Below are 50438 nucleotides of genomic sequence, written 5' to 3'. Positions count from 1 at the left end.
CCCTCGTACTGGACGTACTTGGGCGATTCCGACAACGCAGCGAGTGTGCGTGCTGGGCGTCGCAGGCCAGGCGGGACTTTCGATACACGCCCTAGATCCAGCTCGCGTGCAGCGGCTTGCCCTCCGCGTACCCCGCCGCGCTCTGGACGCCGACGATCGCCCGCTCGGCGAACTCCTCCAGGGAGCCCGCGCCCGCGTAGGTGCAGGAGGAGCGGACGCCCGCGATGATCGAGTCGACCAGGTCCTCGACGCCCGGGCGGGACGGGTCGAGGAACATCCGCGAGGTGGAGATCCCCTCCTCGAACAGCGCCTTGCGGGCCCGGTCGTACGCCGACTCCTCGCTGGTGCGGTTGCGGACGGCCCGCGCGGACGCCATGCCGAAGGACTCCTTGTAGAGGCGTCCGTCGGCGGTCTGCTGAAGGTCGCCCGGCGACTCGTACGTACCGGCGAACCAGGAGCCGATCATGACGTTCGACGCGCCCGCGGCGAGCGCCATGGCGACATCGCGCGGATGGCGGACGCCTCCGTCGGCCCAGACGTGCTTGCCGTATTTCTTCGCCTCGGCGGCGCACTCCAGCACGGCGGAGAACTGCGGCCGGCCGACCCCGGTCATCATCCGGGTCGTGCACATCGCGCCGGGGCCCACGCCGACCTTGATGATGTCGGCGCCCGCCTCGACCAGATCCCGTACGCCCTCGGCGGCGACGATGTTGCCCGCGACGATCGGAACCTCCGGGTCGAGCCCCCGGACCGCCTTGATCGCGGAGATCATCGACTCCTGGTGACCGTGCGCGGTGTCCACGACGAGGATGTCGACGCCCGCGTCCAGGAGCTGCTTGGCCTTGCCCGCCACATTGCCGTTGATGCCGACGGCTGCGCCGATCCGCAGTCGGCCCCGGGCGTCCACGGCGGGGGTGTAGAGGGTCGCGCGCAGGGCGCCCTTGCGGGTGAGGATGCCGACGAGCCGGCCCTCCTCGTCGACGGCCGGGCTGTAGCGCCGGTTGGCGTTGTCGAGCCGGTTGAACGCCTCGCGCGGGTCGGTGTCCGCGGGCAGCAGCACCAGGTCCCGCGACATGACCTCGGAGAGCTGGGTGAAGCGGTCGACCCCCGTGAGGTCGGCGTCGGTCACGACACCGACCGGCCGGTGGTCGGCGTCGACGACCACGCCCGCGTCATGGGCCCGCTTGGGCAGCAGGGCCAGCGCGTCGGCGACGGTCTGGGTCGGCGAGAGCACGATCGGGGTGTCGAAGACGAGGTGCCGGGTCTTGACCCAGGCGACGACATCGGTGACGACCTCGATCGGGATGTCCTGGGGGATGACGACCAGCCCGCCGCGACGGGCGAGGGTCTCCGCCATCCGCCTGCCCGCGATCGCGGTCATGTTCGCGGCGACCAGCGGGATGGTGGTACCGCTGCCGTCGCGCGAGGACAGGTCCACGCCCTGCCGGGAACCCACCGCGGAGCGGCTCGGCACCATGAAAACGTCGTCGTAGGTCAGGTCGTACGACGGCTTCAGATCATTGAGGAAACGCACGTGCTGAACATCCCAGTCGATCGGAGGTGACCCCCGGTCGTGTCAGCCGGGGAAAGCGCACGTACTTCATTGTCCCATGCGGGGCCCGACTCGTACCCGAACGATTCCTCCAGGTCATGAGCAGTGCCCTGGTGTGATCGTCCAAGGGGACGGGCTCGCCCGGGGGCGGACCCGTCCCGCCTGCCCGGCGGGCGTGCTCAGGCGTCGGGGTCGGCACGCTCCAGCGCGGGACGCGAGCCCGCGGGCACCGACAGCAGATGGTCGGCCGCCGCCGTGTCCGTCACCAGGCTGGTGACCAGCCCGGACCGCAGTACGGCCCCGATCGCCTCCGCCTTGCGCTGGCCGCCCGCGATCGCCACGACCTCGGGGATACGGCGCAGCCGGTCGGCCTCGACCGTGATGCACCGCTCGCCCAGGTCACGGCCGACCCGGCGGCCGTCGCGGTCGAAGAGGTGCGCGGACATCTCGGCGGCGACGCCGTACGAGGCGTACCTGGCCCGCTCCTCGTCGGAGAGCATGTCGTGCACGGTGGAGATGCCCGGCTCCCAGGAGCCGATGGAGACGGCCGCGACGGTGACCTTGTCGAAGTACTCGAAGGCGCGGGCGATACCGGTCTGGTTGCGCAGCGCGGCGGCGGTCGCCGCGTCGGGCAGCAGCATGGGCGCGTAGATGGGGTGGGCGTCCCCGCCGGAGACCTGGGCGGCGCGCCGGACGGCCTCCACCGAACCGCGCTCGGCGGTCCCGGCGTCGTACACACCGGTGAGCTGGACGACGGTGCACGGCGGCAGCCGGTCGAGCGCGGCGGCCATGTGGATGGTGGACCGCCCCCAGGCCAGGCCCAGCACATCGCCCTCGTTCACCAGCTCGCCGAGCAGATCGGCGGCGACCTCGCCCAGGTTCTCCGGGTCGGGCGACTCGTCGGCGTCCGCGGGGGACTCGACCACCACCGCGTGCCTCAGCCCGAAACGGGCGCGGAGCGCGTCCGAGCGCTCCGCGTCCAGCTCGGCGGGAACGCGGATCTCGATGCGTACGAGATCCCGCTCCAGCGCCGTCTCCAGGACCCGCGCCACCTTGAAGCGGCTGACGCCGAACTCCTCGGCGATCTGGATCTTGGACTTGCCCTCCAGGTAGAAGCGGCGTGCCATGGCAGCCGCCTGCACCAGCTCCGCGGGTCCCATCCGCAGGGCAGACCGTCCCGCCGACCTAGCAGACACCGCGATCTCCTCACTGCTGTTTCACACTCCGGATCCGCAATCCTGTCAGATCCGACGGATGTTGATCAGCCCTGATGGGCCTCGTTCACTTGCTGGTGGCCCGGTGGTCGCACGGGGTGATCACACGGGCCGTTTCCGGTGGGCCGGGAGGTGCTCCGGGTCAGTGGGCGCACGCCCAGCCCGCCGTGGCGACGGTCTGCTGCGCCTTCGCGCGCAGCGCGCGGACCGCCTCGGCCGGGTCGCTCGCGCCGTAGACCGCCGAGCCCGCGACGAACACGTCCGCGCCCGCCTCGGCGCACCGCTCGATCGTCGAGTCGGCGACTCCGCCGTCGACCTGGAGCCATAGTTCGAGGCCGTGCTTGGAGATCAGCTCCCGGGTACGGCGGATCTTCGGCAGCATGATGTCCAGGAACGCCTGCCCGCCGAAGCCGGGCTCCACGGTCATGATCAGCAACATGTCCAGCTCGGGCAGCAGATCCTCGTACGGCTCGATCGGCGTGGCCGGCTTGAGCGCCATGGAGGCGCGGGCGCCCTTGGCCCGGATCTCCCGCGCGAGCCGTACGGGGGCGGCGGCGGCCTCCACGTGGAAGGTGACGGATCCTGCTCCCGCCTCGACGTACCGCGGTGCCCAGCGATCGGGGTCGTCGATCATCAGATGACAGTCCAGCGGCGTGTCCGTCGCCCGGGCGAGGGACTCCACGACCGGGACGCCCAGCGTCAGATTGGGCACGAAGTGATTGTCCATCACATCGACGTGGAGCCAGTCGGCGCCCTCGACGGCCTTGGCCTCTTCCGCCAGGCGGGAGAAGTCGGCGGAGAGAATACTCGGGTTGATCTGTACGGCCATGGCCCAAGCCTGCCATGTTCCGGGGCACTTCCCCGCCCCGGTTCGGTTTCCGGCCGGGACCGGGCTACAGCCAGAGCTGTCACAGTCCGCGCAATCCCGGCTTTTCCGACAGGTGGTGTGTACATCCGGAACACGGGTCCGGGGTGCGGGCCCTCCTGAGCGCGGCCGTCCGGCACCGCGGGGCTTCCGGGACCCCACGGCATCCGGGACGGCACGGCATCCGGCACCGCGCCGAGGGGGTGCGGGCGGACGGGGTCCTCGCGGACCGGGCGACGGACGGCGCGGGCGCGCCCCCGGGCCGCGCGCCGAAGGGCCGCGCGCCGAAGGGCCGCGCGCCGAAGGGCCGCGCGCCGAAGGGCCGCGCGCCGGCCGCGCCCCCGTCTCCGGCGGGGGCGCGGCCGGCCCCGGCCCTCAGGCCGTACGCCTCAGGAGCGCCAGATACATCGCGTCCGTGCCGTGCAGATGCGGCCACAGCTGGACGTCCGGCCCGTCCCCCAGCGCGGGTACGCCCGGCATCAGCGGCCTGGCGTCCACCCACTCCGCAGAGGCCGCCGGGCCGCCGCGCCCGCGCAGGACGTCGTCCACGACCACCCGGGTCTCGGCGAGATGCGGCGAACAGGTCGCGTATCCCACGACTCCCCCGACGCGTACGGCCCTGAGCGCCTCCCGCAGCAGGGAACGCTGGAGCGGCGCGAAGCCCTCCAGGTCCTCGGGCCGGCGGCGCCAGCGGGCCTCGGGTCGGCGGCGCAGGGCGCCGAGACCCGAGCAGGGCACATCGACGAGCACCCGGTCGAAGGTTCCCGGCAGCCACGGCGGACGGGTGCCGTCCGCGGCGATGACCTGGTACGGCCCCGGATTCCCCGCCAGCGCCCGCGCCACCAGATTCGCGCGGTGGGGCTGCTTCTCGGCCGCCAGCAGCGAGGCACCGCGCTCCGCCGCGAGCGCCCCCAGCAGGGCCGCCTTGCCGCCGGGGCCCGCGCAGGCGTCGAGCCAGCGGGCGTCCGGGCCCTCCAGCGGGGCACCTGCCAGGGCGATCGCGACGAGCTGGCTGCCCTCGTCCTGGACTCCGGCGCGACCCTCCCGTACGGCGTCCACGGCTCCCGGTTCGCCGCCCTCCGCCAGCCGTACGGCATACGGCGACCAGCGCCCGGGCAGCGCCGACTCCTCGCGGAGCAGCTCGTCGGCGGTGGACCGGCCGGGCCTGGCGACCAGGGTCACCTCGGGGCGCTCGTTGTCGGCCTCCAGAAGGTCCTCGATCCCGGCCCGGCCGCCGCCCAGCGCGTCCCAGAGCGCGGACACGACCCACCGCGGATGCGAGTGGACCACGGCGAGATGGTCCTCGGCGTCCTCGGCGTACGCGGGCGCGACCCGCTCCAGCCAGGTGTCGAGGTCGTCCCGCGAGATCTTGCGCAGAACGGCGTTGACGAACTTCGCCCGTCCGTCGCCGAGGACGACGCGCGCCAGCTCCACGCTCGCCGAGACGGCCGCGTGGGTCGGGATCCGGGTCCCCAGCAGCTGGTGGGCGCCCAGCGTCAGCACATCGAGAACCGGGGGGTCGACCTCACGCAGCGGCCGGTCCACACAGGCCGCGACGATCGCGTCGTACGTGCCCTGGCGGCGCAGTGTGCCGTACACCAGCTCGGTGGCGAGCGCGGCGTCCCGGGCGTCGAAGTCGCCCTTCTCCCTGGCCTTCCTCAGCAGGGGCGGCAGGACGAGATTCGCGTACGCGTCCCGCTCGTCCACGGCCCTCAGCGCCTCGAAGGCGAGGATCCTCACGGGGTCCTTCAGGGGCCGGCGGTAGGGCTTGTGGGGACGGCGAGCCCCTGTGGGGCGTGCCTGGTCGTTCAAAGGTGCTCCGCTGTTCTATCGGTCTCGGATCCTCTCAGCGTACGTCCGCGTCGCCGACCCGCTCGCCCGGGGCGATCCGCACCCCGCGCGCCCAGTCGGCGGCGCGCATCGGCTTCTTGCCCTGCGGCTGCACCCAGAGCAGCTCGACGGCGTGGGATCCGGTGCCCGCGTGGACGCTGTTCTTGCCGACGGCCAGTTCCCCGGGGGCGAGTTCCGTACGGTCCGGGACCGGCTGTACGGAGACCAGTTTCAGCCGCTCTCCCCGGAACACCGTCCAGGCGCCGGGGGCGGGGGTGCAGCCGCGTACCAGCCGGTCGACGCGCAGGGCGGGCGCCTTCCAGTCGACCCGGGCGTCCTCGACCGTTATCTTCGGCGCGAGCGACACCCCGTCGGCGGGCTGCGGCACCGCCTCCAGGGTGCCGTCCTCGATGCCGTCCATGGTCGCGGAGAGCAGTCCCGCACCCGCGAAGGCGAGCCGGGTGAGCAGATCACCGCTGGTGTCGGTGGGCCTGACGCGCTCGGTGATCACCCCGTAGACCGGGCCGGAGTCGAGCCCCTCCTCGATCAGGAACGTCGCCGCGCCGGTCATCTCGTCCCCGGCGATGAGGGCGTGCTGGACGGGGGCGGCGCCGCGCCAGGCGGGCAGCAGGGAGAAGTGCAGATTGACCCAGCCCCGGGCGGGGATGTCGAGGGCGGCCCGGGGCAGCAGCGCGCCGTACGCGACGACCGGGCAGCAGTCCGGCCCGATCGCGCGCAGCCGCTCCAGGAAGTCCCCGTCCCGCGGCTTCACCGGCTTGAGCACCTCGATCCCGGCCTCCTCGGCACGCTGGGCGACCGGGCTGGCCACCAGTCGCCGTCCGCGTCCGGCGGGCGCGTCGGGACGGGTGACGACCGCGGCCACCTCGTGCCGGTCCGAGGCGATCAGGGCGTCCAGGGCGGGTACGGCGACCTCGGGGGTGCCTGCGAAGACGAGCTTCATGGGTGGCTGACTGCCTCTCACGGCTGGCGTGCTGGTGCGGTGTGACGGGGAGCGCACCAGTGTATGGCGGATGGGCGCGGGGGGCGTACGGATGCCCGTGCGCCCTGCGTCTATGCGCTTACGCCCCCGCAGCGTGACCACATCGGCGGGTGGAGCGTTGGTCAAGAGAGATTGACCGATCTCCAGAGAGAACGATCTCCACAGAGATCGACCGAGCGGGCCGCGCCGACGCGGCCCGGCCCCCTTTCAACGCCGGTTCGAGAGGCTTCCCGATGGCCGACCACGCAACCCACGACGCCCAAGCTCGGGCAAGCCTGCACCTGCTGGTGCGGGACATCGAGCGGGTCCGCCGGCAGGTGGACGCGTTGCGCACGCTCACCGCTCAGCTGGGCAATGTCTACCGCCCGCGCCGCTCCGGTCCCTCCACGGGCTTCGTCGTCTACGGCAGAGCTCCTGCTCCGACGGTCCGGCTGGCCCAGGAACTGCGGGACAGCGTCGAGACACTCGTGACGGCGGCGGTGGACTTCGATCGCTCACTGGGCTTCTCGTGGGACGCGGTCGGTTCGGCGCTCGGGGTCACCAAGCAGGCCGTCCACCGGCGTTACGGCGCCCGGCGGGCCGCGCAGCAGACGGTGTCCGCGGACGTGGACCACGCCCCCGAGCCGTCGGCGACCCGCACGCTGGCGCCCCCCGTCCTGCCCGCGTCGGTCCCCGCGGCCCGCTCGATGCCCCCGCAGCCGACCGCCGCCACCGCCTCCCTGCGCGAGGACGCCCGCCCGCCCGCGTTCCCCACCCCCCGCAACGGCTGACCCACCCGGCTGCCCCCGCCCCCGCGGGGGGGCAGCCCCCCGCGCCCACCGCCCCAACCCCGACGGTCAGGTCCAGGGCACGGACAACCGAAACCCAGCCCGCCGACGGTCAAGGCACGAGCACCCACATCCAGCCCGACCGACGATCCAGGCCACGGACACCCACATACAGCCCCGCCGGCGTTTGAGGCGCGGGGGTCCGGGGGCAGCGCCCCCGGCAGGAACCCGCGCTCGCAAGGGCGGCCACACCAGGCATCAGGAACCGCGCCACCGCGCAACCGCGCAACCCTCAGCCGATGTCCGGCGGATCCACCCTGATCCGCACCTGAACCGCCCCGCCCCGCGCCGTCCTCGTCGCCTGCGCCGCCTTCAGCGCCGCCGCCAGTGCCGCGCCCCTCCCCGGCGGCACCCGCAGCAGGGTCCGCGCCCAGGACTCCCCGAGCGGGGGGTCACCCGGCCTGCGGGGACTCCCGGGCGCGGCCACGGGGAGCGGGACCGGGCCGAGGACCTCCACATCGCCCGGCAGCTCCGCCGTCGCCACGAACGAGCCCACCGCGTCCGCCGGCCCCGTCACCGCCGCCATCCGCGACACCGGCGGGAAGCCCAGCTCGGCCCGCTCCGCCAGCTCCCGCTGCGCATGGCCGACCGGGTCCCAGCGGACAAGGGCCTGGACGGGCCGCAGCGTCGGCTCGGCGACGACGACCACCGTGCCGCCGTCGGCCTGGCCCCGGACCAGGGACGCCGCGTCGATCCAGCGCCGCAGCGCGTCCTCGCCCGCGCGCAGATCGGGCCGACCGAGCATCGCCCAGCCGTCCAGGAGCAGCGCCGCCGCATAACCGCCGTCGGCCACGGGCTCCGCCCCCGGAGTGCTCACGACGAGCGCGGGCCGCCCGGGGACGGTGTCCAGCACATGGTCCCGGCCGGAGGTGCGCACCGGGACCGCGGGGAACGCGCGGCCCAGTTCCTCGGCCGTGCGCCGCGCGCCGACGACGCTGGCCCTCAGCCGCGTACCGCCGCAGGCGACGCAGGACCAGTCGGGCGCGCCGCGACCGCACCAGCGGCAGTTCAGCTCGCGCTCGTCGGGCGCCTCCAGCGGTCCCGAGCAGTGGCGGCACCGCGCGGGCGTACGGCAGCGCCCGCAGGCGAGTCTGGGCGCGTAGCCCCGCCGGGGGACCTGCACCAGTACCGGGCCGGACTTCAGCCCCTCCCGGACGGTCGCCCAGGCGAGGCTGGGCAGCCGGGCGGCGCGCGCGGCCTCGTCCCGGGCCAGTTCCTCGTCGCCGACGGTACGGATCAGGGGTGCCGCCGCGCGTACCTGCTCGCGGGCCGCCCCGAGAGGCAGTGCCCAGCCGCTCGCGACGAGCTGGGCCGCCTCCACCGTGCAGCCGAGGCCGCCGAGGAGGAAGGCGCACCGGTCGTGGGCGGCGCGGAGTTCGAGGACCTCGCGGACATGGGGGAACGGCGCGTTCTCGTCACTGTGGCTGGAGTCGCCGTCGTCCCAGACGGCGACCAGTCCGAGATCCCGCACGGGCGCGAACATGGCGGCCCGTGTCCCCACGACGGCCCGCACGGACCCCCGTCGCACGGCGAGCCACTGCCGGTACCGCTTCTCGGGACCGGACTCGGCGGTCAGCACGGCGTGCCGTCCCTCCCCGAGCAGCGCGGTCAGGGCGGCGTCGACGCGCGCGGCCCGCCGCCCGTCGGGGACGACCACCAGAGCGCCCCGCCCGGACGCGAGCGCGGCGGCGACGGCCCGGGCCAGCTCGTCGGGCCAGTGGGGTCCGGGCAGCGCGGTCCACACGGCCCTCGGGTTCCCCCCGCCGGCGAGCGCTTCCAGAAACGCCGGCCCCCTGCCGTACCGCTCCCAGGTCCCCGCCGCGGGCGCGGCCGGCGGCGGCAGCGGCTCCGGCGACGGCTTCGACTCGGCGCGGCCGTTCCTCGGGGGGACGGCGAGCTGGAGCACATCGGCCAGGGACCCCGCGTAACGGTCGGCGACCGCCCGCGCCAGGCCCAGCATCCCGGGGCTGAGGACCGGCTCGGGCGAGACGACATAGGCGAGCGCGGCCAGCGCTCCCCCGTAGTCCGTGTCGGCGCGGCGCTCGACGATGAAGCCGTCGATCAGTCCGCCGCCCTCGCGCCGGCCCTCGCGGACCCGGTGTCCGCCGGCCCCGAACCGCACCCGGACCCGCACGCCCGGCTGTGCGTCGGCGTCCAGTTCCTCGGGCACGGCGTAGTCGAAGTACTGGTCGAGATGGAGCACGCCCTTGTTGACCAGCACCCGCGCGACGGGCAGCTCCCGGGCCAGCGCGGCCCCCCGCCATGTGCGCGGCTTGGCCTTGGGCACCTTGGCCTTCCGCACGGTCTCCCGGATGAGCGCAAGCTGCTCGGGCCCGCCGTCGGCGGGTTCCCCGGGCCGCTCGTTGTCGCTGCTCACAGCCACATTCCTACCAGAGACCACTGACAGTCCAACCGGCCGAGACAGCGCCGTACGCGCCCGGGCGAGCGGGCCCGGCACCGGGCGGGACGCACCGGCCGTACCGGCCCGGGACGAGGGGCCGCCGCGACACGCGCGTTCCCGGGCGTACGGCGAAGCCCCGGCGTCCCTGCTGAGGGGTGCCGGGGCCTCGGTCGTACGTCCTACAGACCCGTGGCGGCGCGCAGGGCGTCCACGCGGTCCGTGCGCTCCCAGGTGAAGTCGGGCAGCTCCCGGCCGAAGTGGCCGTACGCCGCGGTCTGGGCGTAGATCGGGCGGAGCAGCCGCAGGTCGCGGATGATCGCCGCGGGGCGGAGGTCGAAGACCTCACCGATGGCCTGCTCGATCTTCTCGGTGTCGACCGTGGCCGTGCCGAAGGTCTCGACGAAGAGGCCGACGGGCTCGGCCTTGCCGATGGCGTAGGCGACCTGGACCTCGCAGCGCGCGGCGAGGCCGGCGGCCACGACGTTCTTGGCGACCCAGCGCATGGCGTAGGCGGCGCTGCGGTCGACCTTGGACGGGTCCTTGCCGGAGAACGCGCCGCCGCCGTGGCGGGCCATGCCGCCGTAGGTGTCGATGATGATCTTGCGTCCGGTGAGCCCGGCGTCGCCCATGGGGCCGCCGATCTCGAAGCGGCCGGTCGGGTTCACCAGGAGGCGGTAGCCGTCGGTGTCGAGCTTGATGCCGTCCTCGATGAGCTGCTTGAGGACGTGCTCGACGACGAACTCGCGGATGTCGGGCGCGAGCAGCGAGTCCAGGTCGATGTCCGAGGCGTGCTGCGAGGAGACGACGACGGTGTCGAGGCGGATCGCCTTGTCGCCGTCGTACTCGATGGTGACCTGGGTCTTGCCGTCGGGCCGGAGGTAGGGGATGGTCCCGTTCTTGCGGACCTCGGACAGCCGCCGGGAGAGCCGGTGCGCGAGGTGGATCGGCAGCGGCATCAGCTCGGGGGTCTCGTCGCAGGCGTACCCGAACATCAGGCCCTGGTCGCCGGCGCCCTGCCGGTCCAGCTCGTCGTCGTCGCCCTCGACACGGTTCTCGTACGCCGTGTCCACGCCCTGCGCGATGTCCGGGGACTGTGCGCCGATCGAGACCGAGACCCCGCAGGAGGCGCCGTCGAAACCCTTCTTCGACGAGTCGTAGCCGATCTCAAGGATCTTGTTGCGCACGAGCGTGGGGATGTCGGCGTACGCCTGGGTGGTGACCTCACCGGCGACATGCACCAGGCCGGTGGTGATCAGGGTCTCGACGGCCACCCGGGAGGCCGGGTCCTCCTGGAGGAGCGCGTCGAGAATGGTGTCACTGATCTGGTCAGCGATTTTGTCGGGGTGACCTTCGGTCACGGACTCCGAGGTGAAGAGACGGCGGGACACATCGCTCCCTGGGGTTGCAGCGGCTGCTGGCTGATCATTGGCGGACCGGCAGGGGGCTGCGCCCCGCGACGTTCCATGACCAGTTTATCCGTCGCCCTGTGTGAACGGACCACCCGTCTCGACCCGTGGAGCCGAGCGGCGGCGCCGCCAGCTGCGACGGAACGTCTACGGGCAGGACGATAGACCGAAACCGGCGGACGGAACGCCGCCTTTCGGGCGGATTGTCCGACCACTCCGGAAAGCGGTGGAAACCTCAGAGATCCTCACCGCAGGCGCGGGACCACCAGGTCCCAGACGGTGTCCGCCAGCACCTCCTTGGGCCCGAACGGCACGGGGGTCTCACCACCGTCGGCGGCCAGGACCACCGCCTCGCTCTCCTCCGCGCCGAAGGTCTTGCGCTCCCCCACCTCGTTGACCACCAGCAGATCGCAGCCCTTGCGGCGCAGCTTGTCGCGCCCGTTGGCGAGGACGTCGTCGGTCTCCGCGGCGAAGCCCACGATCACCTGGTCGGTCCGGGGCCGATCGGCCGAGATCTCGGCGAGGATGTCGGGGTTGCGGACCAGGGCGACGGGCGCGGGGTCCTCCCCGTCCTTCTTCTTGATCTTGCCGTCGGCGTACACGGCGGGCCGGAAGTCGGCGACGGCCGCCGCCATCACCACCGCGTCGGCGTCCGCGGCCGCCTTCAGCACGGCCTCGCGCAGCTGCACCGCCGTACCGACCCGGACGACGTCGACGCCCGCCGGATCGGCCAGGGAGGTGTTGGCCTCGATCAGCGTCACCCGCGCGCCGCGGGCGGCGGCCGTACGGGCGAGGGCGTACCCCTGCTTGCCGGAGGAGCGGTTGCCGAGATAGCGCACCGGGTCGAGCGGCTCGCGGGTGCCGCCCGCACTGATGACGACATGGCGGCCCACCAGGTCGGGAGCGGCGGCGCCCCGGGCCAGGACCCTGCGGCACACCTCGAAGATCTCCCCCGGCTCGGGCAGCCGGCCCTTGCCGGTGTCGACTCCGGTGAGCCTGCCGACCGCGGGTTCGACCACCACCGCGCCACGGCGGCGCAGGGTGGCCACGTTCTCCCGGGTCGCGGGGTGCTCCCACATCTCCGTGTGCATCGCGGGGGCGAAGACGACGGGGCAGCGGGCCGTGAGCAGGGTGTTGGTCAGCAGGTCGTCCGCGAGGCCGTGGGCCGCCCTGGCGAGCAGATCGGCCGTGGCGGGGGCGACCACGACCAGATCCGCGTGCTGTCCGATCCGCACATGCGGAACCTCGTGGACGTCGGACCAGACCTCGGTCGAGACCGGGTTCCCGGAGAGGGCGGACCAGGTCGCGGCACCGACGAAGTGGAGCGCCGAGGCGGTCGGCACGACCCGTACGTCATGGCCGGACTCCGTGAGTCTGCGCAGCAGCTCGCACGCCTTGTACGCGGCGATGCCCCCGCTGACCCCCAGCACGACCCTCGGCTTGACCGGCTTGTCCACTGTGTCTCCCCACACTCGGCGTCTGCCCCTATGACACACCACAGGCCCGGCGGACGGGCCGCCGGGCCTGTGGACAACACGCGATACGTACGACTACTGGGCCGGGCCCTCGATGGCCTCGGAGGTCAGCAGGCCCGCGTTGATCTCGCGCAGGGCGATCGAGAGCGGCTTCTCGTGGACGTGGGTGTCCACGAGCGGACCGACGTACTCAAGCAGGCCCTCGCCGAGCTGGGAGTAGTACGCGTTGATCTGACGCGCGCGCTTCGCCGCGTAGATCACGAGGCTGTACTTCGAGTCCGTGGCCTCAAGCAGCTCGTCGATCGGCGGGTTGATGATGCCCTCGGGCGCGGTGATGGAAGAGGACACGCTCTACCTTCCGAAGATGGGAAAAGATCGAACGGTGTGAGGATCCGGGGATCGCTCTCCGGAGAACCGGCGAGTCAGTCGTCGGCAGACACCGTCATCAAGGCTAGCAGCTCACGGGCCACGTCCTCGACGGAGGTGTTGACCAGGGTGGTGTCGAACTCCGACTCGGCGGCCAGCTCCACCTTGGCGACCGCCAGCCGCTCCTCGATGACCTCGGCCGACTCGGTGCCCCGGCCCGTGAGCCGGCGGACCAGCTCGTCCCAGCCGGGCGGAGCGAGGAAGACCAGCAGGGAGTCCGGCAGGGACTCCTTGACCTGCCGGGCGCCCTGGAGGTCGATCTCCAGCAGCACGGGCTCGCCCGACTCCAGACGCTCCAGGACGGCGCGCCGCGGCGTGCCGTACCGGTGGCCCGCGAACTCCGCCCACTCCAGCAGTTCACCGTTGGCGATCAGCTTGTCGAATTCGTCGTCGGTGACGAAAAAGTACTGAACGCCGTGGCGCTCACCGGGGCGCGGTTTTCTGGTGGTGGCCGACACCGAGAGCCAGACCTCGGGGTGGACCTTGCGCATATGCGCGACGACCGTGCTCTTACCCACCCCGGAGGGGCCGGAGAGCACGGTCAGCCGCGGACGTACCTCTGCTGCCATGCAGCGATTATCCAGCTTCCCGGGGGTGCCCGGGACCGTCAGGCGGGGCCGCCGCCGAACTCGCGCTCCAGGGACGCGATCTGGTTCGAGCCGAGACCGCGCACACGGCGGCTCTCGGAGATCCCGAGCCGTTCCATGATCTGCTTGGCGCGGACCTTGCCCACGCCCGGCAGGGACTCCAGAAGAGCGGAGACCTTCATCTTGCCGATGACGTCGTTCTCCTGACCCTGCTTGATGACCTCGTGGAGCGAGGCGCCGGAGTGCTTGAGTCGATTCTTGACCTCGGCCCGCTCCCGGCGAGCCGCGGCGGCCTTTTCGAGCGCGGCTGCGCGCTGTTCAGGGGTAAGGGGCGGAAGAGCCACGCCTACGTCACCTCGGATGTCGATCTGTCGGATACGGACCGGTGAGGAACCTAGTCGCCCCACACCAGGCGAGCAACGAGCAACGCAGTGCTCGTGCGCTCTTCGACGGAGACTAGCGGGCCGCACCGCTCCAGTCAGCGAGAACAGACGAAAAGTCCTGGTCAGCATCGACCGACCAGGACTTTTCCGACATAACGACCGGGATTTGCGTCAAGATTTGGCAACAGCGCGCATGAAGAGGTTTCTCATGAGAGCACGCACGACTCCGCTGGTCAGTACATCTAGGGAACCTCCGCCGGCCGCCCGCCGGCCCTCCGCGGGTCCGCTCAGCCGCCCGAGACCACTGCCGCCGTTTCGTCGGCGAGACGCGCCGCCGCGTCGCGCAGCGCCGCCGCGCCCGGACCGTGGCTCAGGACCCCGCGGCTGACGCTCGGCAGGACGTTGCCGACCGAGGAGCCGAAGATCCGGGGCAGATCGGCGGGGGTCGCGCCCTGGGCGCCGATGCCGGGAGCGAGCAGCGGGCCGTTGATCGCCAGATTCACCCCCGCGTCGGCGAGCGTCGCGCCGACGACCGCGCCGACCGAGCCGAGCGGCCACGCGTCCACGTTCTCCGCCGCCATGTGGTCGAGCATCAGCTGAGCCAGCGAGCGGCCGTCGACGGCGGTGGCGCGCTGGACCTCCGCGCCCTCCGGGTTGGAGGTCAGCGCGAGGACGAAGACACCCGAGCCGGAGGCGGCGGCCGCGCTCAGCGCCGGGCGCAGCGAGCCGAAGCCGAGATACGGGGAGAGCGTGAGCGCGTCCGAGAACAGCGGGGACGAGGGGTCCAGGAAGGCCGCGGCGTACGCGGCCATCGTGGAGCCGATGTCCCCGCGCTTGGCGTCCATGAGCACCAGCGCGCCCGCGTCCCGGGCCTCGGCGACGGACTTCTCCAGCACCGCGACGCCGCGCGAGCCGAAGCGCTCGAAGAACGCCGACTGGGGCTTGAGGACGGCGACCCGGTCGGCCAGGGCCTCGACGGTCGTACGGGTGAAGCGTTCGAGCCCGGCGACGTCGTCGTCGAGGCCCCAGTCCTTGAGCAGCGAGGCATGGGGGTCGATGCCGACGCAGAGCGGGCCGCGGGCGCGCACCGCCTCGTGGAGGCGGGCGCCGAAGGGGGTCGGGGTACTCATGCGGCGGCTTCCTTCCGCGATCGGGTGGCGGCGCCGACGGCCTCGGCGAGGGTGGCGTACTCACTGGCCGCGAGGCGGGCCGCGAGGCCCCGGTGGACCGCCCGGCTCCAGAACGGGCCCTCGTAGACGAAGGCGCTGTAGCCCTGGACGAGGGTGGCTCCGGCGAGGATGCGCTGCCAGGCGTCCTCGGCGTTCTCGATACCGCCGACGCCGACCAGTGTGATGCGGTCGCCGACCCGGGCGTACAGCCGGCGCAGCACCTCCAGCGAGCGCTCCTTCAGGGGGGCGCCGGACAGGCCGCCCGTCTCCTTCGTCAGGGCGGGCGGGGAGAGCAGGCCCTCGCGGGAGACGGTCGTGTTGGTGGCGATGATGCCGTCCAGCCCCAGCTCGACGGCGAGATCGGCGACCGCGTCGACGTCCTCGTCGGCGAGATCGGGGGCGATCTTGACGAGGAGGGGGACGCGGCGGCGGGTCTCGGTGCGGTCGGCCGCCTCGCGCACGGCGGTGAGCAGGGGGCGCAGCGACTCGGTGGCCTGGAGGTTGCGCAGCCCCGGGGTGTTCGGCGAGGAGACGTTCACCACGAGATAGTCGGCGTGGCGGGCGAGCCGTTCGGTGGAGGTGACGTAGTCGGCGGCGGCCTCGGCCTCCGGCACCACCTTGGTCTTGCCGATGTTGACGCCGACGACGGTACGGAAGACGGCCCGCCGCTCCCCCAGGCGCCGGGCGACCGCGGCCGAGCCCTCGTTGTTGAAGCCCATGCGGTTGATCAGCGCCCGGTCGGGCAGCAGCCGGAAGAGGCGCTTCTTCGGGTTGCCGGGCTGGGCGAGTCCGGTGACCGTACCGATCTCCACGTGATCGAAGCCGAGCATCGCCATGCCGTCGATCGCCACGGCGTTCTTGTCGAAGCCCGCCGCGAGCCCGAAGGGGCCGTGCATCCGCAGCCCGAGCGCCTCGGTGCGCAGTTCCTTGTGGCGCGGCGCGAGCACGGCGGCGGCGAAGGTCCGCAGCACGGGAGTCCGCGCGGCCAGCCTGATCCAGCGGACGGCCAGGTGGTGGGCCCGCTCGGGGTCCATCCGCCGGAAGACGAGGTGGAAGAACAGCTTGTACATGGTGGGGTCCTCATACGGAGGGGGACACCGTTTCCGGTGTCCCCCCTCGTGTGGCTAGTCGCGGCCGGCGGTCAGGTGCCGGGCGTGTTCCTGGAGGGAGCGGACGCCGATGTCTCCGCGGGTGAGGGCTTCGATGCCCTGGACCGCGGCGGCGAGGGCCTGGACGGTGGTCAGGCAGGGGACGGAGCGCGCGACGGCGGCCGTGCGGATGTCGTAGCCGTCGAGGCGGCCGCCGGTGCCGTAGGGGGTGTTGACGATGAGGTCGACCTGTCCGTCGTGGATGAGCTGGACGATGGTCTTCTCACCGCCGGGGCCCTCGCCCTCGCTGTGCTTGCGTACGACGGTGGCGTTGATGCCGTTGCGCTTGAGGACCTCGGCGGTGCCGGAGGTGGCGAGCAGTTCGAAGCCGTGGGCGACCAGCTCCCGCGCCGGGAAGATCATCGAGCGCTTGTCGCGGTTGGCGACGGAGATGAAGGCGCGGCCCTTGGTGGGCAGCGGGCCGTACGCGCCCGCCTGCGACTTCGCGTACGCGGTGCCGAAGACGGAGTCGATGCCCATGACCTCGCCGGTGGAGCGCATCTCCGGGCCGAGGACGGTGTCGACACCGCGGCCGTGGATGTCGCGGAAGCGGGACCACGGCATCACGGCCTCCTTGACGGAGATCGGCGCGTCCATGGGCAGCGTGCCGCCGTCGCCGTTCGCCGGGAGGAGGCCCTCGGCGCGCAGCTGTGCGACGGTCGCGCCCAGCGAGATCCTGGCTGCGGCCTTCGCCAGCGGTACGGCGGTGGCCTTGGAGGTGAAGGGGACGGTCCGGGAGGCGCGCGGGTTGGCCTCCAGGACGTACAGGATGTCCCCGGCCAGCGCGAACTGGATGTTGATCAGTCCGCGCACGCCCACTCCGCGCGCGATCGCCTCGGTGGAGGCGCGCAGCCGCTTGATGTCGAAGCCGCCGAGGGTGATCGGGGGCAGGGCGCACGCCGAGTCGCCGGAGTGGATCCCGGCCTCCTCGATGTGCTCCATGACACCGCCGAGGTACAGCTCCTCACCGTCGTACAGCGCGTCGACGTCGATCTCGATGGCGTCGTCGAGGAACCGGTCGACGAGGACCGGCCGGGTGGGGCTGATCTCGGTGGACTCGGCGATGTACGACTGGAGCCGGGTCTCGTCGTACACGATCTCCATGCCGCGCCCGCCGAGCACGTACGAGGGGCGTACGAGGACGGGGTAGCCGATCTCGTCGGCGATGGCCCTGGCCTCGGCGAAGGTGGTGGCGGTGCCGTGCTTGGGCGCGGGGAGTCCGGCCTCCTTGAGGACGCGGCCGAAGGCTCCGCGGTCCTCGGCGGCGTGGATGGCCTCCGGCGGGGTGCCGACGACGGGGACGCCGTTGTCCTTGAGGGCCTGGGCGAGGCCGAGCGGGGTCTGGCCGCCGAGCTGGACGATCACACCCGCGACCGGTCCGGCCTGCGCCTCCGCGTGCACGATCTCCAGGACGTCCTCCAGGGTGAGCGGCTCGAAGTAGAGCCGGTCGGAGGTGTCGTAGTCGGTGGACACGGTCTCGGGGTTGCAGTTGACCATCACGGTCTCGTAGCCCGCGTCGCTGAGCGCGAAGGAGGCGTGGACGCAGGAGTAGTCGAACTCGATGCCCTGGCCGATGCGGTTGGGGCCCGAGCCCAGGATGATCACGGCGGGCTTCTCGCGCGGGGCGACCTCGGTCTCCTCGTCGTACGAGGAGTAGAAGTACGGCGTCCTGGCGGCGAACTCGGCGGCGCAGGTGTCGACCGTCTTGTAGACCGGGCGGATGCCGAGCGCGTGCCGCACCTCGCGGACGACGTCCTCGCGCAGCCCCCTGACGGCGGCGATCTGCGCGTCGGAGAAGCCGTGGCGTTTGGCCGCTGCCAGCAGTTCGGGGTGGAGCTTGGCGGCGGCGGCCAGTTCGTCCGCGTGCTCCTTGATCAGGAACAGCTGGTCGGTGAACCACGGGTCGATCTTCGTCGCCTCGAAGACCTCCTCGGGGGTGGCTCCGGCGCGGATGGCCTGCATGACGGCGTTGATCCGGCCGTCGGTGGGGCGTACGGCCTCGCGCAGCAGTTCGTCCTTGTCGCCGACCGGGCCGGTGAAGTCGAACTGGCTGCCCTTCTTCTCCAGGGAGCGCAGGGCCTTCTGGAGGGCTTCGGTGAAGTTGCGGCCGATCGCCATGGCCTCGCCGACCGACTTCATGGTGGTGGTGAGGGTGGCGTCGGCGGAGGGGAACTTCTCGAAGGCGAAGCGGGGTGCCTTGACGACGACGTAGTCGAGCGTGGGCTCGAACGAGGCCGGCGTCTTCTCGGTGATGTCGTTCGGGATCTCGTCCAGGGTGTACCCGACGGCGAGCTTCGCGGCGATCTTGGCGATGGGGAAGCCGGTGGCCTTGGAAGCGAGCGCGGAGGAGCGGGAGACCCGGGGGTTCATCTCGATGACGATGATCCGGCCGTCGTCGGGGTTGACGGCGAACTGGATGTTGCAGCCGCCGGTGTCGACGCCGACCTCGCGGATGATCGCGATGCCGATGTCCCGCAGCCGCTGGTACTCGCGGTCGGTGAGCGTCATCGCCGGGGCGACGGTGATGGAGTCGCCGGTGTGGACGCCCATGGGGTCGAAGTTCTCGATGGAGCAGACCACGACGACGTTGTCGTGCTTGTCGCGCATCAGCTCCAGCTCGTACTCCTTCCAGCCGAGGATGGACTCCTCCAGGAGGACCTCGGTGGTCGGGGAGAGCGTGAGGCCCTGTCCGGCGATCCGGCGCAGCTCGCCCTCGTCGTGGGCGAAGCCGGAGCCGGCGCCGCCCATGGTGAAGGAGGGCCGGACGACGACGGGGTAGCCGCCGAGGGTGTCGACGCCGCGGATGACGTCGTCCATGGTGTGGCAGATGACCGAGCGGGCGGACTCGCCGTGGCCGATCTTGGCGCGTACGGCCTCGACGACCTCCTTGAACAGGTCGCGGTCCTCGCCCTTGTTGATGGCCTCGACGTTGGCGCCGATCAGCTCGACGCCGTACTTGTCCAGCACCCCCTGATCGTGCATGGCGATGGCGGTGTTCAGCGCGGTCTGGCCGCCGAGGGTGGGCAGCAGCGCGTCGGGGCGCTCCTTGGCGATGATCTTCTCGACGAATTCCGGTGTGATCGGCTCGACGTAGGTGGCGTCGGCGATCTCCGGGTCGGTCATGATCGTCGCGGGGTTGGAGTTCACCAGGACGACGCGCAGGCCCTCGGCCTTGAGGACGCGGCACGCCTGGGTGCCGGAGTAGTCGAACTCGGCGGCCTGACCGATGACGATCGGGCCGGATCCGATGACCAGAACGGACTGGATGTCGGTGCGCTTAGGCACGCTGGCCCTCCATCAGGGATACGAAGCGGTCGAACAGGTACGCGGCGTCGTGCGGGCCCGCGGCCGCCTCGGGGTGGTACTGGACGCTGAAGGCCGGCCGGTCGAGGAGCCTGAGGCCCTCGACGACGTTGTCGTTGAGGCAGACGTGGGAGACCTCGGCGCGGCCGTAGGGGGTGTCGGAGACCCGGTCGAGCGGTGCGTCGACGGCGAATCCGTGGTTGTGGGCGGTGACCTCGACCTTGCCCGTGGCGCGGTCCTGCACGGGCTGGTTGATGCCCCGGTGGCCGTACTTCAGCTTGTAGGTGCCGAAGCCGAGGGCGCGGCCGAGGAGCTGGTTGCCGAAGCAGATGCCGAAGAGCGGGGTGCCGCGCTCCAGGACCTCCTTGATCACGGTGAGGTCGGCGGTGGCGGGGTCGCCGGGACCGTTGGAGAGGAAGACCCCGTCGGGCCGGACCGCGTACACCTCGTCGGCGGTGGCGCCGGCGGGCAGGACGTGGACCTCGATGCCGCGCTCGGCCATCCGGTGCGGGGTCATGCCCTTGATGCCCAGGTCGATGGCGGCGACGGTGAAGCGCCTGGTCCCGATGGCCGGGACGACGTACGACTCCTCGGTGGCGACCTCGGCGGAGAGGTCCGCGCCCGTCATCTGGGGGGACTCCTGGACGCGGGCGAGCAGCGACTCCTCGTCGGGGAGCGTGTCGCCGGAGAAGATGCCGACGCGCATCGCGCCGCGCTCGCGCAGATGGCGGGTCAGGGCGCGGGTGTCGATCCCGCTGATGCCGACGACGCCCTGGGCGGTCAGCTCGTCGTCGAGGGAGCGCCGCGAGCGCCAGTTCGACGGGACCCGGGCGGGGTCGCGCACGACGTAGCCGGCGACCCAGATGCGCCTCGACTCGTCGTCCTCGTCGTTGACCCCGGTGTTGCCGATGTGCGGGGCGGTCATCACGACGACCTGGCGGTGGTACGAGGGGTCGGTCAGCGTCTCCTGGTATCCGGTCATGCCGGTGTTGAACACGGCCTCGCCGAAGGTCTCCCCCACGGCCCCGTAGGCGCGGCCGCGGAAGGTGCGGCCGTCCTCCAGGACGAGTACGGCGGGAACTCTGGACGTTCCCCGGGTGGAGGTGGTCATCGTGCGCCTTCCGTCGTGTTGATCAGGTGGTTCAGTGTGGTGACCCAGTCGTTGTGCTCGGCCGCGCGGTCGGAGCGGAAGCCGGAGTCGACGAGTGTGCCGCCGTGCTCCCAGGTGACGACCAGGAGGCCGCCCTCGGCGAGGACCTTGCCCGCGATGCCCTTGTCGAGCCGGGCCTCGCGCAGGGCGTCCCGGGGGACGAAGAAGTCGGCCGCCCCCGGCCGTACGACGTCCAGTCCCGCGTCGGTGAGGGTCAGCTCGGTGCGCGAGCGGACGCCGAGGCCGTGGGCCACGATCCGGTCGAGCCACTGACCGGCCGTGGTGGAGCCGTGGTAGCGGCCGGTCATCGTCAGCCGCGGCTCACCGGGGTCCCGGGGCGCCGTCGGCAGCTCCGGCAGGCCCGACTGGAGGCTGCCGCGCCACTTCCAGCCCTGGCGCATCAGCCAGTAGACGAAGGCGATGAGGATCAGCAGCCCGACGACCCAGCCGATACGTGCGGCCCAGTCGGTCACCTCCGCGGACTTCTGCTCCGCGGTGTACTGGGCTGCGATGGTGGTGAGAGATGTCACGCGAGGTTCCCGTCGACGACCGTTGCCCGGCCCCGCAGGAAGGTGTGGGTGACGCGTCCCGGCAGCTCACGGCCCTCGTAGGGGGTGTTGCGGCTGCGGGATGCGAAGCCCGCGGGGTCCACCGTTCCACGGTATGCCGGATCGACGAGCGTGAGGTTCGCGGGCTCACCTGCCGAGACGGGACGGCCGTGGCCGTCGAGCCGGCCGATGCGCGCCGGGCGGAACGACATCCGGTCGGCGACGCCCGCCCAGTCGAGCAGCCCGGTCTCGATCATCGTCTCCTGGACGACGGAGAGCGCGGTCTCCAGGCCCACCATGCCCATGGCGGCCGCGCCCCACTCGCAGTCCTTGTCCTCGTGCGGGTGCGGGGCGTGGTCGGTGGCGACGCAGTCGATGGTGCCGTCGGCGAGCGCCTCGCGCAGGGCCATCACATCGGTCTCGGTGCGCAGCGGCGGGTTCACCTTGTAGACGGGGTTGTAGCTGCGTACGAGCTCGTCGGTGAGGAGGAGGTGGTGCGGGGTGACCTCGGCGGTGACGTCCCAGCCCTTGGACTTGGCCCAGCGGACGATCTCGACGGATCCGGCGGTGGACAGATGGCAGATGTGGACGCGGGAGCCGACATGGGCGGCGAGGAGGACATCGCGGGCGATGATCGACTCCTCGGCGACGGCGGGCCAGCCCCCGAGGCCCAGCTCGGCGGAGACGACGCCCTCGTTCATCTGGGCGCCCTCGGTCAGCCGGGGCTCCTGCGCGTGCTGGGCGACGACCCCGTCGAACGCCTTCACGTACTCCAGCGCCCGGCGCATGATCACGGCGTCGTCGACGCACTTGCCGTCGTCGGAGAAGACCCTCACCCCGGCGGCGGACTCGTGCATGGCGCCCAGCTCGGCGAGCTGCTTGCCCTCCAGTCCGACGGTGACGGCGCCGACGGGCTGGACGTCGCAGTAGCCGGACTCCCTGCCGAGCCGCCAGACCTGCTCGACCACGCCCGCGGTGTCGGCGACGGGGAAGGTGTTGGCCATGGCGTGCACGGCGGTGAAGCCGCCGACGGCGGCGGCCCTGGTGCCGGTGAGGACGGTCTCGGAGTCCTCGCGGCCGGGCTCGCGCAGATGGGTGTGGAGGTCGACGAGCCCGGGCAGCAGGATCTTCCCGGCGGCCTCGACGACGGTGGCGTCGCCGGGCTCGACGGAGGGGGCGACCGCGGCGACGGTCCCGCCGTCGATCAGCACGTCCTGCGGCTCGCCGCCCAGCACCTTGGCACCGCGGATCAGGATCTTGTTCGGGGTCACTTGTTCTCCTCGGGACGCGAGTGGGCGACGGCGGGCTCGTTGCCGCCGAGCAGCAGATACAGGACGGCCATCCGGATCGAGACGCCGTTGGCGACCTGTTCGACGGCCGTGCAGCGGCTGGAGTCGGCGACCTCGGCGGTGATCTCCATACCGCGGTTCATCGGCCCGGGGTGCATGACCACGGCGTGTTCCGGCATCCGTGCCATCCGGTCGCCGTCCAGGCCGTAGCGGCGGGAGTACTCGCGCTCGGTGGGGAAGAAGGCGGCGTTCATCCGCTCGCGCTGCACCCGCAGCATCATCACGGCGTCCGACTTGGGCAGGACGTCGTCCAGGCTGTACGAGACCTCGCAGGGCCAGCTCTCGGCTCCGATGGGCACCAGGGTCGGCGGGGCGACGAGGGTGACCTCGGCGCCGAGGGTGGTGAGCAGCAGCACGTTGGAGCGGGCGACCCGGCTGTGCAGGATGTCGCCGACGATGGTGATCCGGCGGCCCGCGAGGTCGCGGCCGATGCCGGCGTCCCGGCCGACGAGCCGGCGGCGCACGGTGAAGGCGTCGAGCAGGGCCTGGGTGGGGTGCTCGTGGGTGCCGTCGCCGGCGTTGACGACCGAGCCGTCGATCCAGCCGGAGTTCGCGAGCCGGTAGGGGGCGCCGGAGGCGTGGTGGCGGATGACGACGGCGTCGGCGCCCATCGCCTCCAGGGTGAGCGCGGTGTCCTTGAGGGATTCGCCCTTGGAGACGGACGATCCCTTGGCGGAGAAGTTGATGACGTCGGCGGAGAGGCGCTTGGCGGCGGCCTCGAAGGAGATCCGGGTCCGGGTCGAGTCCTCGAAGAAGAGGTTGACGACGGTACGGCCGCGGAGGGTGGGCAGCTTCTTGATCGGCCGGTCGGCGACGCGGGCCATCTCCTCGGCGGTGTCGAGGATGAGGACGGCGTCGTCACGCGTGAGATCGGCGGCCGAGATGAGGTGATGCTTCATCTGGGTTGGCTCCGGTTGTCTGCTCTGGCTGCTCTGTCGGTGGGCTGCGGTCGGGACGCGGCGGGCCCCCGGGGGTCCGGTGCCGTCGCGCGCCCGAAGGCGCTGGGACATGGGGGCGTGCGGTACCCGCCGGGCGGCGGGGCCGTCGGGGGCGCTACTGCCGGGCGGTCTCGCGCACCCCGAGCAGCACGGTGTCGCGGCCGTCCTCCTCCAGGAGCAGGACCTTGACCGTCTCCCGCAGCGATGTGGGGAGGTTCTTGCCGACGTAGTCGGCGCGGATGGGCAGTTCGCGGTGGCCGCGGTCGACGAGGACCGCGAGCTGTACGGCCCGGGGGCGGCCGATGTCGCCGAGCGCGTCGAGCGCGGCGCGGATGGTGCGGCCGGAGAAGAGCACGTCGTCGACGAGCACGACCAGTCTGCCGTCGACGCCGTCACCGGGGATGTCGGTGCGGGCCAGCGCCCGCGCGGGACGCAGTCGCAGGTCGTCGCGGTACATCGTGATGTCGAGGGAGCCGACCGGGATGGTGCGTCCGGTGATCTCTGCGAGCTTGTCGGCGAGCCTGCGGGCGAGGAACACACCGCGGGTGGGAATGCCGAGGAGCACCACGTCGTCGGCGCCCTTCGCGCGTTCGACGATCTCATGGGCGATACGGGTCAGCACCCGCGCGATATCGGGTGCCTCAAGAACGGGGCGCGCCGCATCGGAGTTGTTCGTGTCCATACGAAACGGACCTCCTTCTCCGCCTCACGGGACGGACCTTAAAGGACGTCGGATTTACGCTCGTAACGGTACCAGGGGGCTTTGCCGGGCTTGTCGGCGCCCTGGTCCGGACCTGGCCGTAAACCGGTTCCGATCATGACAACAGACCGGTCTGGACCCATTCGGCTTGACGAGTCCAAGTAACGCTGCGTAACCTCACAGTGAGTTACCAGCCGCGCGGCGGAGCCGCACGTTGTCACAGCGTCCGGGGAGCTATATGTCCAGCGAATACGCAAAGCAGCTCGGGGCCAAGCTCCGCGCCATCCGCACACAGCAGGGGCTGTCCCTCCACGGCGTGGAAGAGAAGTCACAGGGCCGCTGGAAGGCCGTCGTCGTCGGGTCGTACGAGCGCGGGGACCGCGCCGTGACCGTGCAGCGGCTGGCCGAGCTGGCGGACTTCTACGGCGTTCCGGTGCAGGAGCTGCTGCCCGGCACGACGCCGGGCGGGGCCGCCGAGCCGCCGCCGAAGCTCGTGCTGGATCTGGAGCGGCTGGCCCATGTGCCGGCCGAGAAGGCGGGGCCGCTCCAGCGGTACGCCGCGACGATCCAGTCCCAGCGCGGCGACTACAACGGCAAGGTGCTGTCGATCCGCCAGGACGACCTGCGCACCCTCGCCGTCATCTATGACCAGTCGCCGTCCGTCCTCACCGAGCAGCTGATCAGCTGGGGCGTGCTGGACGCGGACGCGCGGCGCGCGGTCACCCACGAGGACGGCTGACTCCGCCCCTTCCAGGAGAAACGTCACATCCCAGGGGCGGCGCGGTCCGGCGCCGCCCCTGAGTGCGTACGGACGGGTGTGGCCGCGCTCTTGTCCGCGCCGCCGCCCCAGGTGTCCGTTGCCGCTGCTCCGGGTGCCCGTGCCGCCGCCTCGGCGCGCCCTCGGTCCTTCCGGTGCCGTACGGGCCGCTCTGCCCGGATCCCGGGCCACGACGGGCGGAGAGCGCCGCCTCGCCCGCGCCGGCCCGGGATGTGCGCCTCGGGCCGCTCCGGTCGGCTCCGGGCCCGCGGCGGGCGCCTCCCGGCCTCTGCCGCGATCGACGACACAGGCGCGGCTCGGGCCATCCGCGGCCGGGCGCCGAACTTCAGTACGTCCGGCGTCCGAGGACCGGGAGGGGGCCGACGAGACCCAGCGCGCGGGCAGGGACGCGCCGACGTTCCACGACGCGGACGAGCCGGGCACACCCTCGGATCCCCCGTGCGGAGAGATCGAATTCGGACAACTCCCGCCCCGTCCGTCTCAGAGGCCTCAGGTATCAGCCACCGATACGGGTGTCCCTATGGCGGAGCGCCCCACGCCCACCCGTCTGCGCCGCGTCGGAGCGCCACCGGAATCGATCACACCGTGTGCGTACGAGGGCGCCGGGACGGCCACGAGCACGGTGCCGTCGGTGTTCGCCGCGGTGATGTCCCGGGCCCGCGCGCCGCGGTCACAGGATCCCGTCGGCACGACCACGGGCCTCAGCCCGGCGTGCCCGGACGGCGTTGTGGAGGGCGGCGTGCGTGGTGCCCGGCAGCACGGGGCGAGCGCGGGGCGTGCTTGTGCGGTCGGCTCGCGAGCGGACAGCCTCTGTACCGCCGCCGGTGAAGATCCCCCACGGCGTACGGGCAGCAGCCGCGCACCGGCCACCTGATCGTTCCCCGGGACGGCCTCCCCGGCGAAGACCATCGTGCCCAGGCCGTCGCCCCCGGCGGGCCGGGCGGCGGCCGAATCGTCCACTCCGGCAGGCCCGGAGTCGTACGCATATGCCATCGTGCGGCCCCGCGAACAGGTGGATCAGACGCCCGTAGCACGTCGAAACGGGCGAGGAGCCGTAGTGCACGGTGACTCCGCGTGGTCGCCCGGTCCGGCAGCGCCGTGCAGGCGTTCGAGCTGCTCCTCGGTGAGCCGTCAGCCGCTACCGGCCGGGAATGCCGCTCCTGCTTGCGTCGGCCCCCGCCGTCAGGGGCGCCACGGCCCCGAGAGCAGGATGACCGCGCCCAGGACGACGGCCGCTCGGACACCACCCCGGCGCGTTCGCCGGAGTCGGCCGCGAATGCGGTGAGGAGCGCCGCAGACGGCTTCCGGAAGGGCACACCGACGGCGGACGGCAGGAGGGCACGGCGGCATCGGGGGCGGACCCGCCGGTCGGGTCCGGTCGGGGCGGCGAACACCGTGGCGAAGTGGAACGGCACGGCGACCGCGCCCGCCCAGGGTGGCACGGGCCCCAACGGTGGCCGGTCCGGTCCGAGGGGCCGTTGGTCCACAGGTTGAGCGGAACGTCCCGCACCTTGGACAGCATGACGAGCAGCTCGCCGGGCCCGGCAGCGGCGCCGAGCCTCCCGGTCCAGGACCGGGAACAGGAACAGGAACAGAGCGGCAGCACTCCGGACACGGCGCCGCAGGTGCCGGTGGCGGAGGAGCCGGTGGCGGAGGAGCCCGGTCGTGGCCGATGCGGGCCCCCGGCCGACGGGGGTCGGGTTCCGGACAGACGCGGAAACGCAGGCCCCGGACAGGCACCGGGCCCGGGGCGGAGGACTGTCCGTCTTCCACCCCGGGCCCGGTCACACCGGTGGAGGTCCGTCCGCCGTCAGGCGCTTTCGCGGCGCAGCGACGGCTTCAGCTCCTTGAAGCGGCCCAGCAGACCGTTCACGAACGACGGCGACTCGTCGGTGGAGAACTCCTTGGCGAGCTGCACCGCTTCGTCGATCGCGACCGCGTCCGGGGTCTCGTCCACCCACACCAGTTCGTACGCACCGAGGCGGACGATGTTCCGGTCGACGACCGGCATCCGGTCCAGGTCCCAGTCGACCGCGTAGGTGACGATCAGGTCGTCGATGCGCTCCGCGAAGTCGGCGTACCCCTCGACCAGCGTCATCGTGTACTCGTTGACCGGGGGCTGCCGGTCGTCGGTCCGTGCATGCCGGATCCAGTCGGCGAGGACGTGTCGCACGGACGTGCCGCGCTGGTCGGCCTCGAAGAGGATCTGGAAGGCACGCTTACGGGCCTTGCTGCGAGCGGCCACGGTTAGCTGTTCACCCGGCTGAGGTAGTCGCCGGAGCGGGTGTCGACCTTGATCTTCTCACCCGTGGTGATGAAGAGCGGGACCTGGACCTCGTAGCCGGTCTCCAGCTTGGCGGGCTTGGTGCCACCGGTGGAGCGGTCGCCCTGGACTCCGGGCTCGGTCTCCGCGATGACCAGCTCCACGGCGGCGGGCAGCTCGACGTAGAGCACGCTGCCCTCGTGGGTGGCGACGGTGGCCTCGAAGCCCTCGATGAGGAAGTTCGCGGCGTCACCGACGGCCTTGCGGTCGACGTGCAGCTGGTCGTAGGTCTGCATGTCCATGAAGACGAAGTAGTCGCCGTCCATGTACGAGAACTGCATGTCGCGCCGGTCGACGGTGGCCGTCTCGACCTTCACGCCGGCGTTGAACGTCTTGTCGACGATCTTTCCGGAGAGCACGTTCTTGAGCTTGGTGCGCACAAAGGCCGGGCCCTTGCCGGGCTTGACGTGCTGGAACTCGACGACGGACCAGAGCTGGTCGTTGTCGAGCTTGAGCACCATGCCGTTCTTGAGGTCGTTCGTGGAAGCCACGGTTGCGGAATCTCCTGGACTGACGTGGACGACCGGGGGCTACGGCGGTGCGCGCTCAGAGCGCGAGCAGCTCCTTGGTCGTGATGGTGAGTAGCTCGGGTCCGCCGTCCGCCTCCTGGCGGACGACGAGCGTGTCATCGATCCGGACCCCGCCCCGGCCCGGAAGGTGGACCCCCGGTTCGACGGTGACCGGCACGCAGGCGTCCAGTTTACCCATGGCGGCGGGCGCCAACTGCGGGTCCTCGTCGATTTCGAGGCCCACACCGTGCCCGGTGAGCGGTGCGAGGCCCTCTCCGTGGCCCGCGCCGTCCAGGATCTGGCGGGCCGCCCGGTCCACGTCACGGTACGCCACACCCGGCACAAGGGCCTCCCGCGCGGCCCGCTGAGCGGCGAAGACCAGGTCGTACAGCTCGATCTGCCAGTCCGCCGGGGTCGTGCCGATGACAAAGGTACGGCCGATCTCGCAGCGGTAGCCGCGGTAGTCCGCGCCGACGCAGACGGTCAGGAAGTCGCCCTCCTCGACCCGGCGGTCGGTGGGGCGGTGACCCCGGCGGCCGGAGTTCGCCCCGGTGGCCACGGAGGTGGCGAAGGCGGGCCCGTCGGCTCCGTGGTCGACCAGCCGCCGCTCCAGCTCCAGCGCGAGATGGCGCTCGGTGCGGCCCACCAGGATCGACTCCAGCAGCTCCCCGAGGGCCTGGTCCGTGATCTCCGCCGCGATCCGCAGCGAGGCGATCTCCTCCTCGTCCTTGACGATCCGCTGCTGTTCGACGGCGAGCCCGAGGTCGGCCAGGCGCAGCCCGGGCGCGACGGAACGCATCGCCCGGTGGCGTGCGACGGTCAGGTGGTGCTCCTCGACGGCGAGCGCCTCGATTCCCGCGCGCCGCGCCGCTTCGGCGGCTGCGACCGCGGGGTCCCCCGCCGGGGCCGTCAGGCTGCTGAGCCGCACCAGCGCGTCGGGGCGTCCTCCGGCGAAGTCGCCGCCGGGATTGCCGGGGCAGAGCAGTACGTCCTCGTCCGGACCGAGCAGCAGTACGGCCTGCGGGGGCGCGCCGCCCGCGAGATAGCGCACATTCGCGGGCCGCGAGACGAGGGCCCCTCCGCTTCCGGCGCTCGCGCACCGCTCCCGCAGCCGGTCACGGCGGAGTCCAAACACCTCTGACATGCCCCGAGCGTACGAGTGAATCCGCAATCCGGCCCGGTCAGCGCGTCCGACCGGGGGCGGCGGCCACCGGCGGCCGGTCGGGAGGCGGGCGACCGGTGGCGGGGTCCGGGCCGGGGTCGGGGTCCATGCGGAGGCCCGGCCGGGGGACGCTACCAGGACGGCGGGCTCGCGATGGACCGGGCGAGGACGTCGTCGAGAACGCGGGCGGTCGTCTCCACGTCGTACTTCGAGTTGTCGATGATCGGCAGCCCCGAGCCGTACCAGCCCGCCATCCGGCCGTGGATGGCGGCCACCTCCTCGTCGGACAGCCGGCGGTTGCCGCTGCGCTCGGCGTTGCGCTCCAGGACGGCCTCCAGGCCGGGCAGCAGGACCACGGGGAGCAGCCCGGGTCCCACATGGCGCTTCCAGCCGCCGAGGCCGACGACGGGGCGGTCGGGGAAGACCGCGTCGTCGAGGATGCACGAGATGCCGTTGGCCAGGAAGTTGCGCGCGGCGAAGCCGCAGGTGCGGCGGGCCAGCCGGTACTGGGCCTCGGAGTGCTCGTTCCACCCGGCCTGGGGGTCGGCGAAACCGGAGCAGACCCATTCGCGGACGTCGTCCAGGCTGATGTGCGCGGTGGGCACCCGGCGCCGGGTGGCCCAGTGCCGGGCGACGGTCGTCTTGCCCGCGCCCGCCGGGCCGATCAGCAGGACGGCGAGGGTGGCCGCGCCGGTACCGCTGTCGGCGGGCGGCGGGGCGGGGAGCGCCACCGGGCCGCCGGGCGGCAGCTGCACATGGCCCGTGGTGTCCCGGGGCGGCGCCGCCGAGGGGTGCCGGGGCCCGGCCGGGGTCCAGCCGGGTGCGGGGTGGTGGCCGTTGCCGGGGTGACCTCCGCCGGGGGCCGGGCCGACGCCCGGGGGGCCGGCGGGGGCGGGAGGCACGGGCGGTGGTACGGACGGCGGACCGGCCGGTCCACCGGACCCCTGCGACGGACCCGGGCGCCCCGGTACGGGGGGCGGCCCGGAGGCGGCGGGGCGCTGCCCGGCGCCCGGGTGCCCCGGTGCGGACGGACCGCCGGACCCGGCGGGGAACCACCCCGGCGGTGCGGGCGCGTGCCCCGGCATGCGCGGGTGCACTGGTGGCGGTCCTCCGGGCCGCACGGGCTCGGAGCCCGCTGCCCGGCCGCGCACCTGCTCCGGGACCGCCTGATCCGTCGCCGGGGTCCGGCCGGGGTGCAGGGGCGCGCCGGAGGACGCGGCGGCCGATCGCGGTGGACCCGCGGAGGAGGGACCCGCGGGCGACGGACCGGACGGCGGGAGGGCCGGAGCGGGACCGGCGGCGGACGACCGCCCCGGAGGGAAGGGCTCCGGGGGCGGACCGGCGGAGGGCGGGCCGTCCGGCGAGTGGCCGGACCCGGACGGGCCGGGCACCTGGCCCGGATGTACGGGCCCACCGGGTCCACCAGGGTGACCGGGCGGTGGCCCGGAGGAGGCCGCGCGGGGCATCCCGGAGGACATCGGCGGTCGCCGCGTACCAAACGACCGGTCGCCCGGGGCCCCGGCGGAACCCGCGGCGGACGGCCCCGGGCGCGCCAGGGTGCCGTCCGGGGACCCCGGCGCTACGGACCCCGGGGAGCCGGAGTCCGGCAGCGGCCCCGGCCCGCCGCCGGGCCGCGAAGGCGCGCCGGAGCGCGGGTCGTTCGGTATCCACGTGGTGGTCGGGGGCCGGCCCGGCCCATGGGGAGGCGGCAGCGGAGCCCCCACTGCGTGCTGCATCCGGTGCCACTCCGTCTCGTACGACTGACGCTGGTCGGGCGGCAGGTCATCTGCCATTGCCACGGAACGGTACCCCCAGGGTTCGCCGCCAAGCTCTCCTCCCGCCGGCCGGCAACCGGACAACGACCGGGGGTCGCCCCAAGTGCCCTGCTCAGCCGGTCGGTTCGGCCGGCAGTGCGAGACAGCCCACAACGCGGTCAGGCGGCCAGTTCCTCCGCCAGCGCGCGCAGCGCGAGCCGGTAGGAGCCGATACCGAAGCCCGCGATCGTGCCGCTGGCCACCGCGGCGACCACCGAGGTGTGCCGGAATACCTCTCGGGCGTGGGGATTTGAGATGTGCACCTCGATCAGCGGCGCCGTGAGCTGCGCCGCCGCGTCCCGCATCCCGTACGAGTAGTGCGTGAACGCCCCGGGGTTGAGCACGACGGGAATCGACGCGTCCGCGGCCTCGTGCAGCCAGCGGATCATCTCGCCCTCGTCGTTCGTCTCCCGTACCTCGACGTCGAAGCCCAGCTCCTTGCCGAGTGCCCGGCACGTCTCCACCAGCCCGGCATAGGAGGTCGCGCCGTAGACATCCGGCTCGCGGGAGCCGAGTCGGCCCAGGTTGGGGCCGTTCAGCACCAGCACCGGCCGGCTCACGACGACACCGCCGCGATCTCGGAGTACGCGGCGAGCAGGACGGCCGGGTCGGGCCCCTCCAGCACGGTCGGCTTGGCCAGGCCGTCGAGCACGATGAACCGCAGCAGATTGCCGCGGGACTTCTTGTCGACCTTCATCGTCTCCAGCAGCTTCGGCCACTGGTCGCCGCGGTAGGTCAGCGGCAGTCCGACGGACTCCAGGACGGCCCGGTGCCGGTCGGCGGTCGCGTCGTCGAGCCGGCCCGCGAGCCGGCCCAGCTCCGCGGCGAAGACCATGCCGACGGAGACGGCCGCGCCGTGCCGCCACTTGTAGCGCTCGTTCTTCTCGATGGCGTGGGCGAGGGTGTGCCCGTAGTTGAGGATCTCGCGCCGGCCGGACTCTTTGAGATCGCCGGAGACGACCTCGGCCTTGACCCGGATGGACCGCTCGATCAGCTCGGCGGTGTGTGGTCCCCCGGGCGTCCGCGCCCCCTGCGGGTCTGCCTCCACCAGGTCGAGGATCACCGGGTCGGCGATGAAGCCCGCCTTGATGATCTCGGCCAGGCCGCTGACGTAGTCGTTGACCGGCAGCGAGTCGAGCGCGGCCAGATCGCAGAGCACGCCCGCGGGCGGATGGAAGGCGCCGACCAGGTTCTTGCCCTCGGCGGTGTTGATGCCGGTCTTGCCGCCGACGGCGGCGTCCACCATGCCGAGCACGGTCGTCGGTACGGCGATCCAGCGCACCCCGCGCAGCCAGGTCGCGGCGACGAAGCCCGCGAGATCGGTGGTCGCCCCGCCGCCGACGCCCACGATGACGTCGGTACGGGTGAAGCCGGTCTGCCCGAGCGCCTTCCAGCAGTACGCGGCGACCTCGGCGGTCTTGGACTCCTCGGCGTTGGGCAGCTGGACGGCGATGGCCTCGTACCCCTGGGCCGCGAGGTCCTCGCGGATCGCCTCGCCGGTCCCGGCGAGCGCCTCCGGGTGAAGGACGGCCACCCTCCGGGCACCGCCGATCAGCCCGGGAAGCTCACCGAGGAGCTGTCGGCCCACCAGGACCTCGTACGGCTCGGTGCCCTCCGTACCGCCGACCTGGATACGGGTCAGGGACTGCTCGGTCATACGTCCTTCAGCTCCAAAGCGTCGAGGACCGCCTGGGCGACCTCGTCCGGGGTGCGTTCGTCGGTGGCCACGACCACGCGGGCCACCTCGGTGTACAGATGGCGGCGGGCGTCCATCAGCTCACGCCACTGGCGGCGCGGGTTGACCGCGAGCAGCGGCCGGGCCTGGCCGAGGCCGGTGCGCCGCACCGCCTCCTCCAGCTCCAGCGAGAGATAGACGACGGGCAGCCCGGCGAGCAGGGCCCGTGTCGACTCGTCGAGGATCGCGCCGCCGCCGAGGGCCAGTACGCCGGTGTGCCCGGCGACGGCCGCCCGTACGGCGGCCCGCTCCAGTTCCCGGAAGCGGGGCTCGCCCTCGTCGACGAAGATGTCCGAGATCTCGCGCCCCTGGGCGGCGACGATGTCGGCGTCGGTGTCCCGGTACCCCACGCCGAGCCGCTGGGCCAGCAGTTCACCGACGGTGGACTTGCCGGAGCCCATGGGCCCGACGAGGACGATCAGCGGGGCGCTCACCGGATGTGGAGATGGTCGAGGTAGGAACGGACATTGCGGCGGGTCTCCTGGACGCTGTCGCCGCCGAACTTCTCCGCGACCGCGTCCGCGAGCACCAGGGCGACCATCGCCTCGGCGACGATGCCGGCCGCCGGGACCGCGGCCACGTCCGAGCGCTGGTGGTGGGCCGCGGCGGCCTCGCCGGTGGTGATGTCGACGGTGGCCAGTGCCTTGGGCACGGTCGCGATCGGCTTCATGGCGGCGCGGACCCGCAGCAGCTCACCGGTGGACATGCCGCCCTCGGTGCCGCCGGAGCGGCCGGAGGTGCGGCGCAGCCCCTCGGGCGTGGAGACGATCTCGTCGTGGGCCTGCGAGCCGGGCACCCGCGCCAGCTCGAACCCGTCGCCCAGCTCCACCCCCTTGATGGCCTGGATGCCCATCAGCGCGCCCGCGAGCCGGGCGTCGAGCCGCCGGTCCCAGTGGACGTGCGAACCGAGTCCGACCGGCACGCCGTACGCCAGCACCTCGACGACACCGCCGAGGGTGTCGCCGTCCTTGTGGGCCTGGTCGATCTCCGCGACCATCGCCTTGCTCGCGTCCGCGTCCAGACAGCGCACGGGGTCGGCGTCGAGCCGCTCGACATCGGCCGGGGTCGGGTACACGCCCTTGGGGGCCTTGGCACCGCCGAACTCGACGACGTGGGAGACGATCTCGACGCCGGTCGTCTCCTTGAGGTAGGAGCGGGCGACGGCGCCGAGCGCGACCCTCGCGGCGGTCTCCCGGGCGCTGGCGCGCTCCAGGACCGGCCGGGCCTCGTCGAGTCCGTACTTCTGCATCCCGGCGAGGTCCGCGTGACCGGGCCGGGGCCGGGTCAGCGGGGCGTTGCGGGCGAGGGAGGCCAGTTCGGCGGGGTCGACGGGGTCGGCCGCCATGACCTTCTCCCACTTGGGCCACTCGCTGTTGCCCACCATGACGGCGACCGGCGAGCCCATGGTCAGCCCGTGCCGTACACCGCCGATGAAGGTGATCTCGTCCTGCTCGAACTTCATGCGCGCGCCGCGCCCATAACCGAGGCGTCGCCTGGCGAGGTGGTCCGCCACCATCTCCGTGGTGACCGGGACACCGGCGGGAAGACCCTCCAGCGTCGCCACCAGTGCGGGTCCGTGCGATTCCCCCGCCGTCAGCCAACGCAACCTGCTCAACGGTGCTCCTCATGCTCGCGCCTGGAACTGCGACAGCGCGGCCGGGTGCGCGGCCCTGGCCCGCCTCCCTCGATCCTCCCACGTCCCCGGGTGTGGCCCTCTCGGCGGTCCAGCAGTCGGACGGCCCCGGACACCCGTGGGCGGCGGGATCAGCCCGCTCCGCCGTCGCGCCGGTTCCCCGGGGCGTACGAACCGAGGAAGTCGGCGCCGCTCGGCCCCTGCGGCCGTCCCGGGTGCTGTCCACCGGGCTGCCCCTGCGGCCCGGGTGCGCCGGCCGGGGCCTGTGGCGCGTACGGCCCCAGGGTGTCGGCGCCGCTGCCGGTGGCGGCGGGGGCCGGCGCGGTCCGGGCTGCGCGGCGCCGGGCGAGCCGGTTCCTGAGAGAGCTGATCCAGCCCCACACGACCAGTGCGAGGACCAGGCACAGCAGGGGGATCTCCAGCCAGTCGGGCAGAAAGACGGTGAGACCGTCGAAGACCTTCGCGACGACCCCCGCCTGCGGCTGACCCGTGCTCATCGAACCCGCCCCCACAACCATCGTGACCTCCCGGCCGCATCACCCAGGGAATCGCATCACCCAGGGAACGCGGAGGATCCCAGTGCGGAGACCGGAAAGGTTTGCCGGTGAGCCTGCGGCGTCCGGTGCGGTGCAGCGCGAGGCGGAGGTCCGCAGCTCGTACGCGCCGTACTCGCGCGGTCCGACAACGCAGGGGGCACCACCCGTGCCCGCAGGGCTACGAGGGGAGACGTGCCGTGCCGGGCGTCGCAGGCCGGTGAACGTTCCCGGTCACCGCACTAGCGTTCGGCGAGCGCCCGTTCGCCCGCGTTCCGCATGGCGGCGAGCGGTGCGGGCGCGCGGCCCGTCATCTGCTCGACCTGGAGCACGGCCTGGTGGACGAGGAGGTCGAGTCCGCCGACGACGGCGCCCCCGCGTGCGGACCAGCCTGCCGCGAGCGGGGTGGGCCACGGCTCGTACAGGACGTCGAACAGGGTGCCGGGCCGTGCGGGCACCGCGTCCACGAGGAAGTCGGTGGCTCCGGCCGGAGTGGTCGCGACGACCAGCGGCGCGCGCAGGGCCTCCGCGGCGTCCGCCCAGTCGGCGGTCCGCACCTCGACGCCGAGCCGCTCGCCCCAGCCGCGCATCTCAGACGCCCGCGCCGCACCGCGTACGTACGCGGTGACCGGGCCCGCGCAGATCCGTGCGAGCGCGGCGAGCGCGGAGGCGGCCGTCGCACCCGCGCCCAGCACGGCGGCCGAGTCGACCTTGTCGACGCCCCTCTCCCGCAGCGCGGCGATCATGCCGGGGACATCGGTGTTGTCCCCGATGCGGCGGCCGTCTTCCGTGAAGAGGACGGTGTTCACCGCTTCCACCGAGGACGCGGTGGCGGTGATGGTGTCGAGCAGCGGGATGATCGCCCGCTTGAGGGGCATGGTCAGCGAGAGGCCGGCCCAGGTGCCGTCCAGTTTCCCGACGAAGCCGGGCAGGGCGGCCTCGTCCACCTCGAAGCGGTCGTACGACCAGTCGGTCAGGCCCAGCTCCGCATAGGCGGCGCGGTGCAGTACGGGAGAGAGGGAGTGGGCGATCGGCGATCCGAGGACCGCCGCGCGCCGCCGGGTGCTGCTCACTGGCCGGAGTTCTCCTGCTGTTCCTGGTACTTCCTGCGGTTGCTTTCGTGCTCCTCGTTCGTCTCCGCGAAGAGCGTCTCGTCCTCGGTGATCGACACGAAGTAGTACCAGGGGCCGGGCGTCGGGTCGAGCGCCGAGTTGAACGCGGTCAGCCCCGGGTTGCCGATCGGGCCGGGCGGCAGCCCCTTGATGGAGTACGTGTTGTACGGGTCCTTGATGCTCCGCAGCGAGTCGACGCTGCCGATGTCCAGCGTGCTCTGGTTCTTGATGTAGTTGACGGTCGAGTCGAACTCCAGCCGTCCGACCGTCTCGGTGTTCTCGGGCTGCAGACGGTTGTAGACGACACGCGAGACCTTGTCGAAGTCCTGCTTGAACTTGCCCTCGGCCTGGACGAGACTCGCGACGGTCAGCAACTCAAGCGGCGACTTCAGGCCAAGCCGTTCGGCCTCCGCCTGGAGATCCTGCTTGCCGAATTCCTCGTTCGCGCGGGCGACCATCTTCCGCAGGACGGCCTCGGGCTTCATGCCCTTGGCGACCGGGTAGCTCGCCGGGAACAGGAACCCTTCCAGGGGGTCCTTGATCTCCCGGTTGCCGCCGGCCCACGAGGGCAGCCCGAGGGACTTCGCCTGGGTCTGAGCGACCTTCTTGGTGGAGCCCGCCTTCAGTCCGAGGCGCTTGTCGATCTGGGCGTAGACGAAGGAGTTCCGCTTGCCCTCGGGGATGATCATGACGTTGCGGCTCTTGGGGTCGAGCATCGACTTCACCGCGTTGGCCCCGGACATCTCCTTGGCCAGCAGGTAGACGCCGTCCTGGATGCCCTTGGCGCGCTCGTCCTTGTTGGCCGCCGAGACGAAAGCCCCGGCGCTCTTGACCACGCCCTGCTTCTTCAGGATGCTGCCGATCTCCAGCAGGCCGGCGCCCTTGGGGATCTCGACGGTGACGGAGCCGCTGCCCGCGCCGGAGTAGTCCTCGGCCGCGCCGAATCTGCCCTTCAGGAACTGGTAGCCGACGTACCCGGCGCCGCCGAGCCCGCCGACGAGCACCAGCGACACGACCAGGCAGGCGCAGCCGTTGCGGCTCTTCTTCTTGCCCTTGCCCCGGCGCTCGCCCCCGCCCGCGCCGCCTCCCCGGCGGCGGGGCTCACGGCTCTCCCCGGGGGCGTCATCGCGCGTAGCGTCGTCGTCGAGACCGTTGTCGGTGAAGAAGGCGTGCTTCTCCTCCTCCGGGGCCTCGGCGTCCCAGGAGGTGTGGCCGGCCTCCGGTCCGGCGTGGCGGCGGCCCGGGGGCTGCGGCGGCGGGTACGCCTCGGGCGTCGCGTAGTGGTCGTCCGCCTGCCCGCCCGGGTAGCCGGTGCCGGGCTGGCCGCCGAGGGGGTCGGCGGGGGTGCCGGTGTACGGCATGCCCGCCTGCCCGCCGGTGTCCCAGGCGCCGGCGTAGGGGTCCGCGGTGCCGTACTGCTGCTGGTCGCCGCCGTAGGTGTGCTGATCGGCGGCGTACTGCTGCTGTCCGTCGTAGCCCTGCCGGCCGTACTGCTGCTGATACGGGTCCTGGGCGCCGTAGGGCTGCTGCGGCTCCTGGGGCTGCTGCGAGTACGGCTGCTGGGGGTACTGCTGCTGCGCCTGTCCGTCGTAGGGAACTTGACCGGAAACAGCCTGTTGCCCGTCCCATCCCTGATCGCCGTACAAAGGGTCATCGGAATGCCACGGTTCGGAGCCGGGGCTCCGGCCATAATCAGTCATCGATTCCCCTAGGGCCGCGAGGCGGACGAGGTACCGTTCCGCCTCATTTCTGTGGGGCAGCTGTTCGAACACCGCCACATCGCGCGGAACGTTACCGTATCGCGATCAGACAATCCCTTCGACGCCCTCGCCCGGGGGCGTGCCTGACGCCCGTTCGGACTCCAGAGCGTTCTGGAGGATCACCACGGCGGCGGCCTGATCGATGACCGAACGGCCTTTTCTGGCCGTCACTCCCGAGGCCCTCAGGCCCTGACTGGCCGTCACTGTGGACATTCTCTCGTCGACCAGCCGGACGGGTGTCGGGGTGACGGTGCGGGCGAGCATCCGGGCGAACGTGCGGATCTTGGCGGCGGCCGGGCCTTCCCCGCCGCTGAGCGAGCGGGGCAGTCCGACGACGACCTCGATCGGCTCGTACTCCTCGACCAGTTGCTTCAGCCTGCGGTGGGCGGCCTGGACGTCGCGTCCCGGCACGGTCTCCACCGGGGTGGCGAGGACCCCGTCGGGGTCGCACGAGGCGACCCCGATCCGGGCGTCCCCGACATCGATCGCGAGACGGCGTCCGCGCCTCACGAGGTCTCGGCCACCAGTCGCTCGACCGCGGTGACGGCCTCATCGACGGCGTCCGGGTTCTGCCCGCCGCCCTGGGCCACGTCCGGCTTGCCGCCACCGCCGCCGCCGAGCGTCTTGGCGGCGGTACGGACCAGGTCACCGGCCTTGAGCCCGCGCTCACGGGCGGCCTCGTTGGTGGCGATGACGGTCAGCGGGCGGTCGTTCGCCACCGTGAAGAGGGCGACGACGGCCGGGCGGTCACCGGGGATACGGCCGCGGACGTCGAGGACCAGCTTGCGCAGGTCGTCGGCGGTGGTCCCGTCCGGCACCCGTCCGGTGACCAGGGCGACACCCCGTACGTCTCTCGCGCCCTCGGCGAGCCCCGCGGCGGCGGCCAGCACCTTCTCGGCACGGAACCGCTCGATCTCCTTCTCGGCGTCCTTCAGCTTGGCGAGCATGCCGGAGATCTTCTCCGGAAGCTCCTCGGGACGGCCCTTGACCAGCTCCTGGAGCTGGGCGACGACCGTGTGCTCCCGGGCGAGGAAGTGGTACGCGTCCACGCCGACCAGGGCCTCGATCCGGCGCACGCCCGAGCCGATCGACGACTCGCCGAGCAGCTTCACCAGGCCGAGGTGGGCGGTGTTGTGCACATGGGTGCCACCGCACAGCTCCTTGGAGAAGTCGCCGATGGTCACCACCCGGACCCGCTCGCCGTACTTCTCGCCGAATTCGGCGATGGCGCCCTGCTTCCTGGCCTCGTCGATGCTCATGACCTCGGCCTGGACGTCGAGTTCCCGGGCGAGCACCTCGTTGATCTTCTGCTCGACGTCCGTGAGCACCGTGCCCGGTACGGCGGACGGCGAACCGAAGTCGAAGCGGAAGCGCCCGGGAGAGTTCTCCGAACCAGCCTGGGCGGCGGTGGGGCCGAGGGCGTCCCGCAGCGCCTGGTGGGTGAGATGGGTGGCGCTGTGGGCGCGGGCGATGGCCCGGCGGCGGGGCACGTCGATGGCGGCGTGGGCACCGGCCCCGACGGTGACCTCGCCGACCTGCACCGATCCCTTGTGCACGAAGACACCGGGAACGGGCTGCTGGACATCGCGCACCTCGATGACCGCACCGGAGTCCAGCCGGATACGGCCCTGGTCGGCGAGCTGGCCGCCGCCCTCGGCGTAGAAGGGGGTCCGGTCGAGCACGACCTCGACCTCGTCGCCCTCCACGGCGGCGGGCGAGGGCACGCCGTCGACGAGCAGGCCGACGACGGTCGCCTCGCCCTCGTTGGCGACGTAACCGGTGAACTCGGTGGCTCCGGAGGTGTCGGCGACCGAGCGGTAGGCGGAGAGATCGGCGTGCCCGGTCTTCTTGGCCCGGGCATCGGCCTTGGCCCGGTCCCGCTGCTCCTTCATGAGCCGCCGGAAGCCGTCCTCGTCCACGGACAGGCCCTGCTCGGCGGCCATCTCCAGAGTGAGGTCGATCGGGAAGCCCCAGGTGTCGTGGAGCAGGAACGCCTTGTCACCGGAGAGCACGGTCGACCCGGCGTCCCTGGCCTCGCTCACGGCGCCGTCGAGCACGTTCGTACCGGCGTTGAGCGTCTTGAGGAACCGGGCCTCCTCCGCGAGGGCCACGGTCTCGATCCGGCTGCGGTCGGTGATCAGCTCCGGGTACTGCTGCCCCATGGTCGTGATGACCGTGTCGGCGAGCTCGGCGACGACCGGGCCGGTGGCGCCGAGGAGGCGCATGTTGCGGATGGCACGGCGCATGATGCGGCGCAGCACATAGCCGCGGCCCTCGTTGCCGGGGGTGACACCGTCACCGATCAGCATCACGGAGGTACGGATGTGGTCGGCGACCACGCGCAGCGCGACGTCGGTGCCGTGGTCGGCGCCGTAGCGCACCCCGGTCAGCTCGGTGGCCCTGTCCATGACGACCCGCAGGGTGTCGGTCTCGTACATGTTGTGCACGCCCTGGAGGATCATGGCGAGACGTTCGAGGCCGAGGCCGGTGTCGATGTTCTTCGAGGGCAGGTCCCCGAGGATGGGGAAGTCCTCCTTGCCCTCGCCGGCGCCGCGCTCGTACTGCATGAAGACCAGATTCCAGATCTCCACATAGCGCTCGTCGTTGACGGCCGGGCCGCCCTCCTCGCCGAACTCCGGGCCGCGGTCGTAGTTGATCTCGGAGCAGGGACCGCAGGGGCCGGGGACGCCCATCGACCAGAAGTTGGGGCCCATGCCCAGACGCTGGATGCGCTCGGCGGGCACGCCGACGACGTCGCGCCAGATCTGCTCGGCCTCGTCGTCCTCCTTGTAGACCGTGATCCACAGCCGCTCGGGGTCCAGGCCGTAGCCGCCCTGGTCCTGGGGGCTGGTCAGCAGCTCCCAGGCGTAGGTGATGGCGCCTTCCTTGAAGTAGTCCCCGAAGGAGAAGTTGCCGCACATCTGGAAGAAGGTGCCGTGCCGGGTGGTCTTGCCGACCTCCTCGATGTCCGGGGTGCGGACGCACTTCTGCACGCTGGTGACACGCGGGGCGGGCGGCTTGGTCTCGCCGAGGAAGTACGGCTTGAAGGGGACCATGCCCGCGTTGATCAGCAGCAGAGTCGGGTCGTCCGCGATGAGCGACGCCGAAGGCACGACGGTGTGCCCGCGCTCCTCGAAGAAGCTCAGCCAGCGGCGGCGGATTTCAGCCGACTCCATCAGTGGTCCTCATTCCGGTCGTACGGGTTGTCGGGGTTGTCGGGGTGGTCGGGGCGCGTCGCGGGGGCGCCGGCGGCCCGGCCGATAGCGGGGCGGCGGCGCTGTGCGGGCAGCTCGGGGTCGGGCGGGGCGTTCACTCCGAGTGCCTCACCCAACTCCTCCTCGCGCTGGATCATTCCGGCCCGGACGTCGAGTGCGAAGTCCTTGAGCCGGTGACCTGCGTCGACGGCCTTGTTCGCGGCCTGTGCCGCCAGGCTCTCGGGGGTGAGCTGCTGGATCTTGCGGTGGACCTTGGTGGTGGCCCAGACGCCGGCTGCGGCGCCTGCGGTGAACCAGAACGTGCGGCGGAACATGTGCGTCAGCCCTTCCTGCCCCACCGGCCGCGTCCGGTCCGGGCGGGCGCCACGGTACGGCCGACGATCACCGTGCGGTCGGACCGCTCGCGGGCGGGCGCCGTCGTCCCGTCGGACCTGCGCCCCATCGCCCTGCGCACGCCGTAGCCGAAGGCCGCGACCTTGACCAGCGGGCCGCCGAAGGTGGAGGCCACCGTGGTGGAGAGCGCGGAGGCGTTGGAGGTGACCTCCTGGACGTCCGTCGCGATGGCGTCGACCCGGTCGAGCTGGGTCTGCGCGGAGCGGACCGTCGCGGACGCGTCCGCGAGCAGCGGCACCGCCTGCTCGGTCACCTCCGTCACCAGCCGGGTGGTCGCCCTGAGCGTCTGGGCCAGCCTCGCCAGCACCACGGCGAGGAAGGAGACCAGAATCGCCCAGAAGACGGCCACCAGGATCCCGGCAACCTCTCCACCGGTCACGCTGCACCGCTCTCTGCTCGACGCTTGATCGTCTTGATCGTCTTGATCGTCTTGATCGTCTTGTTGAGTCTTCGGGGAAACCCCGGAAATCGTCCCTCCGACCCTATCGCGCCCGTGGTCGCCTCCCCTACCGCATTCCCCCCGGGAAGGCCAGGACGGCTTCCGGATGATTGTACGGACCGGATACGCGCCGGTACGCTGCGTGTCCCATGTGGCGCACCCATCGCGACAGCCCGTCCTCCGATGCCCCTCCCCACTCCTCCCCCGCCGTCCGGGGCGCTCTCCCGGCCGGACCGGGCCGGTTCGTGGGCCGTACCGGTGAGCTGGCGGACCTCACCCGGCTTCTCGACGCCTCCCGGCTGGTCACGGTCTCCGGGGCGGGCGGCGTGGGCAAGTCCCGGCTGGCCGCGGAGGGCGCGAGCGCTCTGCAGAATCGGTACGCCGACGGTGTCCGGCTGGTCGAGCTGGGGACGGTCCGCGACCCCGGGCTGCTGGACCACACCCTCGCCGAGGCGCTGGGGATCACCGACCAGACCACCCGGCCGCCCCGCGACGTCCTGCTCGGCCGTCTCGCCGGGCGGCGGCTGCTACTGGTCCTGGACGGTGTCGAGCAGTTCACCGACGCCTGCGCCGCCCTCGTACGCGATCTGCTGCGCGGGGCGCCCGGGCTCCGTGTGCTCGCGGTGGGCCGCAGACCGCTGGGCATCGAGGGGGAGGCGGTTCTCACGCTGGCGCCCCTGTCGGAGTCCGACGCCGTCGAGTTCTTCGCCGATCGCGCGGCCCTGGCGCTGCCGGGCTTCCGGCCGGCCGACGCGGACCGCGCCGCCGTGCGGGAGCTGTGTCTGCGGCTCGACGGGATTCCGCTCGCGCTGGAGCTGGCCGCCCGGCGGCTGCCCGCACTCTCGGTCGAACAGGTGCTGGAGCGGCTGGACGACCGGTTCCGGCTGCTCACCGGCGACGGGCGGGGGGCGCCGCCCCGCCATCGGACCCTGCGCACGGCGATCGGCTGGAGCCATGAGCTGTGCACCCCGGAGGAACGGCTGCTGTGGGCGCGGCTCTCCGTGTTCGCCGGCCCGTTCGATCCGGAGGCCGTCGAGTATGTGTGCAGCGGCCCCGATCTGCCCGCCGACCGGGTCCCGGACGTGGTGGCCGGACTGCTCGCCCAGTCCGTGATCATCCGTGAGGAGACCCCGGCGGGGGTGCGCTACCGGATGCTGGACACCCTGCGCGCCTACGGCGGGGAGTGGCTGGCGGCCCTGGGCGACACCCGACGGATGCGCAAGCGGCACCGCGACTGGTACATGGGCCTGGCGACCTGGTGCGAGCTGGACTGGTTCAGCCCCCGTCAGCCGGAGGTCGCGGCCTGTGCGGAGAGCGCGCTGCCGAATCTGCGGGCCGCCCTGGAACTGTGTCTGGAGAGCGAGGAGGACACCCGTCTGGGCCAGTATCTGGCGGGCACGCTCTGGTTCTGCTGGGTCGGCTGCGGCCGGCTCGCGGAGGGCCGGCTCTGGCTGGACCGCGCGCTCGCGAAGGGGGGCGAGCACGAGGAGGCACGGCTCAGGGCCCTGTGGGTCCTCGGCTATGTGGCGATCCTCCAGGGCGACGGGGCTGCCGCCGCGGGCGCGCTGCACGCGTGCCGTGAGGAGGCCGGTCGCGCGGGCAGCCCGGCGGCCGCGTACGCCGTCCACCGCCTGGGGTGTCTGGCGCTGCTCGCCGACGAGATGCCGCACGCGGAGGAGCTTCTGCGCGCCGCGCTGGACGCGTACCGGGAACTCGGCGAACTCAACAGCCATGTGCTGATGGGGCAGGTCGAACTGGCCATGTCACTGGTCTTCCAGGACCGGCTGCCGGAGGCCGTCGCCCTCTGCGAGGAGGTCCGGGAGATCTGCGAGGAGCACGGCGAGCTGTGGACCCGTGCGTACGCGCTGTATATCCTCGCCTACGCGGCCTGGACGGAGGGCGGGTTCGAGACGGCGCGTGAACTGCTGGCCGAGGCGATCGCGACCGGCCATCGCTTCCGCGACCTGGTCGGGCTGGTGCTGGCGATCGAGCTGCTGGCACTGGTGACCGCGGGTGAGGGCGATCCTGCGGAGGCGGCGGTGCTCCAGGGCGCCGCGGCCCCGCTCTGGGACGCGGTCGGTCCCCCGCTCTTCGGATCCGGCCACTTCGGAGCGCCGAGCGCCCTGGGCCGGCTGAGGGCGCGTGAGGCGCTGGGTCCGCAGCGGTACGTGGCGCTGGTACGGGAGGGGCGGGAGCTGTCGCCGGACGCGGCCGTGCGCCGGGCGCTCACCGGACCGGCCGGCCGTCCGGCCCCGTCGGCGGCGGACCCGGCCCCCGCACGGACGCGAGAGCCCGCCGGCTCCCCCACCGGAAAGGGCGGGGAGACGGCGGGCTGACACGCTCGGCCGCGCGTCGCGCCCGGACGGACCGGGCGCGGCGGATCAGCGGGCGTAGTACTCGACGACCAGCTGCTCGTCGCAGATCACGGGGACTTCCTTGCGCTGCGGGTCGCGGTCCAGGCGGAACGCCAGGGCCTTCAGGTTGACCTGCAGGTAGCGCGGGGTCTCGCCGTCGGCCGCGAAGCCGCCCTCACGCGCGACGTGGAACAGGGCCTTGTCGCGGGAGCGCTCGCGGACCATCACGACGTCGTCGGGGCGGACGCGGAAGGACGGCTTGTCGACCTTGCCGCCGTTGACCTCGATGTGGCCGTGGACGACCATCTGGCGGGCCTGGTAGATGGTGCGGGCGATGCCCGAACGCAGCACCAGGGCGTCGAGGCGGCGCTCCAGCTCGATGACCAGCGCCTCGCCGGTCTTGCCCTCGGCCTTGCGCGCGCGGTCGTAGGCGCGGACCATCTGGCGCTCGCTGATGTCGTACTGGGCGCGCAGACGCTGCTTCTCCAGCAGACGGACCTTGTAGTCCGAGTTCTGCTTGCGGCCGCGGCCGTGCTCACCCGGGGGGTACGGGCGGGCTTCGAAGTACTTGACGGCCTTCGGCGTCAGGGCGATGCCGAGCGCACGGGACTTCTTGACCTTGGGACGCGACTGGTTAGGCACGTTCTCCAGACCTCCGTTGTAGGTTAGGTTAGGCTCACCTTACTCAAGGAGATCGCATGTCTCGCCCTGGGAACACCAAACGCATCACGGACAGCACAGAGAACGTCGACGCTGCTCGCAAGAGCGCCGAGGCGACGGAGGTCCGATCAGCTCATGGTCAGCCGCGTCCCAGCGGGCTTGATATCGCGCGGATGCCGTCAGCAGCCGAGCGCACACGAACTCTCGTACAGAGTACATCCTCCGGGGTACTGCTGATTCCCGGCGTGGAGACCACCCGCCCGGAGCTGCTGGCTCCGCAGGCGCGGGTGGTGGGCCCGGACGGTGAGGTGTTCCTGCTCTTCCCCGCCGACTCCCCCGCCGTGCGCGCGGCCACCCACGCCCACGACGACGAGCTCTCGGCGCTGCTGGAGATCACGGACGTGGCGCCGGTGTCCGTTCCCCACCGTATCCGGGGGCGTGCCTGGGTCTCCGGCTGGCTCACCTGCGCCCCCGGGCTCGCCGAGCCGGGTGCCATGATGCTCCGGCTCGAAGTGGGCGAGCTGTGCGTGGACGATCTGTGGGGCGCGTCCGCCGTCGAGCCCGAGGACTTCGCCCGGGCCCCGGTCGATCCGCTCGTCGCGCACGAGGCCGAACTGCTCCAGCATCTGCACTCCGCGCACGGCGAACAGGTGCAGGAGCTGTGTGGGCTCCTCGGCGAGCGCGCGGACGGGGCCGCGGGGCCCGGTGGCGCGGCCCGCGGGCGGGGGCGGGCGGTCCCGCTGGCGCTGGACCGGTTCGGGCTGCGGGTGCGGTTCGTGGGCGACCGGTGCTTCGACGCGCGCTTCGACTTCCCGGCGCCGGTACGGGACGTCACGGAGCTGCGCCGCGCGATGCACACGCTGTTCGAGGCTGCGGCGCACTGATTTTTTTGTGGTTCGGTTCTCCCCCAGACTCCGTCCGGGGGGACCCCCACCGGGGGCCTTCAGTGGGTGTCGACGGTCGACCGTGCTCGACCGGTGGGCCGGGCGAAGGCCCTCCGGACAGTCACCGACGCGCGGCTTTTGCTTTGTGGCTCGGTTCCCCTCCGGGGGCCTTCAGTGTGCGTCGACGGTCGACCGTGCTCGACCGCTCGTTCCTCGCGGCCTCCGCGCGCTCTCCCTTTCGACACCCACGGCCCCCTTCGGCTCACTCACCAGGCACAAGGGGTGAAGGGAAAGGGTCCAGGCACTCGTCGGCTCACCCACCAGGCACATGGGGTGAAAGGGAGGGGGGCCCGGTCCCAGAGACGGAGGGCAGGCGCCTGGACGGCGTCCACGCCCCCCTCCGGGGCACCCGTCAGGCCCACGAGGTCACGGGAAAGGGCGGGCCCGGTCCCAGAGACGGAGGGCGTACACCTGGGCGGCGTTCACGGGTTGCTCCGGGGCACGCGTCGAGCCACATGGGGCTGTACGCGGCTTGCCGCCGGTGGGCTTCGCGCCGGGCGTCGTGGCGAGCCGTGCCGACCCGCCGGGGCGCTCAGTCGCCGGGGGAGCCGGGGCGTCCTAGCCGTTCGCGGACCCGCTCCACCACGTCCGCGTAGCGTGCTTCCGCCCCGTACCGGGTCGGCTCGTAGTACCGCTTGCCGTGGACGGCGTCCGGAGCGTACTGCTGGGCCGCGATACCGCCCGGCACGTCGTGCGGATAGACATAGCCCTGCGCGTGACCCAGCTTCGCCGCGCCCTTGTAGTGGCCGTCCCGCAGATGCGCGGGCACCGGGCCCGCGAGCCCGGCGCGCACATCCGCGAGGGCCGCGCCGATGGCCGTGGTCGCGGTGTTCGACTTCGGGGCGAGCGCCAGCGCGATCGTGGCGTGGCTGAGGGTCAGCGCGGCCTCCGGGAAGCCGATCATGGCCACCGCCTGGGCGGCGGCGACGGCGGTCGGCAGAGCCGTCGGATCGGCGAGGCCGATGTCCTCGCTCGCCGAGATCATCAGCCGGCGCGCGATGAACCGGGGGTCCTCCCCCGCCTCGATCATGCGGGCCAGATAGTGCAGGGCCGCGTCCACGTCGGAGCCCCGGATGGACTTGATCAGGGCACTCGCCACGTCGTAGTGCTGATCGCCGTCCCGGTCGTACTTCACCGCAGCGCGGTCGACCGTCTCCTCCAGGGTCGTCAGGGAGATCTCCTTCTCCCCCTTGTCGAGCGCCGCGCCCGCCGCGGCCTCCAGCGCGGTCAGGGCCCTGCGGGCGTCGCCGCCCGCGACCCGCAGCAGATGCGCCTCGGCGTCCCCGGGCAGGACGACGGCCCCGCCCAGCCCGCGCTCCTCGCCGAGCGCCCGGCGCAGCAGCCCCTTGAGGTCGTCGTCGGTGAGCGACTCCAGCGTCAGCAGCAGCGAGCGGGAGAGCAGCGGGGAGATCACCGAGAAGTACGGATTCTCCGTGGTCGCGGCGATCAGCGTCACCCAGCGGTTCTCCACGGCGGGCAGCAGCGAGTCCTGCTGGGCCTTGGAGAAGCGGTGGATCTCGTCGAGGAAAAGAACGGTCTCTTTGCCGAAACCGCCAGCGGCCCGGCGGGCGCCCTCGATGACCGCGCGGACCTCCTTGACTCCCGCGGTGATCGCGGACAGCTCCACGAAGCGCTTGTCGGTGGCCCGGGACACGACATAGGCGAGGGTGGTCTTACCGGTCCCGGGCGGCCCCCACAGGATCACCGAGGACGGCCCGGCCGGACCGCCGCTCTCCCCGACGAGCCGGCGCAGCGGCGAACCGGGCTTGAGCAGATGCTGCTGGCCCACGACTTCGTCCAGGGTGCGCGGACGCATCCGTACCGCCAGGGGGCTGCTGGACGGGTCCTTCTCCTGGCGTTCTTCGGCTGCGGCGGTAAAGAGGTCGGGCTCCACGCTGTGCAGCCTATGCCAGCGCACCGACAGCGCCCCCGGCCAGGCCGTTCGGCCCGGCGCGGGGGCGCAGGAGAGCGGGACGGGTGCGGTGGTGCGGCGACCCCGGCGGGCGCGGGGGCCGGCGGAACGCGATGGGCGCCGGGGGCGCGAGCTCGGCGGGGGGCCGGGCCGGGGCAGCCGCCTCAGCTGGTCCAGAAGTCCCACCAGCGGGTCAGAACGAGCATTCCGATGACACCGATCCACAGCACCGGCGGCATCCAGTGGAACTCCATGAGCCCCTTGCGCAGCCCCTCCGGCACCTTGATGATCCGGTGCTTGATGTTGTGCCCGGTGACGTAGCAGAACATCACGATCGTGGCGGCCCAGGCCAGCGAGCACCACAGGCACAGCGCGTTGATGTGGTAGAGCGACTGGTACATGAGCCACATGCAGAAGCCCACGCCGAACAGACAGCCCGCGTTCAGGCCCAGCCAGTACCACTTTTTGTAGCGGGCGCCCGCTAGCAGGCCGACGCCGATGGCGATCACCATCGAGTACGCCACCAGGCCCAGCATCGGATTGGGGAACCCGAAAACGGTCGCCTGGTCGCTCTTCATGATGTTGCCGCAGGAAACCACCGGATTGAGGCTGCACCCCGGGGTGAACGACGGGTCCTCCAGCAGCTTGAACTTGTCGATCGTGATGATCCACGCGGCCAGCAGCCCCGCCGCGCCCGTGATCATCAGCAGCCAGCCCAGCGACCGGCTGCCGCCGATCGCGTCCGTCGAGCCGTCGGTCTTCTCACCGGAGGACACGTCGTCCAGCGCTGCAGTCGTCATATCGCCGTTCCATCACTCGGTGGCCTGCTGGGGCACGGTCATTCTGCCGCACCTGTGACCCTGTCCACCGTTCGGTGGACATAAGGATGAACGCATGGTCGTACCGCGGGTCACACCCTGTGACCAGGCTTGTCGCCATGACAGAACTCGCGGTGAACGTGACGGGACTCCGTAAGCGCTACGGCGACGTGACGGCGGTTGACGACCTGGACCTGGGCATCCGCAGGGGCGAGGTCTTCGGGCTGCTCGGGCCGAACGGTGCCGGCAAGAGCACCACGGTGGAGATCCTCCAGGGCCATCGCACCCGTGACGCGGGCAGTGTGAGCGTCCTCGGCTCCGATCCGGCGACCGGAAATCGCCGGTGGCGGTCTCGAATCGGCATCGTCTGGCAGGATGAATCCGCGCCCGCCGAGTTGACGGTCCGTGAAACCGTCACCCATTTCGCGCGCTACTACCCCGCCCCCCGGGACCCAGAAGAGGTCATCGAGCTGGTCGGGCTCGGGCAGAAGGCGACCAGCCGGGTCAAGGCCCTCCCGGGCGGCCAGCGGCGGCGGCTCGATGTGGCACTGGGGGTGATCGGCGGCCCCGAGCTGCTGCTTCTCGACGAACCCACCACCGGATTCGACCCGGCCGCCCGCCGCCGGTTCTGGGAGCTGGTCCGCCGGCTCTCCGGGGAGGGCACCACCATCGTGCTGACCACGCACTATCTGGGCCCAGTTCTCGTATAGCTGCCGCCAAGTGGTGAGTAACAATGAGTAACTACACGGAGCTGCGGTCGCGCTGCTGAAGAGCGGCGAAGTCGTCGTGGGCCGCCTCGATGGCCTCGGGGTACGCGCGGGCCTTCTCGTGCTCGGCGAGCGCCCGGTAGATGCTGGCCACGGACGGGTGCTCGCCCTTGCGCTTGCCAGTGGGGATGATCAGGTCGGGCTGGATCTGCTCGACGGACTCGCCGAGGACTTTGCGCCGCAGCACGGTGTGCAGCATGTCGTCGGTGATGACCGGGGGCCGGCCGCCGTACTTGCCCTTGCGGGCCGCGGTGTCGAGCCCTTCCAGCGTTGACTCGCGGATGGTCTCCCGTTCGGTCTCCGCCATCGCCGCGAAGAAGCCGAACAGCAGCTTCCCCGGCCCGGTGGGGTCGTAGATGCCGGGCAGCGGTCCGGCGAGCATCTCCAGCACCAAGCCGTGCTCGGTCAGATGGTCCGCGAGGGCGGTGAGCTCGGCCGCGTCCCGTCCCAGCCGCTTCATCTCGTACACCGTGAACAGGACCCGGCAGTGCGGGGCGTGCGCCTTGATCTCCCGGGCGGTCTTCAGCGCCTCCTCGAAGGCGGGGCGGACCTTGATGCGGGTGCTGATCTTCTCGCTGAAGACCTTGTCCCTGTCGATGCCGTGCTTGGCGAGCGCGTCCAGCTGCGAGTCGAGTTCCTGCCCGAGGGTGGAGCAGCGGGCGTAGCCGATGCGGATGTCCGCGCTCGGCAGGTCCGGATCGACCGCGGCGGGCACCGGAGCCCCGGGCCGCCACGGCTGACCGGGCCCGCGGTCGGCCGGCGTCTGCACCCGCAACTCCTTCGCGAGCTTCGGCACCTTGGTGAAGCGGCCGGTGTGGTAGGCGCTGGCGACCGCGCCGGAGCGTGAGCGGCACGGCGAGCCGGGAGCCGCCTTGCACTTCGGGCACGGATGGCGTTCGACGAGATCGGCTTCCGACCCGGCAGGCGGGGAAGGCTCTTGAAGGTCCGTCATGACCCCGGAGTTTCGCACAACGCAAGTCGCAGAACCCCGCTCTTGCCGCTCTTGAGTGAGAACGGCTTCTGCGACCCGATCGCCTTTTGTGCGGTCTTCGCGTGCTCCTATTTAATCTTGCTCGGGCAAAGGAACGTTTGTGAGAGCTGCATGCCGGTTGACACGGGCAGTGTCGTCGAGCGCTTGGTGGGTCGTGGCGGCGCCCCATTCAGCTCGCGCTGCGGCGGCCCGGTGATTGCCTCGTTCTCCGCAGCCCCGACTAGACGAGTCATTCCGAATGATCAGTGGTCGTATGCGGTCAAGGATCGTGTGACGGGCTGGCGGGTCTTGTGGTTGTGCCAGATCGCGGCGGCC

The 50438-nt window shown here is 72.1% G+C and carries 43 protein-coding genes and 1 pseudogene; 6 read left to right on the top strand and 38 right to left on the bottom strand.

The genetic code is table 11. The annotated features are described in order from the left end of the window. Positions 1-91 precede the first annotated feature (91 nt). The 5 genes from ACFYT4_RS32315 to fmt form a co-directional block, all read right to left on the bottom strand. Complete coding sequence (locus tag ACFYT4_RS32315) at positions 92-1534, bottom strand: GuaB1 family IMP dehydrogenase-related protein (RefSeq protein ID WP_389277142.1); 1443 nt, start codon at positions 1532-1534, stop codon at positions 92-94. Positions 1535-1731: 197 nt separating this feature from the next. Next, positions 1732-2712: a sugar-binding transcriptional regulator gene (locus tag ACFYT4_RS32310; protein ID WP_389277154.1), complete on the bottom strand. Its 981-nt coding sequence runs from the start codon at positions 2710-2712 to the stop codon at positions 1732-1734. Positions 2713-2908: 196 nt separating this feature from the next. Next, complete coding sequence (gene rpe / locus ACFYT4_RS32305; RefSeq protein WP_389277139.1) at positions 2909-3595, bottom strand: ribulose-phosphate 3-epimerase; 687 nt, start codon at positions 3593-3595, stop codon at positions 2909-2911. A 411-nt stretch (positions 3596-4006) separates the two neighbouring features. Further along, positions 4007-5443 (bottom strand): RsmB/NOP family class I SAM-dependent RNA methyltransferase, encoded by a 1437-nt coding sequence (locus tag ACFYT4_RS32300; protein ID WP_389277136.1) that lies wholly within the window; start codon positions 5441-5443, stop codon positions 4007-4009. A 34-nt stretch (positions 5444-5477) separates the two neighbouring features. After that, the gene (gene fmt, locus ACFYT4_RS32295) at positions 5478-6422 is read right to left on the bottom strand and encodes a methionyl-tRNA formyltransferase (RefSeq protein ID WP_389277133.1); all 945 of its coding nucleotides are present in this window, start codon (positions 6420-6422) and stop codon (positions 5478-5480) included. A 272-nt stretch (positions 6423-6694) separates the two neighbouring features. On the opposite strand from fmt, the gene ACFYT4_RS32290 reads away from it, so the two are divergent. Continuing rightward, positions 6695-7231 carry a hypothetical protein gene (locus tag ACFYT4_RS32290; protein WP_389277130.1) on the top strand — a complete coding sequence of 179 codons (537 nt, stop codon included), beginning with the start codon at positions 6695-6697 and terminating at the stop codon, positions 7229-7231. A gap of 289 nt (positions 7232-7520) precedes the next feature. Here ACFYT4_RS32290 and ACFYT4_RS32285 read toward each other — a convergent pair whose 3' ends face one another. From ACFYT4_RS32285 to pyrR, 14 genes are all read right to left on the bottom strand, one after another. Then, entirely contained in the window at positions 7521-9665 is a 2145-nt protein-coding gene (locus tag ACFYT4_RS32285) for a primosomal protein N' (protein WP_389277127.1), read from the bottom strand. 203 nt (positions 9666-9868) lie between these two features. After that, positions 9869-11077, bottom strand: coding sequence for a methionine adenosyltransferase (gene metK / locus ACFYT4_RS32280; protein WP_389277125.1), 1209 nt, complete (start codon positions 11075-11077; stop codon positions 9869-9871). Positions 11078-11340: 263 nt separating this feature from the next. Continuing rightward, positions 11341-12552: a bifunctional phosphopantothenoylcysteine decarboxylase/phosphopantothenate--cysteine ligase CoaBC gene (coaBC, locus tag ACFYT4_RS32275; RefSeq protein ID WP_389277122.1), complete on the bottom strand. Its 1212-nt coding sequence runs from the start codon at positions 12550-12552 to the stop codon at positions 11341-11343. A 93-nt stretch (positions 12553-12645) separates the two neighbouring features. Continuing rightward, entirely contained in the window at positions 12646-12918 is a 273-nt protein-coding gene (gene rpoZ / locus ACFYT4_RS32270) for a DNA-directed RNA polymerase subunit omega (RefSeq protein ID WP_005319902.1), read from the bottom strand. A gap of 74 nt (positions 12919-12992) precedes the next feature. Continuing rightward, positions 12993-13565 (bottom strand): guanylate kinase, encoded by a 573-nt coding sequence (gene gmk, locus ACFYT4_RS32265; protein ID WP_389277119.1) that lies wholly within the window; start codon positions 13563-13565, stop codon positions 12993-12995. 38 nt (positions 13566-13603) lie between these two features. Beyond that, entirely contained in the window at positions 13604-13927 is a 324-nt protein-coding gene (locus ACFYT4_RS32260) for an integration host factor (protein WP_003956414.1), read from the bottom strand. Positions 13928-14253: 326 nt separating this feature from the next. Further along, the gene (gene pyrF / locus ACFYT4_RS32255; protein WP_389277116.1) at positions 14254-15096 is read right to left on the bottom strand and encodes an orotidine-5'-phosphate decarboxylase; all 843 of its coding nucleotides are present in this window, start codon (positions 15094-15096) and stop codon (positions 14254-14256) included. Beyond that, entirely contained in the window at positions 15093-16205 is a 1113-nt protein-coding gene (locus ACFYT4_RS32250; RefSeq protein WP_389277114.1) for a quinone-dependent dihydroorotate dehydrogenase, read from the bottom strand. The genes pyrF and ACFYT4_RS32250 overlap by 4 nt, the downstream gene beginning before the upstream one ends. A 54-nt stretch (positions 16206-16259) precedes the next feature. Further along, complete coding sequence (carB, locus tag ACFYT4_RS32245) at positions 16260-19568, bottom strand: carbamoyl-phosphate synthase large subunit (RefSeq protein WP_389277111.1); 3309 nt, start codon at positions 19566-19568, stop codon at positions 16260-16262. Continuing rightward, a complete protein-coding gene (carA, locus tag ACFYT4_RS32240) occupies positions 19561-20697 on the bottom strand; it encodes a glutamine-hydrolyzing carbamoyl-phosphate synthase small subunit (RefSeq protein ID WP_389277108.1) in 1137 nt (378 codons plus the stop codon). Before carA ends, carB begins: the two co-directional genes overlap by 8 nt. Further along, positions 20694-21266: a hypothetical protein gene (locus ACFYT4_RS32235; RefSeq protein ID WP_389277105.1), complete on the bottom strand. Its 573-nt coding sequence runs from the start codon at positions 21264-21266 to the stop codon at positions 20694-20696. The genes carA and ACFYT4_RS32235 overlap by 4 nt, the downstream gene beginning before the upstream one ends. Further along, complete coding sequence (locus ACFYT4_RS32230) at positions 21263-22555, bottom strand: dihydroorotase (protein ID WP_389277102.1); 1293 nt, start codon at positions 22553-22555, stop codon at positions 21263-21265. The genes ACFYT4_RS32235 and ACFYT4_RS32230 overlap by 4 nt, the downstream gene beginning before the upstream one ends. Next, positions 22552-23532, bottom strand: coding sequence for an aspartate carbamoyltransferase catalytic subunit (locus ACFYT4_RS32225; protein WP_389277099.1), 981 nt, complete (start codon positions 23530-23532; stop codon positions 22552-22554). Before ACFYT4_RS32225 ends, ACFYT4_RS32230 begins: the two co-directional genes overlap by 4 nt. 154 nt (positions 23533-23686) lie before the next feature. Further along, the gene (pyrR, locus tag ACFYT4_RS32220) at positions 23687-24253 is read right to left on the bottom strand and encodes a bifunctional pyr operon transcriptional regulator/uracil phosphoribosyltransferase PyrR (protein WP_389277097.1); all 567 of its coding nucleotides are present in this window, start codon (positions 24251-24253) and stop codon (positions 23687-23689) included. A 256-nt stretch (positions 24254-24509) separates the two neighbouring features. On the opposite strand from pyrR, the gene bldD reads away from it, so the two are divergent. Next, positions 24510-25010: a transcriptional regulator BldD gene (gene bldD, locus ACFYT4_RS32215; protein ID WP_389277094.1), complete on the top strand. Its 501-nt coding sequence runs from the start codon at positions 24510-24512 to the stop codon at positions 25008-25010. Positions 25011-26859: 1849 nt separating this feature from the next. On the opposite strand, the gene nusB is transcribed toward bldD, so the two are convergent. The 15 genes from nusB to ACFYT4_RS32140 form a co-directional block, all read right to left on the bottom strand. After that, entirely contained in the window at positions 26860-27294 is a 435-nt protein-coding gene (gene nusB / locus ACFYT4_RS32210; protein WP_389277091.1) for a transcription antitermination factor NusB, read from the bottom strand. A 2-nt stretch (positions 27295-27296) separates the two neighbouring features. After that, positions 27297-27863: an elongation factor P gene (gene efp, locus ACFYT4_RS32205; protein WP_389277088.1), complete on the bottom strand. Its 567-nt coding sequence runs from the start codon at positions 27861-27863 to the stop codon at positions 27297-27299. 55 nt (positions 27864-27918) lie between these two features. Next, a complete protein-coding gene (locus ACFYT4_RS32200; RefSeq protein ID WP_389277085.1) occupies positions 27919-29025 on the bottom strand; it encodes an aminopeptidase P family protein in 1107 nt (368 codons plus the stop codon). 149 nt (positions 29026-29174) lie between these two features. Next, entirely contained in the window at positions 29175-30128 is a 954-nt protein-coding gene (locus ACFYT4_RS32195; protein WP_389277151.1) for an AAA family ATPase, read from the bottom strand. 848 nt (positions 30129-30976) lie between these two features. Continuing rightward, positions 30977-31417 (bottom strand): type II 3-dehydroquinate dehydratase, encoded by a 441-nt coding sequence (gene aroQ / locus ACFYT4_RS32190; RefSeq protein WP_389277082.1) that lies wholly within the window; start codon positions 31415-31417, stop codon positions 30977-30979. Further along, a complete protein-coding gene (aroB, locus tag ACFYT4_RS32185) occupies positions 31414-32514 on the bottom strand; it encodes a 3-dehydroquinate synthase (protein WP_389277079.1) in 1101 nt (366 codons plus the stop codon). Before aroB ends, aroQ begins: the two co-directional genes overlap by 4 nt. Next, the gene (locus ACFYT4_RS32180; protein ID WP_389277148.1) at positions 32511-32993 is read right to left on the bottom strand and encodes a shikimate kinase; all 483 of its coding nucleotides are present in this window, start codon (positions 32991-32993) and stop codon (positions 32511-32513) included. The genes aroB and ACFYT4_RS32180 overlap by 4 nt, the downstream gene beginning before the upstream one ends. 29 nt (positions 32994-33022) lie before the next feature. Next, positions 33023-34207: a chorismate synthase gene (gene aroC, locus ACFYT4_RS32175; protein ID WP_389277076.1), complete on the bottom strand. Its 1185-nt coding sequence runs from the start codon at positions 34205-34207 to the stop codon at positions 33023-33025. A 149-nt stretch (positions 34208-34356) separates the two neighbouring features. Continuing rightward, the gene (locus ACFYT4_RS32170; RefSeq protein WP_389277073.1) at positions 34357-34722 is read right to left on the bottom strand and encodes a hypothetical protein; all 366 of its coding nucleotides are present in this window, start codon (positions 34720-34722) and stop codon (positions 34357-34359) included. A 278-nt stretch (positions 34723-35000) separates the two neighbouring features. After that, positions 35001-35831, bottom strand: coding sequence for a shikimate dehydrogenase (locus ACFYT4_RS32165; RefSeq protein WP_389277070.1), 831 nt, complete (start codon positions 35829-35831; stop codon positions 35001-35003). Further along, positions 35828-37570, bottom strand: a complete 1743-nt coding sequence (mltG, locus tag ACFYT4_RS32160; RefSeq protein ID WP_389277067.1) for an endolytic transglycosylase MltG — start codon at positions 37568-37570, stop codon at positions 35828-35830. The genes ACFYT4_RS32165 and mltG overlap by 4 nt, the downstream gene beginning before the upstream one ends. Before the next feature lie 105 nt (positions 37571-37675). Continuing rightward, positions 37676-38140: a Holliday junction resolvase RuvX gene (gene ruvX, locus ACFYT4_RS32155; protein ID WP_389277064.1), complete on the bottom strand. Its 465-nt coding sequence runs from the start codon at positions 38138-38140 to the stop codon at positions 37676-37678. Next, entirely contained in the window at positions 38137-40806 is a 2670-nt protein-coding gene (gene alaS / locus ACFYT4_RS32150; RefSeq protein ID WP_389277061.1) for an alanine--tRNA ligase, read from the bottom strand. Before alaS ends, ruvX begins: the two co-directional genes overlap by 4 nt. Next, positions 40806-41159 carry a DUF6167 family protein gene (locus ACFYT4_RS32145; RefSeq protein ID WP_389277058.1) on the bottom strand — a complete coding sequence of 118 codons (354 nt, stop codon included), beginning with the start codon at positions 41157-41159 and terminating at the stop codon, positions 40806-40808. Before ACFYT4_RS32145 ends, alaS begins: the two co-directional genes overlap by 1 nt. Positions 41160-41164: 5 nt before the next feature. Beyond that, complete coding sequence (locus ACFYT4_RS32140) at positions 41165-41617, bottom strand: DUF948 domain-containing protein (RefSeq protein ID WP_389277055.1); 453 nt, start codon at positions 41615-41617, stop codon at positions 41165-41167. Positions 41618-41826: 209 nt separating this feature from the next. Between ACFYT4_RS32140 and ACFYT4_RS32135 the strand changes: the two genes are divergently transcribed. Next, positions 41827-44013: an ATP-binding protein gene (locus ACFYT4_RS32135; RefSeq protein ID WP_389277052.1), complete on the top strand. Its 2187-nt coding sequence runs from the start codon at positions 41827-41829 to the stop codon at positions 44011-44013. Between the two features lie 45 nt (positions 44014-44058). On the opposite strand, the gene rpsD is transcribed toward ACFYT4_RS32135, so the two are convergent. Then, positions 44059-44673: a 30S ribosomal protein S4 gene (gene rpsD / locus ACFYT4_RS32130; RefSeq protein ID WP_389277049.1), complete on the bottom strand. Its 615-nt coding sequence runs from the start codon at positions 44671-44673 to the stop codon at positions 44059-44061. A gap of 191 nt (positions 44674-44864) precedes the next feature. Here rpsD and ACFYT4_RS32125 point away from each other — a divergent pair, with 191 nt between their 5' ends. Beyond that, positions 44865-45575: a DUF2470 domain-containing protein gene (locus tag ACFYT4_RS32125; protein ID WP_389277145.1), complete on the top strand. Its 711-nt coding sequence runs from the start codon at positions 44865-44867 to the stop codon at positions 45573-45575. Positions 45576-46167: 592 nt separating this feature from the next. Here ACFYT4_RS32125 and ACFYT4_RS32120 read toward each other — a convergent pair. Beyond that, positions 46168-47529 carry a replication-associated recombination protein A gene (locus ACFYT4_RS32120; RefSeq protein WP_389277046.1) on the bottom strand — a complete coding sequence of 454 codons (1362 nt, stop codon included), beginning with the start codon at positions 47527-47529 and terminating at the stop codon, positions 46168-46170. A gap of 182 nt (positions 47530-47711) precedes the next feature. After that, on the bottom strand, positions 47712-48347 hold the full coding sequence (locus ACFYT4_RS32115) for a vitamin K epoxide reductase family protein (RefSeq protein ID WP_389277043.1): 636 nt from the start codon (positions 48345-48347) through the stop codon (positions 47712-47714). A 137-nt stretch (positions 48348-48484) separates the two neighbouring features. On the opposite strand from ACFYT4_RS32115, the pseudogene ACFYT4_RS32110 reads away from it, so the two are divergent. Beyond that, positions 48485-49057, top strand: a pseudogene (locus tag ACFYT4_RS32110) (ABC transporter ATP-binding protein); the annotation flags it as partial. Between the two features lie 49 nt (positions 49058-49106). Here the strand turns inward: ACFYT4_RS32110 and ACFYT4_RS32105 are convergent. Continuing rightward, complete coding sequence (locus ACFYT4_RS32105; protein WP_389277040.1) at positions 49107-50084, bottom strand: recombinase family protein; 978 nt, start codon at positions 50082-50084, stop codon at positions 49107-49109. Positions 50085-50234: 150 nt separating this feature from the next. Between ACFYT4_RS32105 and ACFYT4_RS32100 the strand changes: the two genes are divergently transcribed. After that, positions 50235-50438, top strand: a 204-nt coding sequence (locus tag ACFYT4_RS32100) for a hypothetical protein (protein WP_389277037.1), incomplete at its 3' end; no start/stop codon positions are given.

Origin of the sequence: Streptomyces sp. NPDC004609, from assembly GCF_042873655.1 — a bacterium.
In the GTDB taxonomy this organism is placed as follows: Bacteria; Actinomycetota; Actinomycetes; order Streptomycetales; family Streptomycetaceae; genus Streptomyces.
The sequence above is the reverse complement of the archived record's forward strand: the minus strand, read 5'-3'. Positions and strand labels throughout refer to the sequence as shown.

Excerpts from the sequence above, each read along its gene's own strand:
- ACFYT4_RS32310 (WP_389277154.1), bottom strand. The coding sequence starts at position 2,712 with ATGGGACCCGCGGAGCTGGTGCAGGCGGCTGCCATGGCACGCCGCTTC.
- rpe (WP_389277139.1), bottom strand. The coding sequence starts at position 3,595 with ATGGCCGTACAGATCAACCCGAGTATTCTCTCCGCCGACTTCTCCCGC.
- fmt (WP_389277133.1), bottom strand. The coding sequence starts at position 6,422 with ATGAAGCTCGTCTTCGCAGGCACCCCCGAGGTCGCCGTACCCGCCCTG.
- ACFYT4_RS32290 (WP_389277130.1), top strand. The coding sequence starts at position 6,695 with ATGGCCGACCACGCAACCCACGACGCCCAAGCTCGGGCAAGCCTGCAC.
- gmk (WP_389277119.1), bottom strand. The coding sequence starts at position 13,565 with ATGGCAGCAGAGGTACGTCCGCGGCTGACCGTGCTCTCCGGCCCCTCC.
- pyrF (WP_389277116.1), bottom strand. The coding sequence starts at position 15,096 with ATGAGTACCCCGACCCCCTTCGGCGCCCGCCTCCACGAGGCGGTGCGC.
- ACFYT4_RS32250 (WP_389277114.1), bottom strand. The coding sequence starts at position 16,205 with ATGTACAAGCTGTTCTTCCACCTCGTCTTCCGGCGGATGGACCCCGAG.
- carA (WP_389277108.1), bottom strand. The coding sequence starts at position 20,697 with ATGACCACCTCCACCCGGGGAACGTCCAGAGTTCCCGCCGTACTCGTC.
- ACFYT4_RS32225 (WP_389277099.1), bottom strand. The coding sequence starts at position 23,532 with ATGAAGCATCACCTCATCTCGGCCGCCGATCTCACGCGTGACGACGCC.
- pyrR (WP_389277097.1), bottom strand. The coding sequence starts at position 24,253 with ATGGACACGAACAACTCCGATGCGGCGCGCCCCGTTCTTGAGGCACCC.
- bldD (WP_389277094.1), top strand. The coding sequence starts at position 24,510 with ATGTCCAGCGAATACGCAAAGCAGCTCGGGGCCAAGCTCCGCGCCATC.
- ACFYT4_RS32200 (WP_389277085.1), bottom strand. The coding sequence starts at position 29,025 with ATGTCAGAGGTGTTTGGACTCCGCCGTGACCGGCTGCGGGAGCGGTGC.
- ACFYT4_RS32195 (WP_389277151.1), bottom strand. The coding sequence starts at position 30,128 with ATGCCGGGGCACGCGCCCGCACCGCCGGGGTGGTTCCCCGCCGGGTCC.
- aroB (WP_389277079.1), bottom strand. The coding sequence starts at position 32,514 with ATGACCGAGCAGTCCCTGACCCGTATCCAGGTCGGCGGTACGGAGGGC.
- ACFYT4_RS32180 (WP_389277148.1), bottom strand. The coding sequence starts at position 32,993 with ATGGGCTCCGGCAAGTCCACCGTCGGTGAACTGCTGGCCCAGCGGCTC.
- ACFYT4_RS32170 (WP_389277073.1), bottom strand. The coding sequence starts at position 34,722 with ATGAGCACGGGTCAGCCGCAGGCGGGGGTCGTCGCGAAGGTCTTCGAC.
- mltG (WP_389277067.1), bottom strand. The coding sequence starts at position 37,570 with ATGACTGATTATGGCCGGAGCCCCGGCTCCGAACCGTGGCATTCCGAT.
- alaS (WP_389277061.1), bottom strand. The coding sequence starts at position 40,806 with ATGGAGTCGGCTGAAATCCGCCGCCGCTGGCTGAGCTTCTTCGAGGAG.
- ACFYT4_RS32145 (WP_389277058.1), bottom strand. The coding sequence starts at position 41,159 with ATGTTCCGCCGCACGTTCTGGTTCACCGCAGGCGCCGCAGCCGGCGTC.
- ACFYT4_RS32135 (WP_389277052.1), top strand. The coding sequence starts at position 41,827 with ATGTGGCGCACCCATCGCGACAGCCCGTCCTCCGATGCCCCTCCCCAC.
- ACFYT4_RS32125 (WP_389277145.1), top strand. The coding sequence starts at position 44,865 with ATGCCGTCAGCAGCCGAGCGCACACGAACTCTCGTACAGAGTACATCC.
- ACFYT4_RS32115 (WP_389277043.1), bottom strand. The coding sequence starts at position 48,347 with ATGACGACTGCAGCGCTGGACGACGTGTCCTCCGGTGAGAAGACCGAC.
- ACFYT4_RS32105 (WP_389277040.1), bottom strand. The coding sequence starts at position 50,084 with ATGACGGACCTTCAAGAGCCTTCCCCGCCTGCCGGGTCGGAAGCCGAT.